Source organism: Diaminobutyricimonas sp. LJ205 (genome assembly GCF_009755725.1).
GTDB lineage: Bacteria > Actinomycetota > Actinomycetes > Actinomycetales > Microbacteriaceae > Ruicaihuangia.
Genome location: NZ_CP046619.1, coordinates 2615988 through 2670581 on the forward strand (window position 1 = coordinate 2615988; position 54594 = coordinate 2670581).

Annotated in this window: 69 protein-coding genes and 1 pseudogene (2 of these 70 running past the window's edge); 3 read left to right on the forward strand and 67 right to left on the reverse strand. The window is 65.0% G+C overall.

Annotation, left to right across the window (positions count from 1 at the left end):
- From GO591_RS12750 to truA, 4 genes are all read right to left on the reverse strand, one after another.
- Positions 1–378 carry the beginning of an NAD(P)-dependent alcohol dehydrogenase gene (locus GO591_RS12750; RefSeq protein ID WP_232466178.1) on the reverse strand. The gene continues 621 nt to the left of window position 1, outside the view, so 378 of the gene's 999 nt are visible here — the first part of the coding sequence; it begins with the start codon at positions 376–378; the stop codon falls past the left edge of the window.
- Positions 375–605: a helix-turn-helix transcriptional regulator gene (locus GO591_RS12755; RefSeq protein ID WP_157157165.1), complete on the reverse strand. Its 231-nt coding sequence runs from the start codon at positions 603–605 to the stop codon at positions 375–377. The genes GO591_RS12750 and GO591_RS12755 overlap by 4 nt, the downstream gene beginning before the upstream one ends.
- Positions 599–1018: a hypothetical protein gene (locus tag GO591_RS12760; protein WP_157157166.1), complete on the reverse strand. Its 420-nt coding sequence runs from the start codon at positions 1016–1018 to the stop codon at positions 599–601. Before GO591_RS12760 ends, GO591_RS12755 begins: the two co-directional genes overlap by 7 nt.
- A 160-nt stretch (positions 1019–1178) precedes the next feature.
- On the reverse strand, positions 1179–2081 hold the full coding sequence (gene truA, locus GO591_RS12765; RefSeq protein WP_232466179.1) for a tRNA pseudouridine(38-40) synthase TruA: 903 nt from the start codon (positions 2079–2081) through the stop codon (positions 1179–1181).
- An 80-nt stretch (positions 2082–2161) separates the two neighbouring features.
- On the opposite strand from truA, the gene GO591_RS12770 reads away from it, so the two are divergent.
- Positions 2162–4036 (forward strand): acyltransferase family protein, encoded by a 1875-nt coding sequence (locus GO591_RS12770; RefSeq protein WP_157157167.1) that lies wholly within the window; start codon positions 2162–2164, stop codon positions 4034–4036.
- Between the two features lies 1 nt (position 4037).
- Here GO591_RS12770 and GO591_RS12775 read toward each other — a convergent pair whose 3' ends face one another.
- The 6 genes from GO591_RS12775 to GO591_RS12800 form a co-directional block, all read right to left on the reverse strand.
- Positions 4038–4619, reverse strand: a complete 582-nt coding sequence (locus GO591_RS12775; RefSeq protein ID WP_157157168.1) for a DUF3618 domain-containing protein — start codon at positions 4617–4619, stop codon at positions 4038–4040.
- Entirely contained in the window at positions 4616–5059 is a 444-nt protein-coding gene (locus tag GO591_RS12780; RefSeq protein WP_157157169.1) for a phage holin family protein, read from the reverse strand. The genes GO591_RS12775 and GO591_RS12780 overlap by 4 nt, the downstream gene beginning before the upstream one ends.
- Positions 5059–5799: a hypothetical protein gene (locus GO591_RS12785; protein WP_157157170.1), complete on the reverse strand. Its 741-nt coding sequence runs from the start codon at positions 5797–5799 to the stop codon at positions 5059–5061. The genes GO591_RS12780 and GO591_RS12785 overlap by 1 nt, the downstream gene beginning before the upstream one ends.
- Before the next feature lie 131 nt (positions 5800–5930).
- On the reverse strand, positions 5931–6848 hold the full coding sequence (locus GO591_RS12790; RefSeq protein WP_157157171.1) for a carbohydrate ABC transporter permease: 918 nt from the start codon (positions 6846–6848) through the stop codon (positions 5931–5933).
- The gene (locus tag GO591_RS12795) at positions 6845–7801 is read right to left on the reverse strand and encodes a carbohydrate ABC transporter permease (RefSeq protein WP_157157172.1); all 957 of its coding nucleotides are present in this window, start codon (positions 7799–7801) and stop codon (positions 6845–6847) included. Before GO591_RS12795 ends, GO591_RS12790 begins: the two co-directional genes overlap by 4 nt.
- A gap of 3 nt (positions 7802–7804) precedes the next feature.
- Positions 7805–9178 (reverse strand): ABC transporter substrate-binding protein, encoded by a 1374-nt coding sequence (locus GO591_RS12800; RefSeq protein WP_157157173.1) that lies wholly within the window; start codon positions 9176–9178, stop codon positions 7805–7807.
- Positions 9179–9391: 213 nt separating this feature from the next.
- On the opposite strand from GO591_RS12800, the gene GO591_RS12805 reads away from it, so the two are divergent.
- Entirely contained in the window at positions 9392–10345 is a 954-nt protein-coding gene (locus tag GO591_RS12805) for a manganese catalase family protein (RefSeq protein ID WP_157157174.1), read from the forward strand.
- Between the two features lie 9 nt (positions 10346–10354).
- Here GO591_RS12805 and GO591_RS12810 read toward each other — a convergent pair whose 3' ends face one another.
- From GO591_RS12810 to rpsJ, 30 genes are all read right to left on the reverse strand, one after another.
- On the reverse strand, positions 10355–11380 hold the full coding sequence (locus GO591_RS12810) for a GNAT family N-acetyltransferase (RefSeq protein WP_157157175.1): 1026 nt from the start codon (positions 11378–11380) through the stop codon (positions 10355–10357).
- 69 nt (positions 11381–11449) lie between these two features.
- A complete protein-coding gene (gene rplQ, locus GO591_RS12815; protein WP_157157176.1) occupies positions 11450–11995 on the reverse strand; it encodes a 50S ribosomal protein L17 in 546 nt (181 codons plus the stop codon).
- A gap of 49 nt (positions 11996–12044) precedes the next feature.
- Positions 12045–13034, reverse strand: a complete 990-nt coding sequence (locus tag GO591_RS12820; RefSeq protein ID WP_157157177.1) for a DNA-directed RNA polymerase subunit alpha — start codon at positions 13032–13034, stop codon at positions 12045–12047.
- A gap of 238 nt (positions 13035–13272) precedes the next feature.
- On the reverse strand, positions 13273–13671 hold the full coding sequence (gene rpsK / locus GO591_RS12825) for a 30S ribosomal protein S11 (RefSeq protein WP_157157178.1): 399 nt from the start codon (positions 13669–13671) through the stop codon (positions 13273–13275).
- A gap of 27 nt (positions 13672–13698) precedes the next feature.
- Entirely contained in the window at positions 13699–14073 is a 375-nt protein-coding gene (rpsM, locus tag GO591_RS12830) for a 30S ribosomal protein S13 (RefSeq protein WP_157157179.1), read from the reverse strand.
- Positions 14074–14235: 162 nt separating this feature from the next.
- Complete coding sequence (rpmJ, locus tag GO591_RS12835) at positions 14236–14349, reverse strand: 50S ribosomal protein L36 (RefSeq protein WP_157157180.1); 114 nt, start codon at positions 14347–14349, stop codon at positions 14236–14238.
- A gap of 68 nt (positions 14350–14417) precedes the next feature.
- Positions 14418–14639: a translation initiation factor IF-1 gene (infA, locus tag GO591_RS12840; RefSeq protein ID WP_157157181.1), complete on the reverse strand. Its 222-nt coding sequence runs from the start codon at positions 14637–14639 to the stop codon at positions 14418–14420.
- A 148-nt stretch (positions 14640–14787) separates the two neighbouring features.
- Complete coding sequence (gene map / locus GO591_RS12845) at positions 14788–15624, reverse strand: type I methionyl aminopeptidase (RefSeq protein ID WP_370455355.1); 837 nt, start codon at positions 15622–15624, stop codon at positions 14788–14790.
- Between the two features lie 6 nt (positions 15625–15630).
- Positions 15631–16218, reverse strand: coding sequence for an adenylate kinase (locus GO591_RS12850; protein ID WP_157157183.1), 588 nt, complete (start codon positions 16216–16218; stop codon positions 15631–15633).
- Complete coding sequence (gene secY / locus GO591_RS12855; protein WP_157157184.1) at positions 16215–17537, reverse strand: preprotein translocase subunit SecY; 1323 nt, start codon at positions 17535–17537, stop codon at positions 16215–16217. Before secY ends, GO591_RS12850 begins: the two co-directional genes overlap by 4 nt.
- Positions 17538–17599: 62 nt before the next feature.
- Complete coding sequence (gene rplO / locus GO591_RS12860) at positions 17600–18283, reverse strand: 50S ribosomal protein L15 (protein WP_157157185.1); 684 nt, start codon at positions 18281–18283, stop codon at positions 17600–17602.
- Positions 18283–18468, reverse strand: coding sequence for a 50S ribosomal protein L30 (gene rpmD / locus GO591_RS12865; protein WP_157157186.1), 186 nt, complete (start codon positions 18466–18468; stop codon positions 18283–18285). Before rpmD ends, rplO begins: the two co-directional genes overlap by 1 nt.
- On the reverse strand, positions 18468–19139 hold the full coding sequence (gene rpsE / locus GO591_RS12870; protein ID WP_167138282.1) for a 30S ribosomal protein S5: 672 nt from the start codon (positions 19137–19139) through the stop codon (positions 18468–18470). Before rpsE ends, rpmD begins: the two co-directional genes overlap by 1 nt.
- A complete protein-coding gene (gene rplR, locus GO591_RS12875; protein WP_157157187.1) occupies positions 19136–19507 on the reverse strand; it encodes a 50S ribosomal protein L18 in 372 nt (123 codons plus the stop codon). Before rplR ends, rpsE begins: the two co-directional genes overlap by 4 nt.
- A gap of 2 nt (positions 19508–19509) precedes the next feature.
- The gene (gene rplF / locus GO591_RS12880; RefSeq protein WP_157157188.1) at positions 19510–20046 is read right to left on the reverse strand and encodes a 50S ribosomal protein L6; all 537 of its coding nucleotides are present in this window, start codon (positions 20044–20046) and stop codon (positions 19510–19512) included.
- Positions 20047–20052: 6 nt separating this feature from the next.
- On the reverse strand, positions 20053–20451 hold the full coding sequence (rpsH, locus tag GO591_RS12885) for a 30S ribosomal protein S8 (protein WP_157157189.1): 399 nt from the start codon (positions 20449–20451) through the stop codon (positions 20053–20055).
- A gap of 65 nt (positions 20452–20516) precedes the next feature.
- Positions 20517–21104, reverse strand: a complete 588-nt coding sequence (gene rplE / locus GO591_RS12890; protein WP_157157190.1) for a 50S ribosomal protein L5 — start codon at positions 21102–21104, stop codon at positions 20517–20519.
- Between the two features lie 2 nt (positions 21105–21106).
- Positions 21107–21466: a 50S ribosomal protein L24 gene (rplX, locus tag GO591_RS12895; RefSeq protein WP_157157191.1), complete on the reverse strand. Its 360-nt coding sequence runs from the start codon at positions 21464–21466 to the stop codon at positions 21107–21109.
- Between the two features lie 2 nt (positions 21467–21468).
- The gene (rplN, locus tag GO591_RS12900; RefSeq protein ID WP_157157192.1) at positions 21469–21837 is read right to left on the reverse strand and encodes a 50S ribosomal protein L14; all 369 of its coding nucleotides are present in this window, start codon (positions 21835–21837) and stop codon (positions 21469–21471) included.
- 35 nt (positions 21838–21872) lie between these two features.
- Positions 21873–22166 (reverse strand): 30S ribosomal protein S17, encoded by a 294-nt coding sequence (gene rpsQ / locus GO591_RS12905; RefSeq protein ID WP_157157193.1) that lies wholly within the window; start codon positions 22164–22166, stop codon positions 21873–21875.
- Positions 22166–22495 carry a 50S ribosomal protein L29 gene (gene rpmC / locus GO591_RS12910; protein WP_157157194.1) on the reverse strand — a complete coding sequence of 110 codons (330 nt, stop codon included), beginning with the start codon at positions 22493–22495 and terminating at the stop codon, positions 22166–22168. The genes rpsQ and rpmC overlap by 1 nt, the downstream gene beginning before the upstream one ends.
- Positions 22495–22914, reverse strand: coding sequence for a 50S ribosomal protein L16 (gene rplP, locus GO591_RS12915; protein ID WP_157157195.1), 420 nt, complete (start codon positions 22912–22914; stop codon positions 22495–22497). Before rplP ends, rpmC begins: the two co-directional genes overlap by 1 nt.
- Before the next feature lie 2 nt (positions 22915–22916).
- The gene (gene rpsC, locus GO591_RS12920; protein WP_157157196.1) at positions 22917–23672 is read right to left on the reverse strand and encodes a 30S ribosomal protein S3; all 756 of its coding nucleotides are present in this window, start codon (positions 23670–23672) and stop codon (positions 22917–22919) included.
- A complete protein-coding gene (gene rplV, locus GO591_RS12925; RefSeq protein ID WP_157157197.1) occupies positions 23672–24037 on the reverse strand; it encodes a 50S ribosomal protein L22 in 366 nt (121 codons plus the stop codon). Before rplV ends, rpsC begins: the two co-directional genes overlap by 1 nt.
- A gap of 25 nt (positions 24038–24062) precedes the next feature.
- A complete protein-coding gene (gene rpsS, locus GO591_RS12930; RefSeq protein ID WP_157157198.1) occupies positions 24063–24344 on the reverse strand; it encodes a 30S ribosomal protein S19 in 282 nt (93 codons plus the stop codon).
- A 12-nt stretch (positions 24345–24356) separates the two neighbouring features.
- Positions 24357–25196: a 50S ribosomal protein L2 gene (gene rplB, locus GO591_RS12935; RefSeq protein WP_157157199.1), complete on the reverse strand. Its 840-nt coding sequence runs from the start codon at positions 25194–25196 to the stop codon at positions 24357–24359.
- A gap of 18 nt (positions 25197–25214) precedes the next feature.
- A complete protein-coding gene (gene rplW, locus GO591_RS12940) occupies positions 25215–25517 on the reverse strand; it encodes a 50S ribosomal protein L23 (RefSeq protein ID WP_157157200.1) in 303 nt (100 codons plus the stop codon).
- Complete coding sequence (gene rplD / locus GO591_RS12945; protein WP_157157201.1) at positions 25517–26167, reverse strand: 50S ribosomal protein L4; 651 nt, start codon at positions 26165–26167, stop codon at positions 25517–25519. The genes rplW and rplD overlap by 1 nt, the downstream gene beginning before the upstream one ends.
- 5 nt (positions 26168–26172) lie before the next feature.
- Positions 26173–26823 carry a 50S ribosomal protein L3 gene (gene rplC, locus GO591_RS12950; RefSeq protein ID WP_157157202.1) on the reverse strand — a complete coding sequence of 217 codons (651 nt, stop codon included), beginning with the start codon at positions 26821–26823 and terminating at the stop codon, positions 26173–26175.
- A gap of 8 nt (positions 26824–26831) precedes the next feature.
- Positions 26832–27140 (reverse strand): 30S ribosomal protein S10, encoded by a 309-nt coding sequence (gene rpsJ, locus GO591_RS12955; RefSeq protein WP_027479364.1) that lies wholly within the window; start codon positions 27138–27140, stop codon positions 26832–26834.
- A 748-nt stretch (positions 27141–27888) separates the two neighbouring features.
- Here rpsJ and GO591_RS12960 point away from each other — a divergent pair.
- On the forward strand, positions 27889–28848 hold the full coding sequence (locus GO591_RS12960; protein WP_157157203.1) for a type IV toxin-antitoxin system AbiEi family antitoxin domain-containing protein: 960 nt from the start codon (positions 27889–27891) through the stop codon (positions 28846–28848).
- Between the two features lie 348 nt (positions 28849–29196).
- Here the strand turns inward: GO591_RS12960 and GO591_RS12965 are convergent, their stop codons facing one another.
- From GO591_RS12965 to GO591_RS13095, 27 genes and pseudogenes are all read right to left on the reverse strand, one after another.
- A complete protein-coding gene (locus GO591_RS12965) occupies positions 29197–30165 on the reverse strand; it encodes a DNA topoisomerase IB (RefSeq protein WP_157157204.1) in 969 nt (322 codons plus the stop codon).
- Positions 30166–30375 (reverse strand): Rv0909 family putative TA system antitoxin, encoded by a 210-nt coding sequence (locus tag GO591_RS12970; protein ID WP_157157205.1) that lies wholly within the window; start codon positions 30373–30375, stop codon positions 30166–30168. It abuts the gene before it with no gap.
- 57 nt (positions 30376–30432) lie between these two features.
- The gene (locus GO591_RS12975; RefSeq protein ID WP_157157206.1) at positions 30433–30897 is read right to left on the reverse strand and encodes a hypothetical protein; all 465 of its coding nucleotides are present in this window, start codon (positions 30895–30897) and stop codon (positions 30433–30435) included.
- 171 nt (positions 30898–31068) lie between these two features.
- A pseudogene (gene tuf, locus GO591_RS12980) lies at positions 31069–32264 on the reverse strand (elongation factor Tu).
- A gap of 143 nt (positions 32265–32407) precedes the next feature.
- Positions 32408–34522: an elongation factor G gene (gene fusA / locus GO591_RS12985; RefSeq protein WP_157157207.1), complete on the reverse strand. Its 2115-nt coding sequence runs from the start codon at positions 34520–34522 to the stop codon at positions 32408–32410.
- Positions 34523–34652: 130 nt separating this feature from the next.
- Positions 34653–35123, reverse strand: coding sequence for a 30S ribosomal protein S7 (gene rpsG, locus GO591_RS12990; protein ID WP_157157208.1), 471 nt, complete (start codon positions 35121–35123; stop codon positions 34653–34655).
- Positions 35123–35497 (reverse strand): 30S ribosomal protein S12, encoded by a 375-nt coding sequence (gene rpsL, locus GO591_RS12995; protein ID WP_055787040.1) that lies wholly within the window; start codon positions 35495–35497, stop codon positions 35123–35125. Before rpsL ends, rpsG begins: the two co-directional genes overlap by 1 nt.
- 262 nt (positions 35498–35759) lie before the next feature.
- Positions 35760–36200 (reverse strand): DUF6121 family protein, encoded by a 441-nt coding sequence (locus GO591_RS13000; protein ID WP_157157209.1) that lies wholly within the window; start codon positions 36198–36200, stop codon positions 35760–35762.
- Positions 36172–37317: a rhomboid family protein gene (locus GO591_RS13005; protein ID WP_157157210.1), complete on the reverse strand. Its 1146-nt coding sequence runs from the start codon at positions 37315–37317 to the stop codon at positions 36172–36174. The genes GO591_RS13000 and GO591_RS13005 overlap by 29 nt, the downstream gene beginning before the upstream one ends.
- Positions 37318–37393: 76 nt before the next feature.
- The gene (locus GO591_RS13010; RefSeq protein WP_157157211.1) at positions 37394–38107 is read right to left on the reverse strand and encodes a type IV pilus inner membrane component PilO; all 714 of its coding nucleotides are present in this window, start codon (positions 38105–38107) and stop codon (positions 37394–37396) included.
- Between the two features lies 1 nt (position 38108).
- The gene (locus GO591_RS13015) at positions 38109–38771 is read right to left on the reverse strand and encodes a hypothetical protein (protein WP_157157212.1); all 663 of its coding nucleotides are present in this window, start codon (positions 38769–38771) and stop codon (positions 38109–38111) included.
- Complete coding sequence (gene pilM / locus GO591_RS13020) at positions 38768–39802, reverse strand: type IV pilus assembly protein PilM (protein ID WP_157157213.1); 1035 nt, start codon at positions 39800–39802, stop codon at positions 38768–38770. Before pilM ends, GO591_RS13015 begins: the two co-directional genes overlap by 4 nt.
- A gap of 9 nt (positions 39803–39811) precedes the next feature.
- Complete coding sequence (locus GO591_RS13025; RefSeq protein WP_370455284.1) at positions 39812–40639, reverse strand: prepilin peptidase; 828 nt, start codon at positions 40637–40639, stop codon at positions 39812–39814.
- Entirely contained in the window at positions 40632–41993 is a 1362-nt protein-coding gene (locus GO591_RS13030; protein WP_157157214.1) for a hypothetical protein, read from the reverse strand. Before GO591_RS13030 ends, GO591_RS13025 begins: the two co-directional genes overlap by 8 nt.
- Before the next feature lie 59 nt (positions 41994–42052).
- Complete coding sequence (locus GO591_RS13035) at positions 42053–42667, reverse strand: PulJ/GspJ family protein (protein WP_157157215.1); 615 nt, start codon at positions 42665–42667, stop codon at positions 42053–42055.
- Positions 42664–43083, reverse strand: coding sequence for a PilV family protein (locus tag GO591_RS13040; protein ID WP_157157216.1), 420 nt, complete (start codon positions 43081–43083; stop codon positions 42664–42666). The genes GO591_RS13035 and GO591_RS13040 overlap by 4 nt, the downstream gene beginning before the upstream one ends.
- Before the next feature lie 95 nt (positions 43084–43178).
- A complete protein-coding gene (locus GO591_RS13045; RefSeq protein WP_157157217.1) occupies positions 43179–43595 on the reverse strand; it encodes a type IV pilin protein in 417 nt (138 codons plus the stop codon).
- 157 nt (positions 43596–43752) lie between these two features.
- Complete coding sequence (locus GO591_RS13050; RefSeq protein WP_198295474.1) at positions 43753–44982, reverse strand: type II secretion system F family protein; 1230 nt, start codon at positions 44980–44982, stop codon at positions 43753–43755.
- Positions 44983–47043 carry a type IV pilus twitching motility protein PilT gene (locus tag GO591_RS16090; protein WP_304506150.1) on the reverse strand — a complete coding sequence of 687 codons (2061 nt, stop codon included), beginning with the start codon at positions 47041–47043 and terminating at the stop codon, positions 44983–44985.
- A gap of 25 nt (positions 47044–47068) precedes the next feature.
- A complete protein-coding gene (locus GO591_RS13060) occupies positions 47069–48733 on the reverse strand; it encodes a GspE/PulE family protein (protein ID WP_157157218.1) in 1665 nt (554 codons plus the stop codon).
- Between the two features lie 190 nt (positions 48734–48923).
- Positions 48924–50507: a variant leucine-rich repeat-containing protein gene (locus tag GO591_RS13065; RefSeq protein ID WP_157157219.1), complete on the reverse strand. Its 1584-nt coding sequence runs from the start codon at positions 50505–50507 to the stop codon at positions 48924–48926.
- 296 nt (positions 50508–50803) lie between these two features.
- Positions 50804–51100 carry a WXG100 family type VII secretion target gene (locus GO591_RS13070; protein WP_157157220.1) on the reverse strand — a complete coding sequence of 99 codons (297 nt, stop codon included), beginning with the start codon at positions 51098–51100 and terminating at the stop codon, positions 50804–50806.
- A gap of 95 nt (positions 51101–51195) precedes the next feature.
- Positions 51196–52044: a hypothetical protein gene (locus GO591_RS13075; protein ID WP_157157221.1), complete on the reverse strand. Its 849-nt coding sequence runs from the start codon at positions 52042–52044 to the stop codon at positions 51196–51198.
- Positions 52044–52664, reverse strand: a complete 621-nt coding sequence (locus GO591_RS13080) for a hypothetical protein (RefSeq protein WP_157157222.1) — start codon at positions 52662–52664, stop codon at positions 52044–52046. The genes GO591_RS13075 and GO591_RS13080 overlap by 1 nt, the downstream gene beginning before the upstream one ends.
- Positions 52661–53296 carry a hypothetical protein gene (locus tag GO591_RS13085; protein WP_157157223.1) on the reverse strand — a complete coding sequence of 212 codons (636 nt, stop codon included), beginning with the start codon at positions 53294–53296 and terminating at the stop codon, positions 52661–52663. The genes GO591_RS13080 and GO591_RS13085 overlap by 4 nt, the downstream gene beginning before the upstream one ends.
- Complete coding sequence (locus GO591_RS13090; protein ID WP_157157224.1) at positions 53287–54570, reverse strand: hypothetical protein; 1284 nt, start codon at positions 54568–54570, stop codon at positions 53287–53289. Before GO591_RS13090 ends, GO591_RS13085 begins: the two co-directional genes overlap by 10 nt.
- A 2-nt stretch (positions 54571–54572) precedes the next feature.
- Positions 54573–54594, reverse strand: partial view of a hypothetical protein gene (locus GO591_RS13095; protein ID WP_157157225.1) — the end only. The gene runs 272 nt beyond the window's last position; 22 of the gene's 294 nt are visible here — the last part of the coding sequence; the start codon falls outside the window, past its right edge — the gene reads right to left on this strand; its stop codon occupies positions 54573–54575.

Genomic DNA, 54594 nt, shown 5'->3' on the forward strand with positions numbered 1-54594 from the left:
AAAGCTCAGTGCTGCCGGCTTCTTGGCGAGCTGGCGCTCCTTTGCGGGGGTGTACTCGGCGAACGAGCCGGCGCCGACTCCGAACACCTCATCGCCAGGGACGAACTTCGTGACGTTCGCGCCGACCGCGACCACGGTGCCGGAGACATCCATCCCCAAAACCGGATTCTTGGGCTTGGACAGCCCGAAGGCCAGCCGACCGGCCAGCGGCAGCCCGGTCATCATGTGCCAGGCGCCGGGATCGACACCGGCGGCGTGCACGCGGATCAGGACCTTGTCTTCGGCAACGGTCGGCGGCTCGACTTCGCTGACTCGGAGAACCTCGGGTCCGCCATAGGTGTCGTAGGTGATTGCCTTCATACGGGTCAGGGTCTTCATTGCTCCTGCTCTCCTTCTGGGTATTGGAACACATCGTCAAGTGGTGCGCGGAACACCCGCGCGATCTGGAATGCCATCTCGAGCGACGGCGAGTACTTGCCCTGCTCGATGGCGATGATGGTCTGTCGGGTGACCCCGACCCGGTCGGCCAGTTCTGCCTGGGTCATCTCGCCGTTGGCGAAGCGCAGCTGGCGGATCGCGTTCGTGACGCTGGTTGGCTTCACCATTTCTGGAAGCCTCCGCGGTAGGCGATGACCCTGGCGATGCAGGAGGTGATCGCCCACAGGGTGAATCCAAGGTAGATCGCGTTGGCGATCCAGAAGTAGTCGGCCTCGACCATCGCCAACAGCAAGGCGCCAACCCCGGCGAGCACGATCCAGCCCTGCCCCATGAATTGGCCGAGCCGGTAAATCTCCCGGTCACGCTGGTCGACCTTGCTGGACCGGCCGATTGACACGGCGATGCCCACGATGATGGACAGCACGATCGAGATGCCGATCGCCCAGAACATGGGGGCGATGTACTGCGCCTCAGTGAGCGGCTGGCCGCCGGCCTGGCTGAGGACGACGATCACGTATCCGATGTAGGTGACGACGGCGACGATGCCCTCGATCCATGCGCGGCGTTCTTCGAATGTCACGGATGCTCCCGGTGGTTGGTGTCAAGAATTGTTTACACAGCAAATGTAAAGCGCAGCGAACACCATGTCAAGAGTTTTTTACATCACCGCCTAATCGAGCCCGTCGAGATCTCGGCAAGCTCGATCAGCGAATGGGGCGTGGCCCGGGTGAATCGAATCGTCAGTCGACGGACAGCGGCGGTTCGCTCAGCACGCGCAGGCCGCGGGTCTGCACGGCCCGCGCGGCCAGTTCGTCGTCGGCGGGATAGCCGACCTCGAGCAGGGTGAGCCCCTTGGCCGGCATGACCTTGAACTCACTACTGCGCTCACGGGCGTCGCGCAGACGGACCAGGTCGTCCACCTGGAGCTTGCCCTCACCGACGGCGACACAGGCACCGACCAGCGACCGCACCTGGCTGTGGCAGAACGCGTCAGCGACCACGGTAGCGATCAGCACACCGTCACCTTGCCGGTGCCAGCCGAACTCCTGCAGGGTGCGGATCGTGGTGGCACCCTCCCGCGGCTTGCAGTAGGAGGCAAAGTCATGCAGCCCGAGCAGGCTGCCCGCCGCGGCATCCATCGATACTTCCTCGAGCTCGGCGGGATACCAGAGGGTGTGGTTCTGCAGCAGCGGGTTGCGGGTGGCGCGGATGTCGGCGATCCGGTACTCGTAGCGGCGCCAGGTCGCCGAGAACCGGGCGTCGAATCCCTCGGGAGCGCGGAGCACGCGGGAGATGTGCAGATCGCTGTTCAGTCCGGCGATGCCGTTCAGCCGTTTCCGCAGCGCATCCGGTGCTTTGCGAGGCGTCTCACGATGACCTTGTCGCGGCCGTTCGAGGCTGGCGTACTGCTCCTGCGTGAGGTCGAGGTGGGCGACCTGCCCGGTGGCGTGGACGCCGGCGTCGGTGCGTCCGGCGACGGTCAGGTGTGGCGGCGGTCCGTAGCGGCGGAACACGGTAGCCAGCGCGGTCTCGATCTCCCCCTGGACGGAGCGGAAGCCAGGCTGCTTCGCCCATCCGGAAAACCGCGTGCCGTCGTAGGCCACGTCGAGTCGGAGACGTATGGTCGGGGTCTCGGAATCCACTCAGCGAGTCTAGGTCAGCTCTCCGGAAGCAGCCCGGGCTCCGCAGCAACCCTCAAGTAGGCTTTATTGGCCCACAGATCATGACGACGAAACCCTCGCTTCCCTCAATTCAGGCGCCCGCTCCGGCCGCCCGATCGCGCATCCCCGGATTGGACGGCTTGCGCTCCGTCGCGGTGGTTCTCGTGCTCGTCTACCACCTGTTCCCGCTGCTGCTGCCCGGCGGATATCTCGGGGTCGACATCTTCTTCGTGATCAGCGGCTTCCTGATCACCACGCTGCTGCTGCGTGAGCATGAGCGCACCGGCCGGATCGCCCTTGGCAGCTTCTGGCGACGACGGGCCAGGCGCCTGCTGCCCGCCATCGGACTGCTGGTCGTGGTCTGCGGCGGGATCGCATGGCTGATCGGTGGCGACGTTCTGGTCAAGCTCGGCTGGCAGGTGCTCGGCGCTACCACCTTCAGCTTCAACTGGCTGTCCATCGCTGACGGCTCCAGCTACTTCGCCGACACCACCCCCGAATTATTCCGCAACCTCTGGTCGCTCGCGGTGGAGGAACAGTTCTACCTGCTCTGGCCGCTCGCCGTCCTCGCCTTGCTCGCGATCCCGCGCCGACGTCGCCAGATCCGCACCAGCATCGTGCTCGGCCTGACTCTGGCGTCGGCGATCGCCATGGCCGTGCTCGCGGTGCCGGATGACGCGACCCGCGTCTACTTCGGTACCGACACGCACAGCTTCGGTCTGCTTCTCGGGGCCGCCTTGGCGTTCGCGAGCGCGCGCTGGCCGCAGCGGGAACTGGAGTGGCCCCGCCCGCTGCGACTGGCCCTGACCGCCGCCGGCTGTCCCGCCCTGCTCGGACTGGTGGCGCTCGCCATCCTGATGCCCGCAGACACTGCGTTCCCGTACCGCGGCGGCCTGTTTCTGGTCGCCGTGCTCACCACGACGGTCATTGCCGCTTCGATCACGCCCGGCGCGCGCATCGGCGAGTGGCTCGACAACCGGCCCATGCGGTGGCTCGGCGAGCGCAGCTACGGCCTGTACCTCTGGCACTGGCCTGTGCTCGTGCTGCTCAGCGCCGCCGTTCCGGCCTGGCATCAGGACCCCGCGGGTCACTGGCTGCTCGGCATCGTTGCGCTCGCCATCAGTGTGGCGGCGGCGGTGCTGTCGTACCGCTTCGTCGAGCAACCGATCCGCAGGCGCGGGCTCCGGGCCAGCCTGCGTGGTTACCTGCGCTGGTGGCGCAGGCCGAGCTGGCGGATGGCCGCCGCGGCCGGTGTCACCGCCGCAACCATGGCGTTCAGTGCCGCCACCGTCGCGGCGATCGCGACCGACCCGGGGCAGGGCAGCGCCCAACAGGTGATCGAGGCCGGGCAGCAGGCGCTCTCAGCCCCGAGCCCCGAACCGACTCCCGATGCCCCGCAGCCGCTGCCCGGCGGTGAGCAGATCACCGCGGTCGGGGACTCGGTGATGCTCGCCGTGGTCCCGGAGTTGCAGCAGTCGTTCCCTGGGATCAGCGTCGACGCCGTGGTCTCCCGGCAGATGCGTGAGGCGCCCGGCATCCTGCAGTCCCTCCGCGATTCCGGAGCGCTGCGTCCGATCGTCGTGCTCGGTCTCGGCACCAACGGCTCGATCACCACAGACACGCTGAACGAGGTGCGCAGCATCATCGGGCCCGAGCGCCAGCTGGTGCTCGTGAACGTGCAGGCACCCCGACACTGGACCGATGGTGTCAATGAGGCACTGCACGGTTACGCCGATCGCTATCGGGACATCGAACTCGCGAACTGGCGGGACGCGATCGCTCCTCGCCTGGATCTGCTCGCCGGAGACCAGATCCACGCGACGAGCGCCGGTGGGTCCGTCTACGTTGACGCGCTTCGAGCGGCGTTGCAACGTTTGGCGGAACTCCCACCGGTGCTCGATCTAGCCGACTACGGGCTCGCCGACCTACCGCAGTAGATCAGGGATTGCGCGGCTGGTCGCCCATCGACTGCTTGGTGTGTTCCTGCAGGTCGGAGGCTGCGGAGGTTCCCTCCTCCTTCACCCGCTGGGCAGCGTCGGTCGCGGCGCCCTTGACCGCGTCCACCGATTCTTCGGCGGGACCGCGGAGGTGCTCGGCCACTTCCTTCGCCGCGTCGGTGACCTCATGGGTGAGGGGCTCGGCCGCCTCTTTCACGGTCGACGCCAACTCCTTCTCCTTCTCACTCGACGGAATCAGCGAGGAGACAAGCCAACCGACGCCGAGAGCGATCAGGCCGACGGCGAGCGGGTTGCCTTGAGCCTGCCGGGCGACCGCGTGTGGCGCATCCGCGATAGCCTCACCGGCCTCCGACATCTTGGACGCCCCACTCTCGTAGGTATCAGACGCCGCTCCCATCACTCGATCCTTGCCTCTGGTGACCCAATCCCTGACTCGACTGGTCTGGCGCCCGACAATCTTCGATGGAGTCACCTTGTCGGCTAGAACGTCGACGTCATAGCCCAACTCGGCACGGGTTCGTTCAATGTCGGCGCGGATTTCATCCGGGTTATTGGTAGTCATCGGATTTCCTCATCTCGTTTCAATGTGTCCGGAATCTGCTTGAGGCTGTCGACCGTCTTCGGCATCCCGCGCACGGCCTTCATCTCGCGGCGCGCGATGGAAAACAGCACGAGGGCGATGATGATCCAAATCACGGCCACGATGACCGCGGACCACGCATTGCCCATGAGGTAACCGAGCCCCCACCAGAGGGCGACCGACAGGAAGGACAGTGCCATGAGCCCTGCCACTCCGGCGCCGCCGAACATGCCCGCGCTGCGGCCGGCTTTGGTCGCTGTCTCGCGAAGTTCAGCTTTCGCGAGTTCGAGCTCCTGCCGCATAAGCGTGGACACGTCACGGGTCACCTCGCCGAGCAGGTCACCGAGCGAACTGCGGCCGGCCTTGTCGTCGGGGGTCTCTCCGGGAATGTCTCCGGGAAAGTCTCCGGGAACGTTGCTCATCACTCAGCCAATCCGGGTCGTCGAAGTGGGTCGGTCTCGAGGGGATTGCCGACTCCGCCAGGACCGCCGGTTGCCGGCATCCCCGTGGAGGTCGGCGGCGCGCTCACTGGTGGCGGCACCGACGGAGTTCTCGGAGCTGACCCGGGTGCCGGCATCCGACCGGTTGTTCCTGATTCCTTTGCCTCGTCTCGGGCCGAGCTGACGAGAGCGCGGGTGAGGCGTCCGGCGAGCAGGCCAACACCGACGGCGGCCGCGATGTACACGCCCGGCCTCCGCCGCGCGAAGGACTTCACCTCGTTGACCAGGTCACCCGGCTCGCGGGCTTCAAGCCAGTCCGCGATGGCGCTCACACGCTCTGATGCCTGCGTGACGAGGTCCCGGGCCATGCCTTCACTCGGCGGCGAGCCGTCGCGCATTTGCACCAGGTCATCGCCGATATTGCGTAGACCTCCTGCGACACGCTGCTGCTGGGAGGCTGCCTGGTCCTTCAGCTCACCGCGCGTTTGATCGTAGAGCTGTCGCGCCTGATCGCTGATCTCGCCGGCGACACGCTTGCCTTCTTCCTTGGCGACCCCGGCAACGTGCTGGCCGGAGGCCTTGGCCTCTTGCCCGAGCTCCGATGCCTGCTCGCGCATTCCCCCTTGCGTGCCTGAGGGATTCGATGATGCCTCGCTGGCTCCGGTCGTCGGGGGCACTCCCTGCCCACCGCCCGGGTAGTCCGGCCGCGTAGTGTCCGTCATGATGGTCCCTTCTTCGATTCGGGGTGGGATGATCCGAAGAACCATTCGGGTCGCCCCCGAGAGTGCCCATGCTGACCACACCCCGCTCGGGGGGTGCAAAACTCTCAGCAAGCTAAAAGCATTGAGGGAAACTAGCCCTTGCTGCCTGTGGTGGCGATGCCCTCGACAAACCATTTCTGGCCGAGGAAGAACAGGATGATCATCGGCAGAGTCGTGATCACGGCGGCCGTGACGAGGATCTCCCAGTGCCACTCTCCGCCGAAGCCGTACTGATCGACGAGGGCTTTCAGCCCTCGGGGAACGGTGAAGGTGTCCGAGTCCCGCAGGTAGATCAGGCCTCGCATCAGGTCGGTCCACGCCGCCTGCGCCTCGAACAACAGCGTGACCGTCAGAGCCGGCTTCATCAGTGGCGCCGCCACCTGGATGAAGATGCGCCAGTTCCCGGCACCGTCGATCCGCGCCGCCTCAAACAGCTCCCGCGGCAGGCCGAGGAAGAACTGACGTAACAAGAAGATGTAGAACGCACTGCCGAAAAGGTTGCCTGCCCACAGTGGGGTCAGCGTTCCGGTCATCCCGAGCCCGTTCCAGATGAGGAAGGTGGGGATCATGGTGACCGCTCCGGGCAGCATCATCGTGGCCAGCACGAGGGCGAACAGCGCATTGCGGCCACGGAACTGGAAGTACGAGAATCCCCAGGCGACCATCGCACTCGACACCGTGACGGTGACGGCGGCAAGCGTGGTGACAATCACGGTGTTCACGAGCCAGACCGCGAGCGGGGCCTCCTGCCACACCGCGATGTAGTTGTCGAAGGTGAAAGTGTTCGGAATGAGCGCGTTGTCGAACACCTCACCGCGAGGCTTGAACGATGCGCTGATCAACCAGATGAACGGGTAGATGAAGACGACGGCGAGCAGCACCAGGAGGGTCGCAACGATGATCCGGGTGACCAGGCGCTTCGGCCGTCGGCGGCGGGCGGTGACGGCGACCGCGTCGCCGGTTTTGATGGTGCCGAGGACAGCGGCCCGGTTGCGAATGGTGGTAGTCATCGGGGGGCCTGTTCGTAATAGACGTACCGTCGGGACAGCCACATCTGGATGGCGGTGATCGCCATGATGACCAGGAAGAGCACCCAGGCCATCGCGGAGGCGTACCCCATGTGCAGGAATTGGAATGCCTGCTGGAACAGGTAGATGACGTAGAACAGTGCCGCGTCATTGCTGTAGGTGGTGTTGCCCGACCCGAAGAATGCGGTGTACGCCTCGTCGAAGGTCTGCAGGCCGGCGATGGTGTTCACCACGACGATGAAGAAGATCGTGGGGCTGATCATCGGCACCGTGATCCGCACGGTCTGCTGCCAGAAGTTGGCGCCGTCGATGCGCGCGGATTCATACAACTCGGCCGGGACGCCGCGCAGCGCGGCCAGCAGGATGATGACGGATGCCCCGACTGTCCACAGGCTCATGATGATCAGGCCCGGCTTCACCCACGCCGGGTCGGTGGTCCAGGAGGGACCATCGATGCCGAACCATCCAAGGACCATGTTGATCAGGCCGTTCTGCCCGTTGAACAGCAGGATGAACAGCACTCCGACGGCTACCGGCGGCGTCATCTTCGGCAGGAAGAACACGGTGCGATAGAACCCGGATGAACGCCCGGCCTGGTTGAGCAGCACGGCGAGCGCCAAAGACACAATGACGTAGAGCGGCACCTGGACGGCGGTGAACAGGATGGTGTTGGTGAGCGCCAGGGCGATCTTCGGGTCTTCGAAGAGCGTGACGTAGTTCTCGAATCCAACGAAGTTCGGATCGTTGATCACGTCGTAGTCGGTCAGCGAGAGGTAGCCGCTGTAGATGATCGGCCACGCGGTGAAGATCAGGAAGCCGGCAAGCCACGGGCTGAGGAAGACCAGCGCCGCGCCGAGGTTACGTCGCTTCGCTCTTCGCCGCGCGGCCGTCCGTGTCGCGGGCGGGACCCTGCGCTGTCCGGTGACGGCCGTCATGACTTAGCCCTCGCGATTCTCCATGGATTCCCACGCCTCGTCGAGTGCCTTCTGCGCCTCTTCCTGGGCGGTATCGAGAGCTGTCTGCGGGTCGTCCTGTCCGTTGAGTACTCGGTTCACTGCGTCCTGCCACGCCGACTTGAATTCGGCATCGGCCGGGTTCGCCGGAAGCGAGAAGGTGTTGTCGTTCGCTTCGTACATGGCGGCGACACCCGAGTCCCACGGCTCGCCACCAGAGGTCACCATCTCGCGAATCTGCTCGTCCGCGACCTCGTTGCCGGTAAGCACACCGGTGAACGGTTTGCCCTCTTCGGTGCGCAGATCAAGGCGCGCCTGTGCGGCGGCGATCCAACTGTCCACCTCGGTCATCACCTTCGCGTACCGGCATGCCGCGGCGGCGGTGTCGGTGCCTGCGGGAATCGCCCAGGCCGAACCGGCGGCGTATGCCAGCGGTTCGCCCTGCGGGGTGCGGTAGGTGTCGAAGGCCATTGGGGCATCAGCCGACACGTCGTTCAGCACGTTGATGTACCACTGCTCCATCCACATGGATCCCAGCGTGTTGGTGGCGTACTGGTTGCCTTCTCCGAAGAAGTCCGCCGAGTCACGGAACGCCTTCACCGAGCTGAATCCGCCCTGCGCGTCGTAAATGCTCACCGCGAATTCGAGCGCTTCGACTACGGCCGGATCGTTCAGTTGAGCCGTCTTGCCGTCTTCGGAGATGAGGTCGGCGCCGTTGGCCTTGGCCCACAGCGGCAGGAACTCGGGCAGCTTCGTGTCGACACCGATCACGCTTCCCGGCTGCATGAGGGCCTGGTTGGCCGCGGTGATCGCCTGCCAGTTCGAGCCATTGACATCCGCGATGGTGAGGCCCGCGGCATCCAGCAATGACTGGTTCGCCATCGTCAGCTGCACGGTGTTGAACTCGGGGATCCCATACACGCTGCCGTCAAAGGTGACCTGATCCAGAGCCGATTCGAGGTACTGGTCGGTATCGATGTTTTCGCCTTCGATACAGCGGTCGAGCGAGATTATCGCCCCGCGTGCGGCAAGTGAGCCGATCTGGTCCCGGTTCGCGTACACCAAGGCGGGCGGGTCGCCGGCGGCCACTGACGAGAGGAACTGCTGCATGTCGAGGTCGCCCTCGATGAGGTTCAGCTCGACATCCTCACCCAATGCCTCAGCAGCCAGGTCGAACCGGGTCAAGCCGATCTCATCGCCGGCGCCGAAGCCCATGATGTCCAGCTCTCCACTGAGCGTGGCGTCAGGGTCGTAGTCGGTGTCGTCCTCGTTATTGGATCCGGTGCCTGCGGCACAGCCCGTGAGGACGAGAGCCGTGATGGCTCCCCCGGCGAGAAGTGACAGCGTTCGATTCCGCATTCGCGGCTCCCTCGGGTCGGGCGCCGCGCGCGCGGCGCTTTCTGAGCGCGAACTTACCCCCCAGACGAGGGACTGAGCAACGGTTCTCGAGAGAAACGCTTCTCAACTGAGACCTGTCGCTCGAGGATGGCTCGCACACCCGGGGCTGGCGTGTCGTCTGAAAGCGGCGCAGGGTGGCCGAATGGCACGCCGTTGTGCCATAGGAGGTTCACGATGTATTTCCATGTCCAACAACTCATCAATCGCATCGAGCAGGACGAGCCGGATCCCGCCGCAGCCAACGCGTTGCAGGAGGGCCTGGGTGGCCAGTTCGGCGAGATGCGCACGATGATGCAGTACCTGTTTCAGGCAATGAATTTCCGAGGCCCCGCAGCGAAGCCGTTCAAAGACCTGTTGCAAGGCGTCGGCACTGAGGAGATCAGCCACGTCGAACTGATCGGGACGACGATCTCGCGGCTACTGGACGGATCTCCGCGCTACCAGGGTTCACCGACCGATCCGCTCGACACCCCCGGGGCGGGCGGCGCCACTCCCCTGAAGATCGCCCTTTCGCAGAGCAATATCCATCACTACCTGGTCGGTGCGCAGGGGGCGCTGCCGGTGGATGCTGCCGGTAATCCGTGGAGCGGCAGCTACGTGTACAACTCCGGGAATCTGCCCCTGGACCTGCTGTACAACCTGATGCTCGAATCGACCGGGCGACTGCAGAAGTGCCGCATCTACGAGATGACCTCGAACAAGACCGCGAGGTCGACGATCGCGTACCTGATCGTGCGCGATCAAGCTCATGAGAACGCGTATGCCAAGGCCCTGGAATGCCTCGGCGTCGATTGGCGGCCTCTGCTTCCGATTCCGAAGACGAGCGCCGAGCAGTTCCCTGAAGTGCGGGAGCTCCTCGATACCGGTCTCCAGAGCAAGCAGTACACGTTCGACTTAAAGGGTCAATCGGAAGCCGGCCGGATCTTCCAGGGCCTCTCGCCGTCGGATGACGGGACCACGCTCGACGTGAGCGAGCAGGCTCCCGAGGGCGTTCCGCAGACCATCGCCCCGGAGCGGCCCGAGGAGTTCTCCCCCGGCCTGGATTCCGCACTGCTGAAGCTGATCCAGGAGACCGCGGAGATGGAACTCGCCGAGGTGCAGGCCTCCTACGGACCGACCGCGCCTTAGCGCGCCGGGTCAGAACACCCGGGTGTGACTGACCTCCCGGGTGGTCGGCGTAAATCCCATCCCCGTGTAGAGCCGGAGCGCGCCGGTCGGGTTGTCGGTGTCGACGTCGAGTTGGGCCTTGTCGAACCACGCGGCACGGTACGACTCGAGCACCCGGCCGAGCAGCGCCGGGGCGATCCCCCGGCGGCGCCACTCCCGCACGACGCCGACGAGTGAGATGTAGCCGCTGCGGAAGCCCTGCGCCTCCCAGTCGTGCTCGAAGACTTCGGAGATCACCAGGCCGATGACTTCGCCCTGCACAACCGCCACGAACGAGAGGTCAGGCCGGAACGATGGCAAATCCAGCAGCATCCGCTGCCACTGCTCCTTGGTCGAGGGCTGGCTGCCCCAGTGGTCCTGGAAGGCCGCATTCTTCGCACGCCTGACCGCCTCGGACATGTCAGGGACGTACGGCACGATGCTGACGCCATCGGGCAGAGCGACCTGATCGATCGGGTCCGCGACGACACGCTCGAGCTGGACGAAGTATCTCGCCGGGGTGAGTTCGAAGCGCTCGTAGAGGTGCTGGGCGGTCTGGTTGCGTTCGTCGGTGTAGGCCATCACCCAGCCGGGCAATGGCTTGGCGGATGCCGCGAGCTGCTGCAACGCGCGGGAATACTGCCAGCCGAGCAGCTGCCGCCCGATCGTGCGGCCGCGATGGGCTGGGTCGACTCCGCCGAACAGGATCGACCGCACGAGCGTCTCCTGGGCTGGCGGGAGAACGACTTGCCCGAAGGCGACGAGCTCTCCGCCGGCGGTCTCGGCGAGCAAAGAGTCCCGGGCGAGGTCGACCCACGGATGACCGAACTCAGAGGCAACCTCCTCACGGGTCTCGGACCACTGCGGGTGGTCGGCCTTCGCCATACGCTTGTAAAGCGCGGTGACCGCATCCACATCGTCGACAACTGCCGGACGCCAGCGCAGGCCAGGGGCATCCGTTGGCACCGCCGTCACATCAGGGGCGACGACTCTCTCGTTGAGGGGCGACATGCTCATGCGAAGACCATACGCCGCCGAAACGACGAAGGCCCCGCTCGAACGAGCGGGGCCTTCGTGGAAGGGGTGTTACTTGGCTTCCTCGGCGGGAGCCTCAGCTGCGGTCTCCTCGGCGGGAGCCTCAGCTGCGGTGGTCTCCTCGGCCGGAGCCTCGGTGGTCTCCTCGACAGCAGTCTCCTCAGCGGGAGTCTCCTCAGCCGGGGTCTCCTCGACCGGAGCGGCAGCAGCCGGCTTGGTCTTCTTCGCCTTGGGGCTGACCGGCTCGAGCACGAGCTCGATCTGCACCATCGACGCGTTGTCACCCTTGCGGTAACCGAGCTTGGTGATGCGGGTGTAACCGCCATCACGCTCGGCGACCAGCGGAGCGATCTGCGTGAACAGCTCGTGCACGACGGTCTTGTCACCGATCTGGGCAAGCGCACGACGACGGGCGTGCAGGTCACCGCGCTTGGCGAAGGTGATCAGGCGCTCGGCCACCGGACGCAGGCGCTTGGCCTTGGTCTCGGTGGTCTTGATGCTCTTGTGAGTGAAGAGCGCAGCCGCCAGGTTCGCAAGCATCAGGCGCTCGTGGGCCGGTCCGCCGCCGAGGCGGGCTCCCTTAGTGGGCTTAGGCATTGTTTCTGTTCTCCGTTATCAAAATTTCGTCAGCGTCACGAAGACGTGATCAGCTGTTCTCGTCGTCGTAGCCGCCGTAGAAGTGCGCGCCGTCGAAGCCGGGGACGGCGTCCTTCAGCGACAGTCCCATCTCGACGAGCTTGTCCTTGACCTCATCCACCGACTTCTGTCCGAAGTTGCGGATGTTCATGAGCTGGGTCTCGGACAGCGCGACGAGCTCGCTGACGGTGTTGATGCCCTCGCGCTTGAGGCAGTTGTAGCTGCGCACCGACAGGTCGAGGTCCTCGATCGGCATGCTCAGCTCGCCGGGGAGCACAGCGTCGACCGGCGCGGGGCCGATCTCGATGCCCTCAGCGGCGGTGTTCAGCTCACGGGCCAGACCGAACAGCTCAACCAGGGTCTTACCGGCCGAAGCGATGGCGTCGCGCGGGCTGATCGCGGGCTTGGTCTCCACGTCGACGACGAGGCGGTCGAAGTCGGTGCGCTCACCGGCACGGGTGGCCTCGACCTTGTAGGTGACCTTCAGCACGGGCGAGTAGATCGAGTCGATCGGCACCTGGCCGGCTTCGCTGAACTCGCTGCGGTTCTGGGTCGCCGACACGTAGCCGCGGCCGCGCTCGATGGTGAGCTCCACCTCGAACTTCGCCTTGTCGTTGAGCGTCGCGATCACAAGCTCGGGGTTGTGGATCTCGACACCGGCCGGAGCCGAGATGTCAGCCGCGGTTACCTCACCGGCACCCTGCTTGCGCAGGTAAGCGGTGATCGGCTCGTCGTGCTCGCTCGAGACAACCAGCTGCTTGATGTTGAGGATGATCTCGGTGACGTCTTCCTTCACCCCTGGCACGGTGCTGAACTCGTGCAGCACGCCGTCGATGCGGATGCTGGTTACGGCCGCCCCGGGAATGGAGGAGAGAAGGGTGCGACGCAGCGAGTTGCCGAGCGTGTAGCCGAAGCCGGGCTCGAGCGGTTCAATAACGAACCGCGACCGGAACTCGGAAATGTTCTCTTCGGCGAGGGTGGGACGCTGTGCAATGAGCACTGGTTATTCCTTTCGGCAAAGTGTCCGCTATATGACACTGAGGAGGGTGCGACCGGGGGTAGAGGCCCGTCGATTCTGTTGAGTTGTTTGTCCCGGTCGAGCCCGGGCCGCACTTCGACGCCGATCCGCTGATCGAGCTTGCCGAGATCCGCGCAGGGCGGCGTCTCGGCAAGCTCGATCGGCGCAGTCAGCTACTCGACGTGCGGCTTCAGGCCCGATCGAGGATAAGCTGTGCTGCTTAAACGCGGCGACGCTTCGGCGGGCGGCATCCGTTGTGCGCCTGCGGCGTGACGTCGTTGATCGAGCCGACCTCGAGGCCAGCGGCCTGGAGCGAGCGGATCGCGGTCTCGCGTCCCGATCCCGGGCCCTTCACGAAGACGTCAACCTTCTTCATGCCGTGCTCCTGCGCCTGGCGCGCGGCCGACTCGGCGGCGAGCTGCGCGGCGAACGGAGTCGACTTACGCGAACCCTTGAAGCCGACGCCACCGGACGATGCCCAGCTGATCACAGCGCCGGTCGGGTCGGTGATCGACACGATCGTGTTGTTGAAGGTGCTCTTGATGTGGGCCTGGCCCACAGCAATGTTCTTCTTTTCCTTGCGGCGGGGCTTGCGCGCGGCCGTCTTGGGTGCTGCCATGTTGTCTCCTGAATCCTAGGGCGTGGCCTAGCGGGCCTTCTTCTTACCGGCGACTGTGCGCTTCGGTCCCTTGCGGGTGCGGGCGTTGGTCTTGGTGCGCTGTCCACGCACGGGCAGGCCCTTGCGGTGACGGATGCCTTCGTAGCTGCCGATCTCGACCTTGCGGCGGATGTCGGCGGCGACCTCGCGGCGGAGGTCACCCTCTACCTTGTAGGTGCCCTCGATGTGGTCGCGCAGGGCGACCAGCTGTTCGTCGGTCAGATCCTTGACTCGGATGTTTCCATCGATTCCGGTCTCACTGAGGGTGTTGAGTGCCCGAGTGCGGCCGACACCGTAGATGTATGTCAGTGCGACTTCAACGCGCTTTTCGCGCGGAATGTCAACGCCGGCAAGACGTGCCATGGTGGCTTCTCCTGTGGATGGGTGGAGGTGTGGAGCAACGTCGGTGCCTGGGCCTCCAACCCAAGGTGTCCGCATCCACTGACTCGTTAGCCGAGATCCTGGATGCTTTCTGACGTTGCCGTGTTGTATTCAGTTGTGTTCCCGGCGAAGCGCCGGGAGCGATTAGCCCTGACGCTGCTTGTGGCGCGGGTTCTCGCAGATCACCATGACGTTCCCGTGACGACGAATGACCTTGCACTTGTCGCAGATGGGCTTGACGCTGGGCTTGACCTTCATGATGGTTCCTTGTGTTCGCTGGCCTCGTTCCCGGACGGTGGCCCGGGTCGTTCCTTTCCAGCAGCGTGTTACTTGTAGCGGTAGACAATCCGGCCGCGGGTCAGATCGTAAGGACTCAGCTCCACAATCACGCGGTCCTCGGGGAGGATACGGATGTAGTGCTGGCGCATCTTGCCCGAGATGTGGGCAAGCACCCTGTGACCGTTCGTCAGCTCAACGCGGAACATCGCGTTGGGCAGAGCTTCGATCACAGATCCTTCGATCTCGATGACGCCGTCTTTTTTGGCCATAGCCTCACTGTCGCTAAAAGTTGTACTGCTGGTCGTGCGGAAAATCGGTGAAATTGGCACAGCCGTAGCTGGGCCGAGACACCAAAGGTCAAGCTTAGGTTAATCCCGGGCGTTTCGCCAGTCGGGGGTTATCATCGCCGGCCGCGCCTTACGCGAGCGGGATGGGGGTGACTCCGAACGGGGCAAGGCCGGCCGCTCCCCCGTCTTCGGCGGTGAGAACCCAGATGCCGCCGGCGTGCACGGCGACCGAGTGTTCCCAGTGCGCGCCGGCGCTGCCGTCGGTGGTGACCACGGTCCAGTCGTCGTCGAGAACCCGGGTCTCGTTGCTGCCCAGCGTGATCATCGGCTCGATCGCGACCGCGAGTCCCGGTTTCACCGCGGGACCATTGTGTTTCACGGCGTAGTTGAACACCGGCGGATCCTCGTGCATCGAGCGGCCGATCCCGTGGCCGATGTAGTCCTCGAGAATGCCGAACTCGCCGCGGCTGAGGATCGCGTCCTCGATGACCACGCCGATCTCGTTCAGGTGCCTGGCCCCGGCCAGCGCGGCGATGCCCGCCCAGAGCGCATGCTCCCCGGCATCCGCCAGCCGCTGGCGCTCCGCAACCAGCTCGGGCCGGTCCGGATCGGGGATGACCACGGTGATCGCCGAGTCGCCGTTCCAGCCGTCGATCTCGGCGCCGCTGTCGATCGAGACGATGTCGCCAGGCTCGAGCGGACGATCGTCCGGGATGCCGTGCACGACCGCGTCGTTCACCGAGGCGCAGATGGTGTGCCGGTAGCCGGGGACCAGCGCGAAGTTCGGCTGTCCGCCGAGGTCGCGGATGGTCTTCTCGGCGATGCGGTCGAGTTCAGCGGTGGTCACTCCGGGCACGATTGCCGCGCGAACGGCATCCAGCGACGCGGCGGTCGCCAACCCCGGGCGCACCATCAGGCGCAACTGCTCCGGGGTCTTGTAGATCCCGCGCTTACCGAAAGCCACCAGGGTGCTCTAGGAGGCGTTCGCGAGACCGCGCCCACGCAGCGCGGTGAGGATGCGCTCGGTGACCTCGTCGATCGAGCCGAGGGCGTTGACCGCGACCAGCGCGCCACGCTCGGTGTACACGCCGATCAGCGGTTCGGTCTGCTCGCGGTAGACCTCGAGCCGGTGACGGACGACCGACTCGTTGTCGTCGGCGCGTCCTTCGATCTCGGCACGCTTGCGCAGCCGCTCGACGACGACCTCGGGGTCGGCCTGCAGCTCGACGACCACGTCGAGGCTGGTGCCGGTCTCGGCGAGGATCTCGTCGAGTTCACGGACCTGGTCCAGCGTGCGCGGGTATCCGTCGAGCAGGAACCCGCTCGCGGCATCCTGCTCCGTGAGCCGGTCGCGCACGAGTGCGTTGGTGAGGCTGTCCGGCACGTTGTTTCCGGCATCCATGAACGCCTTGGCCTGCTTGCCCAACTCGGTCTCGTTCTTCACGTTCGAGCGGAAGATGTCGCCGGTGGAGATCGCAGGGATGCCGTAGGCCTCAGCCAGCCGAACCGCCTGCGTTCCCTTTCCGGCGCCAGGCGGGCCGATCAGCAGAAGTCGAGTCATCGAAGAAGTCCTTCATAGTGCCGTTGCTGCAGCTGCGAGTCGATCTGCTTGACCGTCTCGAGACCGACACCAACGATGATCAGGATGCTCGCACCACCGAACGGGAAGTTCTGGTTGGCCCCCACTGTGGCGAGCGCGATAAGGGGGATGAGCGCGACGATGCCGAGGTACAGCGACCCGGGAAGCGTGACGCGCGTGAGGACATAGTCCAGGTATTCGGCAGTCGGCCGTCCGGCGCGGATGCCGGGGATGAAGCCGCCGTACTTCTTCATGTTGTCGGCCACTTCCTCCGGGTTGAAGGTGATGGCCACGTAGAAGTAGGTGAAGCCGATGATCAGCAGGAAGTAGATCAACATATACAACGGGTTGTCGCCCGAGGTCAGGTTGTTCTGGATCCAGACCACCCATTCCGGCGCGGTCTGCCCGGCCGGCGGCTGGTTGAACTGGGCGATCAGCGCGGGCAGGTACAGCAGCGACGAGGCGAAGATGACGGGCACGACGCCGGCCATGTTGACCTTGATCGGGATGTAGGTGTTGTTGCCACCGTAGGTGCGGCGGCCGACCATGCGCTTGGCGTACTGCACCGGGATGCGTCGCTGCGACTGTTCGACGAAGACGACCGCGGTCATGATCAGCAACCCGATCGCAATGACGATGATGAAGATGTCGATTCCCTCGGAAACCGCGATGGCCCAGAGCGAGGTCGGGAAGGTAGCGGCGATCGAGGTGAAGATCAGCAGCGACATGCCGTTGCCGATGCCGCGCTCGGTGATGAGCTCACCGAACCACATGATGAGGCCGGTGCCGGCGGTCATGGTGATGACCATGAGCAGGATCGCGTACCAGGACGAGTCGGTGATCAGCTGGCTGCACTCGGCGACGCCGGTGGAGCCGAACAGGGCGCCGCTGCGGGCGACGGTGATCAGCGTGGTCGACTGCAGGATGCCGAGGGCGATCGTCAGGTAGCGGGTGTACTGGGTGAGCTTGGCCTGCCCGGACTGGCCCTCCTTGTAGAGGGTCTCGAAGTGTGGGATGACCACGCGCAGCAGCTGCACGATGATCGAGGCCGTGATGTACGGCATGATCCCGAGCGCGAAGACCGACAGCTGCAGGAGCGCCCCACCGCTGAAGAGGTTGACCAGCTCGTAGAGGCCGGACGTGTTCGCGTTGCCCGAGAGACAGCTCTGCACGTTGCCGTAATCGACGAACGGCGCGGGGATGAATGACCCCAGCCGGAAGAGCGCAATGATGCCGAGCGTGAACCCGATCTTCCTGCGAAGGTCAGGCGTGCGAAAGATTCGCGCGACGGCACGGAACACGAGGCCTCCTGGGCTGGGTTAACGGGTTTGGGGGTGGCCCCGGACGGGCCACCCCCAAATAACTACTTGACGGAGCCGCCCGCCGCGACGATCTTCTGCTCGGCAGAGCTGGAGACCTTATCGACGGCAACAGTCAGCTTAACCGCAATCTCGCCGTCTCCGAGAACCTTAACCTTCTCGTTCTTGCGAACCGCACCCTTGGCGACGAGGTCACCGATGGTGACATCCCCACCCTGGGGGTAAAGCTCGGCAAGCTTCTCGAGGTTGACGACCTGGTACTCGACGCGGAACGGGTTCTTGAACCCGCGCAGCTTCGGGGTACGCATGACCGAGGTCAGCTGGCCACCCTGGAAGCCGGGCCGCACCGAGTAGCGGGCCTTCGTTCCCTTGGTACCGCGACCGGCAGTCTTACCCTTCGAGCCTTCACCGCGTCCAACGCGGGTCTTGGCCTTCTTGGCACCGGCTGCGGGACGCAGGTGGTGAACCTTGAGCACCTGCGGACGAGCCTCGGTCTCCTCAGCCTTCTTGGCGGGAGCCTTCTTGGCGGGAGCCTTGGTCGCCGGAGCCTTGGTCTCTGCCTTGTCGGATGCCGCAGCTTCCGCCTTCTTGGCAGGGGCCCTGGTCGCAGGCGCCTTCTTCTCGGCGGCCGGCTTCTCAGCAGCGGTCTTGGCCGCAGGCTTCTTGGCCGGAGCCTTGTCGGCAGCGGCCTTGGCCGGCGCCTTCTTGGTGGCTTCTTCCTCAGCCATTAGTCAATCTCCTCCACCTTCACCAGGTGAGCGACAGTGCGAACGTAACCGCGGTTCTGCGCGTTGTCTTCGCGAACCACGACGTCGCCGATGCGCTTCAGCCCAAGGCTGCGCAGCGTGTCGCGCTGGTTCTGCTTCTCACTAATCTTGCCCTTGATCTGGGTCACCTTCAGGCGCGCAGCCATCAGACACCTGCCTTAGCTTCAGCCTCGGCACGAACCAGGCGGGCCGGGGCGACGTCTTCGAACTCAAGGCCACGCCGGGCGGCAACCGCACGGGGCTCCTCGAGCTGCTTCAGAGCCTCAACAGTCGCGTGAACGATGTTGATGGTGTTCGACGAACCGAGCGACTTGCTGAGCACGTCGTGGATGCCGGCGCACTCGAGCACGGCGCGAACCGGGCCACCGGCGATAACACCGGTACCGGCGGCAGCCGGACGAAGCAGCACGACACCAGCAGCGGCCTCACCCTGCACCGGGTGCGGGATGGTGTTGTAGACGCGCGGAACGCGGAAGAAGTTCTTCTTCGCCTCCTCGACGCCCTTCGAGATAGCCGTCGGGACCTCACGGGCCTTGCCGTAGCCAACGCCGACCAGGCCGTTGCCGTCACCGACAACCACGAGGGCGGTGAAGCTGAAGCGACGACCACCCTTCACGACCTTGGACACGCGGTTGATGGTCACGACGCGCTCGAGGAACTGGCTCTTCTCGGCGTCGCGGCTGCCACGGTCACGGTTGGGGTTGCGCTCGCGGCCGCCACGGCGGGCCTCACGCGGCTCGCTCGCAGGGGTGGAAGACGCAGCGGTCTCCACGGGTGCCTCTGCAACCACTTCTTGCTCCTTGTTGATTTCGCTCACAGGTTCAATCCACCCTCTCGAGCTCCTTCGGCGATAGCCGCGACGCGACCCGCGTACTTGCTGCCGCCGCGGTCAAAGACAACGGCTTCGATTCCGGCCTTCTTCGCACGCTCGGCGACGAGTTCGCCGACCTTGCGGGCCTTGGCCGTCTTGTCGCCCTCGAGGGCGCGCAGGTCGGCTTCCATGGTGGACGCCGAAGCGACCGTGATGCCCTTGGTGTCGTCGACGACCTGCACGAAGACGTGCCGGGCCGAACGGGTGACCACCAGGCGAGGACGCTCGGGCGTGCCCGAGATCTTCTTGCGAAGACGGGCGTGGCGGCGGTCCTTCGCGGCGGACTTGCTCTTGCCTCTGGTTACGAGACCCATGCTTACTTACCAGCCTTTCCGGCCTTGCGGCGGACAACCTCGCCGGCGTAACGCACACCCTTGCCCTTGTACGGCTCGGGCTTGCGGATCTTCCGGATGTTGGCCGCAGCCTCACCAACGGCCTGCTTGGAGATGCCGCTGACGATGATCTTGTTGTTGCCCTCGACTGCGAACGAGATGCCTGCCGGCGGCTCGACGGTGACCGGGTGCGAGAAGCCGAGCGCGAGCTCGAGCGAGCTGCCCTTGGCCGCGACACGGTAACCGGTGCCGACGACCTCGAGGCCCTTGGTGTAGCCGTCGGTGACGCCCACGATGTCGTTCGCGATGAGCGTGCGAGTGAGGCCGTGCAACGAACGCGACTCGCGCTCGTCGTTCGGGCGGGTGACCAGAACCTGGCCATCCTCGACCTTGACCTCAATCGGGCTGGCGACCGGGATGGTCAGCTCACCCTTCGGGCCCTTGACCGTCACGACCGACGCGTCGACCTTGACGTCAACGCCAGCGGGGATCTGGATGGGAAGTCGTCCAATACGAGACATTCGAGGTCACCACACGTAGGCGAGGACTTCCCCACCTACGCCCTTCTTCGTTGCCTGGCGGTCGGTCAGCAGACCTGACGACGTCGACAGGATCGCGACACCGAGCCCACCCATGACGGTGGGGATCTCGGTCGAACGCGCGTAGACGCGCAGACCCGGCTTGGAAACGCGCTTGATGCCCGAGATCGAGCGCTCGCGGTTCGTGCCGTACTTCAGGGTGAGGGTCAGCGTCTGTCCGACGCGTGCGTCCTCGACCTTCCAGTCGGCGATGTAACCCTCGGTCTTGAGGATCTGGGCGATGTGCGACTTCAGCTTGCTGCTCGGCAGCGACACACTGTCGTGGTGCGCCGAGTTAGCGTTGCGCAATCTGGTCAGCATGTCTGCGACCGGATCTGTCATCGTCATAACGATGTATTCCTTATCTCGCTGGTATCGGCATCCGTTACACGAATGCCGACCGGGGCGGGTTGTTAGTTGGTGGTGTTCTCGGCCGACTGGAACGGGAAGCCGAGCGCCTTGAGCAGGGCGCGACCCTCGTCGTCAGTCTTCGCGGTGGTAACGACGGTGATGTCGAAACCACGCACGCGGTCGATCTTGTCCTGGTCGATCTCGTGGAACACGGACTGCTCCGTGAGACCGAAGGTGTAGTTGCCGTTGCCGTCGAACTGCTTCGGCGACAGGCCGCGGAAGTCACGGATGCGGGGAAGCGCGAGCGTGATCAGACGGTCCATGAACTCCCAGGCGCGGTCACCGCGGAGGGTGACGTGGGCGCCGATGGGCATTCCGTCACGCAGCTTGAACTGCGCGATCGACTTGCGGGCCTTGGTGACCTGCGGCTTCTGGCCGGTGATCGCGGTGAGGTCCTTGATTGCGCCGTCGATCACCTTGCTGTCGCGAGCTGCCTCGCCGACACCGGTGTTGACCACGATCTTCACGAGGCCGGGCACCTGGTGCACGTTCGTGAAGCCGAACTCCTCGGTCAGCGCAGGAATGATCTCGCTGCGGTACTTCTGCTTCAGACGCGGCTGGATTTTGCCAGCCACTGCAGTGTCAGTCATCTCTAGAGGTCCTTACCTGACTTCTTCGCGAAGCGGACGCGAACGGTCTTCTTGACACCGTTCTTCTCCACCGTCTCGCTGCGGAAACCGACGCGGGTCGGCTTCTTGGTTTCGGGGTCGACCAGGGCCACGTTGGAAATGTGGATGGGCGCCTCGTGCGTCTCGATGCCGCCGGTCTTGGTGCCGCGCTGGGTCTGGCCGACGCGGACGTGCTTGGTGACGAAGTTGACACCCTCCACGACTACGCGGTTCTTCTCCACGAGCACCTCTTTGACACGACCCTGCTTGCCGCGGTCTCCGCCGCGGGCCTGGGTTGCGCCGCTGATGACCTGAACCAGGTCACCCTTCTTGATCTTTGCCATGACTAAATGACCTCCGGGGCCAGCGAGATAATCTTCATGAACTTCTTGTCACGAAGCTCACGGCCGACGGGCCCGAAGATACGGGTGCCGCGGGGGTCACCGTCGTTCTTCAGGATCACGGCCGCGTTCTCGTCGAACTTGATGTACGAGCCATCCGGGCGGCGAGTCTCCTTCTTCGTGCGAACGATGACGGCCTTGACGACGTCACCCTTCTTCACGTTGCCGCCGGGGATTGCGTCCTTGACGGTCGCGACGACGACATCACCGAGACCGGCGTAACGACGGCCGGAGCCACCGAGCACGCGGATGGTCAGGATTTCCTTGGCGCCGGTGTTATCGGCAATCTTCAGGCGGGATTCCTGCTGAATCACTTCTGTCTCCTTCTACGCAAAGCAAGCGCGAACGCTTACTTAGCCTTCTCGACGATTTCGACGAGGCGCCAGCGCTTCGTAGCGGACAGGGGACGGGTCTCCGCGATGACAACCAGGTCGCCGATGCCGGCGCTGTTGGTCTCGTCGTGGACCTTGCGCTTCTCGGTGCGGCGGATGACCTTGCCGTACAGCGGGTGCTTCACGCGGTCTTCGACCTCAACGACGATGGTCTTGTCCATCTTGTCGCTGACGACGTAGCCACGCTGCGTCTTGCGGTAACCGCGCACGAGAACCTCGGCGGCGGCAGCCTTTTCTTCGGCCTTAGCCATTACTTGGCCTCCTCGGTCTCAGGGGCCTCGGCAGCAGCCTCGGGGGCGGCTTCCTTCTTGGCCTTGCTCTTCTTCTCGGCCTTGGCGGCAACCGGGGCCGGGGCAGGGGTGGCGCGGATGCCCAGCTCACGTTCACGGATGACCGTGTAGATGCGGGCGATGTCACGCTTGACCGCACGCAGGCGGCCGTGCGACTCGAGCTGGCCGGTGGCCGACTGGAAGCGCAGGTTGAACAGCTCTTCCTTTGCCTTCTTCAGCTCATCGACGAGTCGTTCGTCTTCAAAAGTGTCGAGCTCGACGGGGCGGAGCTCCTTGGAACCGATCGCCATTATGCGTCGCCCTCCTCGCGCTTGATGATTCGTGCCTTGAGGGGCAGCTTGTGGATTGCACGGGTGAGTGCTTCGCGAGCGAGTTCCTCGCTCACACCGGCGACCTCGAAGAGGACGCGGCCCGGCTTGACGTTCGCGACCCACCACTCGGGTGAACCCTTACCGGAACCCATGCGGGTTTCGGCCGGCTTCTTGGTGAGCGGACGGTCGGGGTAGATGTTGATCCACACCTTTCCACCACGCTTGATGTGACGCGTCATCGCGATACGAGCGGACTCGATCTGACGGTTGGTCACGTAAGCGGGGGTGAGGGCCTGGATGCCGTACTCACCGAAGCTGACCTTGGTGCCGCCGGTGGCCTGGCCACTGCGACCCGGGTGGTGCTGCTTACGGTGCTTTACACGACGGGGAATAAGCATGGTTACGCCTCAACTCCTGCGGTGGCGGGCTGCTCGGCGCGCGGGGCGCGGCGGCGGTCGCCGTCACGGCGCTCCGGGCGGGACGACTTCTGGGTCGCCTGCTCGCGAGCGAGTTCCTTGTTGGTGATGTCACCCTTGTAGATCCACACCTTGACGCCGATGCGGCCGAAGGTGGTGCGGGCCTCGTAGAAGCCGTAGTCGATGTTCGCGCGCAGCGTGTGCAGCGGAACGCGACCCTCACGGTAGAACTCGGAGCGGCTCATTTCAGCACCACCGAGACGACCGGACACCTGGATGCGGACACCCTTGGCGCCGGCGCGCTGGGCGCCCTGCAGGCCCTTGCGCATCGCGCGGCGGAAAGCCACGCGAGCGGAGAGCTGCTCGGCGATACCCTGCGCGACCAGCTGAGCCTCGGCCTCGGGGTTCTTGACCTCGAGGATGTTCAGCTGGATCTGCTTGCCGCTGAGCTTCTCGAGGTCGGCGCGGATGCGCTCGGCCTCGGCGCCGCGGCGGCCGATGACGATGCCGGGGCGAGCCGTGTGGATGTCCACGCGGACGCGGTCACGGGTGCGCTCGATCTCGATCTTGGCAACACCAGCACGGTCCAGCTGAGTCTTCAGCAGGGTGCGGATCTTGACATCCTCGTTCACGTAGTCGCTGTAGCGCTGACCACGCTTCGTGCTGTCGGAGAACCACCGCGACACGTGGTCGGTGGTGATGCCCAGACGGAAGCCATACGGGTTTACTTTCTGACCCATTACTTCGTACCCTCCTCAGGAGTGGCGAGCACAACAGTGATGTGGCTGGTGCGCTTTTTGATTTGGAAGGCGCGTCCCTGAGCGCGAGGCTGGAATCGCTTGAGGGTGGTGCCCTCATCGACGAAAGCCTTCGACACGTACAGGTCCTGCTCGTCCAGGTAAGTGTTCGACGCATCCGCCTTGACTCGCGCGTTGGCGATAGCGGAAGCAACGAGCTTGTACACCGGCTCGCTCGCACCCTGCGGGGCGAACTTCAGGATGGCCAGTGCTTCAGTGGCCTGCTTGCCGCGGATCATGTTGACGACACGACGAGCCTTCATAGGGGTCACGCGGATGTGACGCACGCGTGCGATCGACTCCACCATTTCTCTACCTCCTTGCGTCACCGCGTTAGCGGCGACGACCCTTCTTGTCGTCCTTCACGTGTCCACGGAAGGTGCGGGTGGGCGCGAACTCGCCGAGCTTGTGGCCCACCATGGTCTCGGTGACGAACACCGGGATGTGCTTGCGACCGTCGTGCACCGCGATGGTGTGACCCAGCATGGCGGGGACGATCATCGAGCGGCGCGACCAGGTCTTGATTACGTTCTTGCTGTTGGCCTCGTTCGCCGTGACAACCTTGCGGAGCAGGTGGTCATCGACGAAGGGGCCCTTCTTAAGACTGCGTGGCATCTTCTACAACTCCTACTTACGCTTCTTGCCGACGGTGCGACGACGCACGATGAGTTTGTCGCTCTCGAGGTTGGGCTTGCGAGTGCGGCCTTCCTTCTGGCCCCACGGGCTGACCGGGTGGCGACCACCGGAGGTCTTGCCCTCACCACCACCGTGCGGGTGGTCGACCGGGTTCATGGCGACACCACGCACGGTCGGGCGGACGCCCTTCCAGCGCATACGGCCGGCCTTGCCCCAGTTGATGTTCGACTGCTCGGCGTTGCCGACCTCGCCGATCGTCGCGCGGCAGCGCGCGTCAACGTTGCGGATCTCGCCGGAGGGCATACGCAGCTGGGCGTAGGGGCCATCCTTGGCAACGAGACGAACGGATGCGCCGGCCGAACGGGCGATCTTCGCGCCGCCACCGGGCTTCAGCTCGATCGCGTGGATCACGGTACCGACCGGGATGTTCTTCAGCGGCAGGTTGTTGCCGGGCTTGATGTCCGCGGCGGCACCCGACTCGATGATGTCGCCCTGGTTCAGCTTGTTCGGGGCCAGGATGTAACGCTTGGTCCCGTCCACGAAGTGCAGCAGCGCGATGCGTGCGGTGCGGTTGGGGTCGTACTCGATGTGAGCAACCTTGGCGTTCACGCCGTCCTTGTCATTGCGACGGAAGTCGATGACGCGGTACTGGCGCTTGTGGCCACCACCGATGTGACGGGTCGTGATGCGTCCCTGGTTGTTGCGGCCACCGGACTTCGGCAGCGGCTTCAGCAGCGACTTCTCGGGCGTCGACCGGGTGATCTCAGCGAAGTCGGCGACCGACGAACCGCGACGACCGGGGGTCGTGGGCTTGTACTTGCGAATAGCCATGTCTTCTTCCTTCGGTCCTTATCCGACAGCCGTAAAGATGTCGATCGAACCGGACTTGAGCGTCACGATGGCGCGCTTGGTGTCCTTGCGCTTGCCGGTGCCGAAGCGGGTGCGACGAGTCTTGCCGTTACGGTTCAGGGTGTTCACCGACGCGACCTTGACGTTGAAGATCTTCTCGATAGCGAGCTTGATCTCGGTCTTGTTCGCGCGGGGGTCGACGACGAAGGTGTACTTGCCTTCATCGATGAGGCCGTAGCTCTTCTCGCTCACGACCGGCGAGACGATGATGTCGCGCGGGTCCTTGTTCAGGGCGGCGGTCATTATGCGCTGACCTCTTCCTTCTTGGTCTTCGCCGAGACGAACGCCTCGAAGGCGGCCTTGGTGAAGACGATGTCGTCGCTCACGAGCACGTCGTAGGCGTTCAGCTGGTCTGCGGGCAGAACGTGAACGGTCGGGATGTTGCGAACGCTCTTCAGCGCCACATCGTCACCGCGCTCGAGCACGATCAGCACGTGCTTGGAGCTGGCGATGCCCGAAAGCAGTTCGATGACCGTCTTGGTCGAGGGTGCGTCATCCGCGACGAAGGAGTCCACCACGTGCAGACGGCCGCCACGAGCGCGGTCGGACAGTGCACCGAGGAGGGCAGCAGCGATCATCTTCTTGGGGGTGCGCTGCGCGTAGTCACGCGGCACCGGCCCGTGCACGATTCCACCACCGGTCATCTGAGGGGCGCGGATCGAGCCCTGACGAGCGCGACCGGTTCCCTTCTGCTTGAACGGCTTGCGGCCCGCACCGGAAACCTCACCACGACCCTTGGTCTTGTGAGTGCCCTGGCGCGCCGCAGCGAGCTGAGCGGTCACAACCTGGTGGATGAGCGGAACGTTGGTCGCGACGTCGAAGAGCTCGGCGGGCAGCTCAACAGAGCCGGCCTTCTTGCCCTTGGCGTCGATGACGTCGATCGAGGTAGCCATCAGAACTACGCTCCCTTCACGGCGTTGCGGACGAATACGAGGCGGCCGCGGGAACCGGGAACGGCACCCTTGACCAGCAGCAGGCCCTTCTCGGCGTCAACCGAGTGCACCTTGAGGTTCAGCACGGTGACGCGCTCGCCACCCATGCGACCGGCCATGCGCATGCCCTTGAAGACACGGCTGGGGGTCGACGAGGCGCCGATGGAGCCCGGCTTGCGGTGGTTGCGGTGCGCACCGTGGGAGGCGCTGACACCCTTGAAGTTGTGACGCTTCATGACACCGGCGAAGCCCTTGCCCTTGCTGGTGCCGACGACGTCGACCAGCTGGCCGGCCTCGAAGATGTCGACAGTCAGCTCCTGGCCGAGGGTGTACTCAGCGGCATCCGCGGTACGAACCTCGGTGAGGTGACGGCGCGGCGTGACGCCGGCCTTGTCGAAGTGGCCGGCAGCAGGCTTGTTCACCTTGCGCGGGTCGATCTGGCCGGCAGCGATCTGAACGGCGCTGTAGCCGTCGACATCCGCGGACCGGAGCTGGGTGACGACGTTCGGGTTGATCTGAACGACGGTCACGGGAACGAGCTTGTTGTTCTCGTCCCACACCTGGGTCATACCGAGCTTCGTACCCAGCAGGCCCTTTGTTGTCTTTGTCGTAGACATGGGTCTCCTTAGAGCTTGATCTCGATATTGACGTCGGCGGGCAGGTCGAGACGCATGAGCGAGTCGACGGCCTTCGGCGTCGGGTCAATGATGTCGATCAGCCGCTTGTGGGTGCGCTTCTCGAAGTGCTCACGGCTGTCCTTGTACTTGTGAGGCGAACGGATCACAACGACCACGTTCTTCTCAGTCGGAAGGGGCACCGGACCCACCACGGTCGCACCCGCACGGGTCACCGTGTCGACGATCTTGCGCGCCGAGGTGTCGATGACCTCGTGGTCATACGACTTAAGTCGGATGCGGATCTTCTGTCCCGCCATGTCTGACTCTCTCTCCTGTCAAGGCGTCATACATCCCGAAGGCTGCATTGGACGCCGTAGTAGCACTACTGCTGTCGCACCACTGTTTTTCTGTCAACAACTAACCGCTCCCCGCCACTCGCGGGAGCCTGTGCTGGGCACAGACGTATCCCCGGTCGTAAACGAAGGTTTGATTTAAGTCTTGTTCTGCTACCCGCGGCCTAGGATCGTGTCGCTCGATGGCGATTCCCTATGCACTGCCTGGCAGTGATTCGCGCAAAACGCGCAAAATATTGAACTAGACGAGTTTGCCACACCCCGGGCATTGCTGCAACCCGGGCGTGTCGCGCGGGACGATGCCCGGGCGTGTCGCGGTGGGTTTCGGAGGGGTCCGCGGGGCGCGGGCGGGGCGCATTTGGGGCGTTTGTGCCCGTTTGGTACGTCTGTGCCCGCTCGCACATGCACGGTCGTACCTAGCGGGCACACACGCCCGCGGGCGGGGCGGGCCGGTGCCTGGTGACGGCGCGCTGACGAGGAGGAGCACGCGGGCGGCGCCGCCCGGGTGGCTGCTCAGCCTGGCTCCTGTGCCCGCCCGGTACATCTGTGCCCGCTCGAGCGTGCCCAGTCGTACCCAACGGGCACACACGGTCGCGGCACGGCGTCACCGCGCTGCCGTAGCTGCTCCTCAACGAGGGGCATGACCGCCACTTGCCCACAGATCGCGAAGAACGGATGCCGCCGGCTCTGCCTCCCGCGGACGATCGACTACATGGCTTCCGGACGGTTCCCCGAGCTCCGCTTCGTGCACGCACTCACGGGCATCGACGAGACCCGCCACCAGCTTGCGCGAGCCGCAAGGCGCGGCCTCCAGCACCGGGTGGCACGCGGCGTCTATACCGATACCGCGCGGTGGACCGCTTTCAGCCCCAGGCAGCAGTACCTCGCACGCGTGCTCGCTATCGCCGACACGCGCCACAATCGGCCAGTCATCTCGCACTGGTCCGCCGCTGCGCTGCATGGACTTCCGGCGCTGGGCGGTTGGCCAGCAACGGTGCACATCACAACGGCCCCGACATCCACTGCCCGATCGCGCGGCGGCGTGGTCAAGCATGCACTCGCGCTCGGCGACGCCGACGTGGTCGAGATCGACGGCATGCTCGTCACCAGCCTGGAACGCACGATCGTGGACATCGCGGTGGCGGCCACGTTCATGACGGCAGTGGTCATGGCCGATCATGCGCTGCTCGTTGATCGCTTCGCGCGCACGCCTCCGTTGACGACGAAGGCCGAGCTAATCGCAGCGTGGGACAGCCGCCTTCCGTTCAAGGGCCACCGGCGCGCGGAATTGGTTCTCGAGTTCGCAGAGACGAAGTCGCACACCCCAATCGAGTCGGTCAGCCGGGTCAACATGTTCGTCATCGGATGCCCCAGACCCGAGTTGCAGGTACCGCACTACGATCACGACGGTTTCGTCGGCGATCCGGACTTCACCTGGAAGGCCTACCGGATGCTCGGCGAAGCAGACGGCGACCGCAAGTACCTGGATGAGGCGTATCGCAGTGGGCGGACCGTCGAGGAAGTGCTGCGCGATGAGAAGATCCGCGAGGACCGGCTGCGGGCGCTCGGCAACGGCATGTCGCGTTGGCGGTGGAAGGTCGCGCGCGACCCTGGCCTGCTCAGGCGACACCTGCTGGCGGCGGGCCTCCCAATGGGCATCCCCTGGCGATAGGGCGGGTACCACTCGGCGCTCCCAGGCACCGCGGTGTGCGTGTGTGCTCGTCTGGTACGACTGGGCCTGCTCGAGCAGGCACAGATGCATCGAGGGGGCACAAACGCCGGCTGAGCCCCAGCCCGGTCGGCACCGCCCCCGCACCCGTCTCCGCGTCAGCGCGTCCGCAACCGGCATCCCCGCCCCGTCCCGCGAGTGTTCGTGCCTGCTCGGTACGTTCGTGCCCGCTCGAGCGGGCTCGGATATACCTAGCGGGCACAGACGCGGCAGGCGGGCAGGGAAAGGCTCGCGGGCTCGGCTGGCGGGCGGGGAGGACCAGCTGTCGACCAGCGCGCGGGGACGACCGCGCTACTCGTAGAGCAGCGCTCGCAGCTCGGACTCCGCCGAGTCGAGGCGGCGGGGGTCGATCGTCTCGCCGGTCAGGTAGTGGTCGACCAGGCGCGGGTCGACGTAGCTCTTGCGGGCGATCGCCGGGGTGTTGCCGAGTTCGTCGGCGGCATCCCGCATCGCCTGCGCGATCACCATCGCGCGCGCCCGGTGGGTCGGCATCGGTCCCTGCTTCGCGAGCGACTTCGCCGCGGCGACCGTGCCGTGCAGCGTGCGGAAGTCCTTCGCGGTGAAGTCGCCGCCGGTGCGTTCCCGCACGTAGTCGTTGATCTCGGCGGGGACGAGCGGATGCCACGCGTCCGCGTTGCGGTAGGCCAGCAGCCGTGCGCGCGGTCCACGCCGCTTCAGCCCCTGCACGACCGAGGCGAGGTCGGCGTCGGTGATCTCCGAGGACCACTCCTGGCCACTCTTACCGGGAAACTCCAGCGCGACCGTGTCGCCGCTGACGCGCGCGTGCGCGCCCAGCAGCGTGCACAGTCCGATGCTGCCGTGCGCGGCGGCGTACTGCTCCGAGCCGATGCGCAGACGGCCGGTGTCGAGCATCCGAAACGCTGTTGCCAGGGCACGCTCCCGGTCAGGCTGGTTCCGGCGCAGGTCGATCGTGACCAGCCGGCGCGCGGTGGGCAGCGACTCGGCGAGGGCGAGCGCGCGGTCGTACTTGCTGCGGTCCTGCTTCTCGCGCCAGCCGGGGTGGTACAGGTACTGGCGTCGGCCGGCGGTATCAACCCCGGTGGCTTGGATGTGACCGTTCGGCCACGGGCAGATCCAGACGTTCGTCCACGCCGGCGGGATGGCCAGCGACTCGAATCGTGCCCGCAGCTCCGGGTCGGTGACGGTCTCGCCGTCCGCGTCGCGATAAGAGAACCCGCGCCCGGAGCGGACGCGGGTGAATCCCGTTCCCGACGCATCGCTGCGCCGCAGCCGCGGCAACTACTCGTCACCCACTCGCTTGTCGACGTTCTCGCGGGCGTCGTCGACCTGTTTCTCGAACTTGCCGCCGGTCACCTTGTTCACGGCATCGGCCACGCCACCGAGGATCTTGTCGCTGACATCCTCGGCCTGCTCGCTCTTCAGTGCGTCCTTGACCTTGTCGTCGTTCAGAAACTCCTGCGCCTTCTTGGTGACGTCGTCGATACCCATCGTGCAATCCCTTCGTCGGCAGTGGTGTGCCGCCACCCTAGAACCGGGTCGCCGGGCTCACAAGGGCAGCTCGTGGCCTGCTGCGCGAGCGGGAGCATCCGGGACCAGCCGCCGCGCGATCGCGAGATGCGTGATCAGCACGGCCATCACCGCCGACAGGAAGAACTCGGCACTGGCTACCCCGACGAGGAAGACCCCGAGCTCCGCCCACGGCCCGCCGCCCGCGCTGAGGGCGGCGGCGAGGGCGACATTCGCAATCGCGATCACCAGTGCCGTCAGCAGGTGGGTCAGGATGGCTCGGCCGACGCGTCTCGCCGGGATCAGACGATTCGCGATATACAGCGCCACCACCCAGACCAGAAACGCGATCCCGACGAGGACGACGAATACCTGTATCGACGTAACGATCAGCGGGGTGTTGTCCGAAGAGAGGGCAGCGGCCAGGAGCATCGAGAGCAACACCGACAACACGAAGGTGATCCCTGCGGCGATAGCCGTGAGCCTGATGGGCGCGTGTCTCATGCGGCGACAGTAGAGCACGGACGCAGGCTCTGTCGATGCGCGGGAGCAGCCCTGCCCCGTCTTTCCCGAGCGATCCCGCGCGCAGAAACGACGAAGGGGCCGAGCCTTTCGGCTCGACCCCTTGTCTGATGGTTTCGAGACGGCCGGAACGGCCTCCTCAACCAGCGGGTGTTACTTGATGATCTTCGTGACCGTACCGGCACCCACGGTGCGTCCACCCTCACGGATGGCGAAGCCGAGGCCCTCTTCCATGGCGATGGGCTGGATCAGCTCAACGGTCATGTCAGTGGTGTCGCCGGGCATGACCATCTCGGTGCCCTCGGGCAGCGTGATGACGCCGGTGACGTCGGTGGTGCGGAAGTAGAACTGCGGACGGTAGTTCGCGTAGAACGGGTTGTGACGGCCACCCTCATCCTTGGACAGGATGTATGGGCAGTGCCCTCGAAGTTGGTGTGAGGGGTCACGGAGCCCGGCTTGACGACAACCTGGCCGCGCTCAACGTCTTCGCGCTTGGTGCCGCGGAGCAGGAGGCCACAGTTCTCGCCAGCCCACGCCTCGTCGAGCTGCTTGTGGAACATCTCGATACCGGTGACCGTGGTCTTCTGCGTCGGGCGGATGCCGACGATCTCGACCTCGGAGTTGATCGCGAGGGTTCCACGCTCGGCGCGGCCGGTGACGACGGTTCCACGACCGGTGATCGTGAAGACATCCTCGATCGGCATGAGGAACGGCTTGTCGCGGTCGCGAACCGGGTCGGGGATGTTCTCGTCCGCGGCCTCCATGAGGTCGAGGATGGACTGGGTCCACTTCTCGTCACCCTCGAGTGCCTTAAGGCCCGAAACGCGAACGACAGGTGCGTTCTCGCCGTCGAAGCCCTGGCTCGAGAGCAGCTCGCGAACCTCGAGCTCAACGAGCTCCAGGATCTCCTCGTCGTCGACCATGTCGGACTTGTTCAGCGCGACCATGAGGTACGGAACGCCGACCTGCTTGGCGAGCAGAACGTGCTCACGGGTCTGAGCCATCGGGCCGTCGGTGGCGGCGACCACGAGGATCGCGCCGTCCATCTGGGCAGCACCGGTGATCATGTTCTTGATGTAGTCGGCGTGACCGGGGGCGTCGACGTGCGCGTAGTGGCGCTTCGGCGTCTCGTACTCGATGTGCGAGATGTTGATGGTGATACCACGCTGCCGCTCCTCAGGAGCGGAGTCGATAGTCGCGAAGTCGCGCTGCACGTTGGTGGCCGACGGGAACTTGTCAGCAAGCACCTTCGAGATCGCGGCAGACAGCGTGGTCTTTCCGTGGTCGACGTGACCGATCGTTCCGATGTTTACGTGCGGCTTGGTCCGCTCGAACTTGGCCTTAGCCACTGTGGGTCCTCCTCAGGACTCGTGAGCAGGCATCCGACTGGAATGCCGGATGCTCTACCGATTTGTGTGTACTTACTTTAGTTGTTCGCTGGTGGGATTGGAGACGCCGCCGAAACGGCGCCTCCCCCGTCTGCTGAGAAGGGCTATTCGCCCTTGCTCTTCTGGATGATCTCGTCGGCAACCGCCTTGGGGACCTCCGCGTAGGACTCGAAGGTCATCGAGTACACGGCGCGGCCGGAGGTCTTCGACCTCAGGTCACCCACGTATCCGAACATCTCCGACAGCGGCACGTTGGCGCGAACGACCTTGACGCCGGTGGCATCCTCCATGGACTGGATCTGACCGCGGCGCGAGTTCAGGTCGCCGATAACGTCACCCATGTATTCCTCAGGGGTGCGCACCTCGACGGCCATGAGCGGCTCGAGCAGAACCGGGTTCGCCTTCCTCGCGGCCTCCTTGTAGGCCATCGAGCCGGCGATCTTGAACGCCATCTCCGAAGAGTCGACGTCGTGGTATGCGCCATCCAGCAGGACGGCCTTCACACCGACGGTGGGGAAGCCAGCGAGGACACCGACGTTCATGGCGTCCTGGATACCGGCGTCGACCGACGGGATGTACTCACGAGGCACGCGACCACCGGTGACGGCGTTCTCGAACTCGTAGGTCTTGTCGGCGGTCACCTCGAGCGGCTCAAGCGAGATCTGCACCTTGGCGAACTGACCGGATCCACCGGTCTGCTTCTTGTGGGTGTAGTCGTGCTTGTCCACCTTGCGACGCAGGGTCTCGCGGTAGGCGACCTGCGGCTTACCGACGTTGGCCTCAACCTTAAACTCGCGCTTCATGCGGTCAACGAGGATGTCCAGGTGAAGCTCACCCATACCCTTGATGACCGTCTGCCCGGTCTCGTGGTTCTGCTCGACGCGGAACGTCGGGTCTTCCTCGGCGAGCTTCTGGATCGCGGTGCCGAGCTTCTCCTGGTCGGCCTTGGTCTTGGGCTCGATGGCGACCTCGATCACCGGCTCGGGGAAGGTCATCGACTCGAGAACGACCTGGTTGTTCGGGTCGCACAGGGTGTCACCGGTGGTGGTGTCCTTCAGGCCGATGACCGCGTAGATGTGGCCAGCGGTGACGCCGTCAACCGGGTTCTCCTTGTTGGCGTACATCTGGAAGATCTTGCCGATGCGCTCCTTCTTCTGCTTGGTGGAGTTCGCAACAGCGGCACCACTCTCAAGCTTTCCGGAGTACACGCGCACGTAGGTCAGACGACCGAAGAACGGGTGCACGGCAACCTTGAACGCCAGAGCCGCGAAGGGCTCGTCGGCGGAAGGCTTGCGCAGGATGATCTTCTCTTCGTCGCGCGGGTCGCGCGCCTCGGTGGCGGGCACGTCGAGCGGGCTGGGGAGGTAGTCCACAACCGCGTCGAGCATGGGCTGAACACCGCGGTTCTTGAACGCCGAGCCACAGAGGACCGGGTAGATCTCGCTGTTCACGGTGAGCTTGCGGATCGCGCCCTTGATCTCGGCCACGGTCAGCTCTTCGCCACCGAAGTACTTCTCCATGAGCGCGTCGTCGGTCTCGGCGACGACCTCGAGCAGCGCGGTGCGGTACTCGTTGGCCTTGTCGACGAGGTCGGCCGGGATGGGCTCGATCTCGTACGAGGCGCCCAGGGTGACGTCACCCTTGGAGTCGCCACGCCAGGTGAGTGCGCGCATCTCGACGAGGTCGACGACACCCTCGAATTCGGACTCCATACCGATCGGCAGCTGCAGCACCAGCGGCTTGGCGCCGAGGCGCTTCACGATGGTGTCGACGGTGAAGTAGAAGTCAGCACCGAGCTTGTCCATCTTGTTGACGAAGCAGATGCGCGGGACGTCGTACTTGTCAGCCTGACGCCAGACGGTCTCGGACTGGGGCTCGACGCCCTCCTTGCCGTCGAAGACGGCAACGGCACCATCGAGCACGCGGAGCGAACGCTCCACCTCGACGGTGAAGTCGACGTGACCGGGGGTGTCGATGATGTTGATCTGGTTGTTGTTCCAGAAACAGGTCACAGCAGCAGACGTGATGGTGATGCCACGCTCCTGCTCCTGCTCCATCCAGTCGGTGGTCGCCGCGCCGTCGTGGGTCTCGCCCAGCTTGCGGTTGACGCCCGTGTAGAACAGGATGCGCTCGGTCGTGGTGGTCTTGCCGGCATCGATGTGCGCCATGATGCCGATGTTGCGGACCTTGTTCAGGTCGGTGAGCACTTCCTGTGCCACAGGTTTCCTCCGTTAGTGGGGTTCGAGCGGTTTCGCGCGGATGCGGTCTACCGGTTAGGGATCCGGCCTCGGGCCTGTCTACCCCCGACAGCTGAACAGTCGGTGACGGATAGGCCCGAGGCGGATGCCGCTACCAGCGGTAGTGCGCGAAGGCCTTGTTCGACTCAGCCATCTTGTGGGTGTCTTCGCGACGCTTGACAGCGGCGCCGAGACCGTTGGACGCGTCGAGGATCTCGTTCATGAGACGCTCGGTCATCGTCTTCTCGCGGCGAGCCTTCGCGTAGCTGGTGAGCCAGCGCAGCGCGAGGGTGTTGGCGCGGTGAGGCTTGACCTCGACCGGCACCTGGTAGGTCGAGCCACCGACGCGGCGGCTGCGGACCTCAAGGGTGGGGCGAACGTTGTCGAGCGCCTTCTTCAGGGTGACGACGGCGTCCTGGCCGTTCTTCGAGGCAACGCCGGCGAGGGCACCGTAGACGATGCGCTCGGCGATGGCCTTCTTGCCGTCAAGCAGGATCTTGTTGACGAGCTGGCTGACGATGGGCGCACCGTAAACCGGGTCGGCGACGACGGGGCGCTTAGGAGCTGGTCCCTTGCGAGGCATTACTTCTTCTCCATCTTCGCGCCGTAGCGGCTGCGAGCCTGCTTGCGGTTCTTGACGGCCTGGGTGTCCAGCGCGCCACGAACGATCTTGTAGCGAACACCGGGCAGGTCCTTCACACGACCACCGCGGACGAGCACCATCGAGTGCTCCTGCAGGTTGTGGCCCTCGCCGGGGATGTAGGCGGTGACCTCGGTGCCGTTGGAGAGCTTGACACGGGCGACCTTCCGCAGAGCCGAGTTCGGCTTCTTCGGGGTGGTCGTGTACACGCGCGTGCACACGCCGCGCTGCTGTGGGTTGGCCTTAAGGGCGGGCGCCTTGGTCTTGGTGACCTTGGGCGAGCGACCCTTGCGGACCAACTGCTGAATAGTTGGCACTACTTTGCTCCTCATAATTGCTGCACGGTGACAGCGGGCGATTGAAATCAGACCTGCCTACGTCAGCGAGTGCTGACGACATGTGTGGCAGGTATGCCGTGGGAGTCTCCGTTTGCTTGCGCGAAACGCGAAACCCTGTTCAGGTGTGTGACGTGGTCACGGCCTCTCGAAAGCTCAAAACTTTCAAGGGACATGCGTCATTGCACACACCCGAAAAATAGTAGCTCCTCGTGCCTGTGCTGTCCAATGGCGCCCGGACCGATCAGTCGCCGGGATCCTCGCGTGGATCACGCCATGGCGGACGCTTCGGATGCTCGTATCGCCAGACTGCGACCACGGTGACCCCCGACAACAGCGCGGCCGTGATGAGAAACGGTCCGGCGGCGACCTCGGCGACCACGATGCTTGCGCCGATGAACACCACCACGACCATCGCCAGGTACGTGGTTGCGATCGCGACGGCCGCCCGACCGACCGGCGAGCGCATTGTCTTCAGCGCGCGGAGGTTGAAGAAGGTGACCACTGCGGCGGTGAACACCATGACCGGACCGATGAGGGTTCCGGCATCCGGATTCTCAATCGGGCTGCGATCGAGGAAATAACTGATCAGGCCCCACGCGCTGATCACGCACGCGATGTACGTGACCGTCGCGAGGAGAGCCAGGAAGATCGAGCTAGGGCGCGGTGGAGTAGGAGCGCTCATACTCAGATCGGACGCGGGCCTGCTCGCGGTCGAATTCCTCACGTGCCTCGGCGTTGCGCGCCTTCACCTGGCGACCGCGGGCGCTGATCGCGGCGCCGATCCAGATCGGCACCTCACGGGCGATGATGAACGCTGCGATCGCGAACGGGCTGTACCAAAGCTGGTCGGTGAAGCCGGTGACTTCCTCGAGGGTGAAGTTCCAGGCCTCGATGCCGAGCAGGGCTCCGCCGATGAATGCCAGGTAGGTCAGCACCGCGACGATGAAGCCACCGAGCACGTGCGCCCACCAGCCTGCGCGGTTGACGATCAGCACGAGCAGGATGTACGCGACCGTGAAGACGATGACCGGGACCCAGAACGTCGGGTCCGCGATGAAGCTTGCGTACAGGGTGAAGAACTCGTTCCCGCGGATGTTCATCGCAATGATGAGACCGGCCACCGCGGCGTACAGCACGAGGAAGACCACCGCGGAGGCGACCGCGAGGAGGGTGCCGACACCGCGGTTGCTCCGGTTCTTCGGCGGGATCGGCTCGCTGATGTAGACGATCTGGGGTCGGTCGCTGGCTGAGCGCTCTTCCTCGCCGTGGGTCGAGCCCTCTTCGCTGGTCGAGCCTGCCGAGACCCCGGTCGCCGGCGCGGTCGCCACCCCGGCGGATGCCGCGGCAGCAGTTGCGCCCCCGACCGGCTCCTCGCCGATCGAGCCCTCCCCGCTGGTCGAGCCCTCCCCGCTGGTCGAGCTCGCCGAGACCCCTACCGGCTCCCGCAACCCCGCCACGTCGTCGGCGTGCACCGACTCCAGGTCGGGCAGAACCGGAGCGGAATACTCCGCACGCTCAGCGGCCGGAGGCTCCACGAGCTCTGGCGTCTTCCGCGGACCTTCGTTCTGAATCGGGTCAATCGGCCGCTCCGGCTCCGGCGCGACCGGCGGCGTCGGCTCGGGCCCGGTCGGCGGAGTCGGCTCCGGCTCGATCGGGGGTGTCGGCTCGGGCTCGATCGGCACGGTCGGCTCGGGCTCGGTCGGCACCGTCGGCTCGGGTTCAGGATCGATCACCTCGTCGCGATCGAATTCGGGCTCATCGCGTGTGGCGTTCGGATCGCCGGGGGTCACGTGGCTCATGAGTGCTCCTGACCGGCCGTGAGGCCTTTTGGGGGGAGTAAGTCACTCTAACAATCCACCCCGAAGGGTTCCTCGGCTACTGCTGCGCCTGGGCCTCCTCCCCAGCAGTTGCAGTCGCCGCAGTAGCGGCGGGTGCCTGGTCCCGAAGCACATAGATGAATCCGTTGAACGTCGAGACTCCCACAGCCTCTTCCGTTGGCGCAGTCATCGTCAGGTCAGTAATCAGCACGAGCCGCTCCCCGAACTGCAGGCTCTTGATGAAGCTGGCAGCATTAGCCGGATCCCCGTTGACCGAAATGCTCACGGGGATGCTCACGAACTGGGAGCCCGCAATCGTGACCGGCGCCGGCGTCGTGGACGGTGCTGCGGCCGCGGCGGCCGTGCCATCGGCGGGCGCTCCGTCAGCGGGGGTTTCCCCGGCTGGCGGAGCGGCAACGGGAACTGACACCACATCTGCCGGAGTCGAAGCGGTGAACGATGTGATGACCACGCCACTCCCGTTGGCGAGTTCGTTCAACTGGCCTAGCAGAGTAGCGATGGCCGGATCGTCGGGCATCGCCTTGCGCACTTCGGCAAGCTCCGCCTGCAGCACAGGGAGGTCGTCGTTCAGCCGCTTGAGCTCACCGACCAGTGCCTCGTGTACCAGGTTGGCGTTCGCGACAGAGGTTCGCTCCTGGTCGGCCGCACTCGCCTCGGCGAGCTTTGGCGCAATGCCCACGAACCAGCCGAGTGCGACAAGCGCGACCATCACCATGACGGATCCGACGATCCACAGCCGTGACCTGCTCATCTCAGTCCTCCTGCCCTGCCTGGAAGCGCAGGAGATACGCCTCATCGCTGAGGTTGATTTTCACTGCGGCAACGTAACCCTGGTCAGCGTCACCGGTGACCGTGACGGGGGGCGCCACTCCGGCGAACCCCGTGATTGATACGAGGTTGTTCAGCCAGGATTCGACGTCAGGGACGGTCGGGCTGGCCGCGGTGAGAGTGAGCGTCGCTACCCAGTCCTCCTGCAACGGCATCTCCACGACCGGGACTGCTTCGCCCGGCGCCAGCGCGTCAAAGACGACACTGGTCAACGTCAGGCCAGCCGGCAGCGTCGCGTTGATCTCGTCGAGGGAGGCCTTCCAGTCGATCTCTGTGGTCGTGCCCAGCATCATGGCAATCTTTGCGCCGTCGACCTGGCGAGCGGCATCCCGCGCTTCGGCATACTTCTGCTGTTCGAGAAGAAGCGCAGTCGTGCGTTCCTGCTCGGCCAGCAGATCTGCCTGGCTCGACATTGCGCGGACGAAAGCCAGTCCTACTCCGGCTGCGACCACCAATGCGACGACGATCACTGCGGCCACAAGCAGCCGGGCTACGCCCCTGAACTTTCTCGCCTCACGGATAGACGGCGGAAGCAAGTCGGCCTTCGGAGCTCCGCCGATCACGAGGTCTGGTTTCGTCGTGCTCACGCCGCACCTCCGATGGCTAGCCCGAGCGCGACTGTCATCGCGCCCTTCTGATTCTTGGCATCCGCGGTTACGCCCTTGCCGAGAGCTACCCGCGATAGCGGATCACCGAACTCGACCGGGACGCGCACGGCCTCCTGCAGCAAGGCGGCGAAGCCCGGCAGGTATGCGCCACCACCGTTCAGCACGACCCGCTGTATCTCGCCATTCGTACGGGTATTGGCGAAGAAGTGCAGGGTGTTTCGCAAGCTGGTCAGCAACTCGACGCTCACCTCGTAGATGACCTGAGCGATGGCCTGCTGCTCAGGATCCTGCGGAGCTAGGCCAACTGACCGCTTCACCCTCTCGGCCGCGTCAAACTCGAGGCTGAGCCGCGAAGCGATGGCCCGAGTAAGGTCGTCTCCACCGGACGGAATGATGCGAACGAATTGGGGCACGCCATTCGTGGCGAGCACCACATTCGTGGCCGCCGCCCCGATGTCGATGAACGCATTCGTTCCTTCGGTTGCGTGATTCAGTGCCCGCAGCAGGGCGAAGGGGATGAGGTCGACGTCGACTGGGGAGAGACCCGCCTGTCGCACCGCACTGACATTCGCCTCGACCGCAGCCTTCACTGCGGCGATCAGGAGTCCAGTCACCGCCGGCCCGTTCTCACCTTCCACTGCTGCGATCGGGTAGAAATCCAGCAGCGCGTCTTCGACAGGCACGGGGATGAGATCCTGCACCTGAAACGGCAAGGCCTCGCGGATCCGCTTGATCGGCGCATGCGCAACTGTCAGGTCACGGGCGACGACCTTTTGGTTGCCAATCCCGATCACGACGTCGCGAGTCTTAAACCGGCCCTCCGACCAGAGCTGCCTGAGCGCAGTCGCGACGGTATTCTGCTCGATGACCTCGCCGCTGCGGACAGCCCCCTCGGGCAGCGCGATTTCATGGAATCGCACCACAGTCGGACGCGCCTTCGTCGGATTGTGGACCTCTACCGCGCGCAGGGCTGTGTCGCCGATGTCGACCCCCACGATTCGTTGCACCATATTTCCCCCTTATTCCCCCAGGCCAAACAGCCGCAGATACGCGGCCGCAAGCCAGTCGCCTGCGAACACCCCTACCCATGCGCCCGCGATCATCCACGGACCGTACGGAATAGCCGTTTTACGATTCGCCCGATGAACCAGCATCAGTATCGCTCCGAACAGTCCGCCGAGCACGAAGGCGGCGAACGCGCCAACGGCGAGTGGGCCCCAGCCGAGCCATCCCAGGTACATTCCGAGCACACCGGCAAGCTTCACATCACCCAGTCCCATCCCTCCGGGATAGGCGAGCACGATCAGTAGGTAAGCGCCGAAAAGTGCGGCCGCCCCGATCGCGGCTGTGACCAGGCGCCCCGGCTCCCCGATCAAAAGCGCGGCGGGAATCAGCAGTGCGGCAGCAACCGCATACGCGGGCAGCACGATGCGATTCGGCAGCGTGTGGGTCTCGAGATCGATCATCGTAAGTGCCACGCTGATTGCGGCCAGGTACAGGAAGGCGGCGAGCGCGGAACCCAGACCGACGATGGATGAAGCATTCGCAGCTGGGAACGCTGTCGTGACCCACCATGCCACTAATGCGAATGCGATCGCGGTGCCGAGCTCGACGAGCGGATAGCGCGCAGAGATGCGTGCGCCGCAGTCACGGCACCGGCCGCGGAGGAGCAGCCAGGACAGCACAGGAACGTTATCGCGGGGGCGGATACCCGCACCGCATTCGCCGCAGGCGCTCGGTGGCGAAACCACGGACCGGCCGAGCGGCACTCGGTGCACGACGACGTTGAGGAATGAACCGATCAGCAGACCGATTCCGCCGACAACTGCTGGCACCACATCAACCACCGACCGGAGCGTCGCGGTAGCTCAGTCGTGCACCCAAGGAAATGCCGGTTTGCACCGGTGTTGTAGCACCGCCGGTGAGGTCGACTCCCGCAATGCCGACCGGCACGAAGGTCAGCGAGGCCTGCTGAGCGAACTCGACCTCACCGCCGTACAGCTGCCCGCGGAATCCGTCGCGGTCGCTGAAGATCTGGCAGGGCGTGTACACGATCGCGGCAATCTTTGTGCCGAAGTTGGCCTCATTGGTCAGACGGATCTCACCGTTGAGCGAACCGGGAGGCGCGCAGGTCGGCCCATCCCCCACCACGTCGTCAGGAACCAGGAAGGTGAGCTTGCGGTCGGTTGTCGCCGAGAAATAGAGCTTGTCAAACGTGAACTGATGCGAGATGAAGATGATGTCGGTGTTGATCGCGACCGTGTCCATATTGTTGTTCGTCGAGACCATGGTGGCCGGGCAGGCGCTGCGGAAATCGATGACCGTCGGGGTCGTGTAGTCCTTGATATTCGCCCAGGCAGCGACGTGCTTTGAAATGGCGCACGGCCCGGTCCAGTTCACTACGTTGTAACCGTGCGAAGCCCAGTACGCGGCGGTGCCGGGCACGTCGACCCAGTCAGGGATCGAGGGGGGTGGCACTGTTCCGCCCGAGAGGATGGGGGGAGTGCCGCCCACTGTGCTCTGGGTGACGAGCGCTGTTCCTGTCGCGCGAACGACCCCGCCGATGGCGCTCTTGTGGACGACCGCGTTCCCGTTCACGTACACCGAGCCGGCGACGTCGCACATGTCGAGGTCGGCGTTGCCGTTGCCGAGCAGCAGGTCACCGCCGATCGACGCACCGTTGGTGCACTTGACGTCGCCGTTCTTGATTGAAACAGAGGTTGCCACGCTGTTGTCTGCTGAGTCGAGTTCGAACTTCTTCAGGACACCCTGGATCTCGTGGGCGTAGACGGCGGACCCGGCAACCGGCACCTGCGTGATGATCGGCTCGATCTTGTAGACCGCTTCGATCGTCACCTGGTCGCCGCCGGAGACTCCCGCGACACCTTCGGCAGCGGCGGAGCCGGTCGACAGCACGCGCGCCAGTGTCGCCATCGCGGTCGGGCATCCGTCTATCCAGCCGCCGCCCTCGTCATAGGCGATCGTGGCATTCCAGGTCGGGTCAGCTGAGGCGAGCGTGGCGACACAGCCGTTCGTGGTCTTGAGGGCCGCAGTTGCGACGTCGATTCCGGCTTCGGCGGCAGCCCGAGCCTGCACCGACGCACGAGAGGAACTCGTGATCCCGACCGCCTGCGTGGTCATGGTGGTGACGGTCACTGTGATGATTGCCAGCGCTGCCATCACACCGATGACGGCGACCATGGCACCTCCGCGTTCGCGGTCGCCGAAGTGGCGTTGGAACCGGGATGAAGGGTTTCGATCTAGAAGCATGTCGGGGACACTCCCGTCAAAGATGGTTGCCGGCTGACCGCGGTGGTCTCAATCAGCGCGGTGACGCCGCGGCCGGTCGCGACGTCGAGGGTGAGGTCCACTCCCGTGGATCCATTGGCTTGAAAGACAGGAATCGGACCCGATCCACCATCGTGCGCGCTGGCGTCGGTGGCCAGTTTTGTCCAGGTGTTGAATCCGCCGACGGCGGTGGTCAGCCAGGATGCGACGGCCGCGTCGGACACGGGCGCGCCGGTCGCGCCGCTGTAGCGGACCATCCGCATGTCACCGGAATTGAGTGCCCACGCCTCACAGTGAGCAGCGGGCGGGGTTGCACGAGCGTCGTCCACAACTTGGACCAGGAGGATCGCGGGATCACCCGACACCACCCGCACCGCGGACGCGTCGCGAACTGCGGCGGACATTGCTTGAGCGATGAGCTGACCGGTGTTGGTCGACTCAGCGGAGTCGCTGATGGTGCGCTGCGTGAGGATGGAGTTGATCAGCAGACCACCTGCAAGCATCAGCACGACGGCTGACAGAAGCATGTAGACGAGCAGTTCGATCAGGGTGAAGCCGCCTTCTTGGCGACTCGAGTTGCGAGTCATGGCTGCTCCACGAGCACACTCGTTGTCGCCTCGGCGAGAACCTCGCCACTCGCAACTGCCTTGACCTCAGCAGTCACATCGACGACGCCTGGGTAGGTGGCAGGACAAGCTGACACAGTCAGCGACGGTCCGTACTCGACCCCGCGGTTGTCGGTGACGATGGCGCCCGGCCCGCCAAGAACTGCGACGGCCGTGCAGGCAAGGGGCTTCGGGAGCGCACGAATCTGTTCGAGTTGCCCACTAACGATCTGGGTCGCCGTTCCCAGTGACGCGGTGCGATGCGATGTTTGCATCGAGGCTACGAGCAGAGGTAGTGCGGATACCGCGAGCAGCCCCAGGAGCAGAATCGAGACAACAATCTCGATGAGGCCGATGCCTTCGTCGTTACGGCGCGTTTGGTTGGTGGGATCGGTCATGGTCTGCTCCCTTCGGGTGGGTGCTTCGCATCAGCCCGGACTGGTCCGACAGCTGTCGGGGAGGCACGCATGCCTCCCCGACAACGTTCAGGTGCTTACGGGCAGGTCCCGAGCGCTACAGCCGTGGACTCAGTGATCTTGTACGTGCGAGCGGCATCCGCGCCCGTCACCTTTGTCGACATGCAGAACGTCGTCTTCGACGCGCCAGCTCCGATCGCGATGGCGTCGACATCAGGGCTCTTGATGTAGCCGAAAGTGCCGAGGGCCGCGACGTCGGGCACGGCGTTGTTGGCCGTAACGGCGGAGACGTATGCAACCTTGGCAACGCCCAGGTCCGACTTCGCTGCAGCTTCACGCGCCTGTTCCTGCTGACCGAGGAAGATCGGCACTGCGATCGCGGTAAGGATGCCGATGATGAGAACAACAACGAGGAGCTCGATCAGGGTGAAGCCCTTCTCGTCCTCGTTGAGACGTGCGCGCTTGGCCTCAAGCGCCCGGGTGATTGCAGTCATTTTTTCTTTCCATTCCTGTTCAGTGAATTGCGTGGACAGGTGGCCCCCAATTGAATAGCCCCCCGTGTTGAATCATGGCAGAAAGCTCAACCTCAATACACTGTCTGATCAGTACTTTTTGCCATTTCTGCACCCCCAGTGTGGGGGCAATATCGCGCTACTTGACGAGTTCGAACATGCTGAACATCGGCAGGTAGAGCGACACGATCATGCCGCCCACGATGACACCGATGAAGGCGATCATGAGCGGCTCGATAAGCGAAGTGAGCTGCTCGGTCGTGGCCTTGACCTCGGCGTCGTAGAAATCCGAGACCTTGCGGAGCATCGTCTCCAGCGACCCGGAGTCCTCACCGACCGCGACCATCTGGGCGACCATCGGTGGGATGACCGGCTCCTCGGCCAGCGGGCCGGCGAGCGGACGGCCCTGCCGCACGGCCTCCTGTACCTTCGCGGCCATTTGCTCGATCACCCAGTTGCCCGAGGTTCCGCCGACGACGCTCAAAGCGGTGAGGATGGGCACGCCCGAAGCCATCATCGTCGAGAAGTTGCGCGTGAACCTGGCGATCGCGATCTTCTTGAAGAGAAGGCCGAAAACTGGCAGGCGCAGCTTGAATGGATCGACGACGCGGCGAACCCGGTCGGTGTTCTTGTTGCGCGCCCACCAGACAGCGAAGATGACGGCAACGATCACGAAGAGCGGACCGGCCCAGATCAACTGCTCCGAGAGCCATACCAGGACGAGCGTCGGGACTGGCAGGGTGCCACCCAGCCCCGCGAACATGTTCTTGAAGATCGGCACGATGAAGAGCAACATCGCGATCACCGCGAGGATTGCCATGACCAGCACGACGACCGGGTAGGACAGCGCGGACTTGATTGTCGCCCGCAGCTCGACCTCTTTCTCGTAGTTCTCGGCGATCGATTCGAGCGAGGTCTCGAGGAACCCGCCGGTCTCACCCGCGCGCACCATGTTGATCATCAGCGGCGGGAACTCGCGGTCATGGCGGGCCATCGCCTCCGACAGTGAACTGCCGGCCTCAACATCAGCCTGCACTCGCGTAAGAACGTCAGCGAGCTTCGGATTCTCGCTCTGCGCCGCGAGAATCGACAGGGTGCGCAGCAGCGAGAGTCCCGCACCCACCATGGTCGCCATCTGCCTGCTCATCACCGCGAGGTCTTTCAGCCCGACCTTTTTCTCGAACATGCCGCCCAAGCTGATGTCGCGGTTGAGGCCGGTCCCCGAGCCCTCTCGGATCTCGGTCGGCGCGATGCCCATCATGCGCAGGCGCGCGGCGACCGCGGTTTCGGACGGAGCGTCTACCGTTCCCTTCACCGTCTTGCCGGACGAATTCCGGCCGCGATAGGTGAAGGTGACTGCGGGGGCCAATTACTTGACTCCTGCCGAGAACGAGTCGCCGAAGTCGATGGCGCCGGGCAGTCCGCCGCCAGTCGGCGACTCCTGCCGGTGAATCAGGCGCTTGAGCGTCTCGGGGTCCTGGCACTTCTCGTATGCGGCAGCCGGCGTGATCTGGCCGCTGTTGACGAGGTCTGCCAGGTGCTGGTCGAGCGTGTGCATTCCGAGTTCACGTCCGGCCTGCATCGACGAGGTGATCTGGTAGGTCTTGCCCTCGCGGATCAGGTTGTTAATCGCGGGAGTAGCGACGAGCACCTCCGTGGCAACGACACGGCCGCGGCCTCCGCTCTTCTTGAGCAGGGTCTGCGTGACGACACCCTGCAGGGTCGACGCAAGCTGCGCGCGCACCTGCTCCTGCTGATGCGGCGGGAAGACGTCGATGATGCGGTCGATCGACTGCGCCGCCGACTGCGTGTGCAAGGTGGCGAAGACGAGGTGACCGGTCTCGGCTGCGGTCAGCGCCACCGAGATGGTCTCGAGGTCACGGAGCTCGCCGACCAGGATTACGTCGGGGTCCTGCCGCAGCACGTGCTTGAGCGCGGCACCGAAGCTGTGCGTGTCGTGACCGACCTCGCGCTGGTTGACCAACGACTTGTGGTTCTGGTGCAGGAACTCGATGGGGTCCTCGACCGTCATGATGTGGTCGGCACGCGAACGGTTCACCAGGTCGATCAGAGCGGCGAGCGTCGTCGACTTGCCGGAACCGGTTGGCCCGGTGACCAGCACCAGACCGCGGACCAGCTTGGCGAAGCGTTCGACGCTGTCGGGGATGCCGAGCTCGTGCAGCTGCTTGATCTCGGTCGGGATCAGACGGAAGGCGGCACCAAGCGACGCCCGCTGCTGATAAATGTTGACGCGGAAGCGCGCGTTGCTGGAGATCGTGTAGGCAAAGTCGAGCTCGAGGTGCTCCTCGAACGCCGTCTGCTGCGCCGGCGTCATGATGCTGTGCAGCGCGGTGGCAACCTTGTCGCGGCTCCACGGCTCGCTGCCCTCGATCGGCCGCAGGCCGCCGTCGACGCGGATCATCGGCGCCGCGTTCGCGCTCACGTGCAGGTCGGATGCCCCGGACAGCAGCACCTCCTGCAGCGCGGTGATCAGGTCCTGATCAGCATTTGCCCGGGACTCGCGCCACTCGTCGGCGACCTCATCGATCACCGTTGGAACGTAGGCGGGCGGCGGCGCGAGGACCGGTGCTGCGGGGATCGGCTGCACGTCGCTCTGCGCGCTGTAGCTGGGTGCGGTGTTCGTGGGCGCGGTGTTCTGAGCGGGCACTTCGGCCTCCTGACTCGACGGAACGGCTGGAATAGGGGCGGCCGCGGCGGGCGGCGCCTGGTGCTCGGGTTCGGGTCGCGTGAGGGGGGTCTCGGATGCGGGCGGGAGAACTGGCGCGGAAGCGGGAGCCACGGCGGGTTCCGGCTGGCTCAGCGACCAGGTTGTCGGGGCGGGCGCCTGGACCGGCGTCGGTTCGGGAGCCGAAGCTGCTTGAACTGGCTCGATCACGGATGCCGGCGGAACGGATTGGGCGTAGGTCGGGACCGGCGGGGCGGCGAAGGTCTCGACTGGCTCGACCGGCGGGGTGGGCTCGGGGTCGCTCATGAGCTCGTTCGTTAGCTCGGCCCACCATCCGGGAACGGAGTGACCGTCTTGGGATGCCGGAGCGGGCTCGGCCGGCTGCTCGTAGTGCGCGGGCGACGGGGTGGGGTCGGCGAGGTAGAGCGGGGTCTCGGTGGGGTGGTTTCGAGACGCGTCCGACTCCGTAGGGCGCTCCTCAACCACCGGAGTGTGGGTGGCGGACTCCGCGGTCTCGGCAGGCTCGACCCGCGAGGTGGGAGTGTGGGCGGTCTCGGCGGGCTCGACCCGCGCGGTGGGCTCGACCGACGACGTGGCCGGGTAGGGGGCCGACGGGGTGAGCGGGGCGGGTGGGAGCAGGAACTCGCGCGTCGGCGGGTTGGACTGTTCGGGCTCGCGCGGCGGCTCCGGCGCGGAGGCACGCGGAAACTCCGTAACCGGAATCTCGTAAATCGGCTTGTCCATGGTTCCCCCCAGGTGCATTCGTGGCTTACGCCACGACCCTCAAAATCTCGTCGACGCTGGTCAGCCCGAGCTGCGCCTTCGCCCAGCCGTCCTGCCGCAGCGTCGACATCCCCTGTGTCTCCGCCAGCCGGCCGATGTCGGCGCTGGATGCTCGATCGACCGCAAGCCGCTCGATCTCCTCGGTCACCGTCATCACCTCGTGCAGCGCGAGCCGCCCGCGATAGCCGGTGTTCGAGCAATGCGTGCAGCCCAGCGGGCGGAACAGCTCGGGAACCGGCATCCCGTCCTGGAAACCGAACCGCAGGTTGATGAGGCGCTCGGCGTCAGGCTCGTACGCCTCCTTGCAGCGTTCGCAGAGGCGGCGCGCCAGACGCTGGGCGACCACGCAGTCCAGCGCCGAGCCGACCAGGAACGGTTCGATGCCCATCTCGGTGAGACGGACAACGGCGCTCGGAGCGTCATTGGTGTGCAGCGTGGACAACACCAGGTGACCGGTGAGCGACGCCTCGATCGCGATCTGCGCGGTCTCATGGTCACGGATCTCACCGAGCAGCACCACGTCGGGGTCGGATCGCAGGATGGACCGCAACGCACTGGCGAAGGTTAGGCCCGCCTTGGGGTTCACCTGCACCTGGTTGATTCCCGGCATCCGGTACTCGACCGGGTCCTCGACCGTGATTACATTGATCTCGGGCTTCGACACCGTGTTCAGTGTGGTGTACAGCGTCGTCGACTTTCCGGAACCGGTCGGGCCGGTGACCAAGATCATGCCGTAGGGCTTCGAGTACGACGCCTTGTACGCCTCGAAGTTGTCCTCGAGCAGGTTCAGGTCGCGCAGCGACAGGCTGGTGTTGGTGTTGTCGAGGATTCGCATGACGACCTTCTCGCCCCACACCGTGGGCAGGGTCGCGACACGAAGGTCGATCTTGCGGCCACCGTGGCTGATCGACATGCGACCGTCCTGCGGCTTGCGGCGCTCGGCGATGTCGATGTCCGACATGATCTTCAGCCGCGAGATGACACCGTTCTGGATCGCCTTCGGCGCCCGCTGCATCTCGTGCAGCACACCGTCGATGCGGTACCGCACCCGCAGGTCCTTCTCGGCCGGCTCGATGTGGATGTCGGAGGCGTGATCCTGGATGCCCTGGCTGATCAGCAGGTTCACGAACCGCACGATCGGGGCATCATCGTCGAGCGACTCGGTGCTCTCATCGGACTCGGCTGCGGCGCTTTCCTCTTCGAGGACCGAGCTGAGGTCATTTAGTTCGCCGTCGGCCCGGTGATACCGGTCGAGCGCAGCGAGCAGGTCGCTCTGCTCCGCGACGACGGGATTCACGCGCACCTTGGCGGTCGCTCGCACATCGTCGATCGCGAAGACGTTGCCCGGATCGACCATCGCCAAGGTCAGCAGATCGTCATTCAGGGCAAGCGGCAGCACGCCGTGCCTGCGGCAGATCGCCGCGGAGACGAGCGCGACCGCCGTGGCCTCGACCGGGTAGTCGATGAGTTCCACGAACGGCAGGTTCGCCTGGGCGGCGCGGGCAGACGCCAGTTGCACCGCCGTGATCGTGCCCTCGTCAACGAGTGCGCGCGCGGATTCCATCTCGTCCACGGGATTGCCGGTGAGCGTATCGAGACTCTCGATCGGCACCAGACCCCGCAGGATCAGAATTTCTGTGAGGGATGTCATGGTTGTCTCCTCACCTCGGGTGCGACTCATTCCCCCAAATGAGCCACATGGCAGGACACTTGTTCCGAAATGTCACACTAGTGGCGAAACCCCGGCCAGCGACACCCCCATTTACGGGGGATGTCGCTGGCGCGCATTCGGCCCGTGGTCTGGTTCGAAATCCGTGGCGATCAGCGGATGTCGGGAATGGTCACTCCTCGACCATGTCGGGCATGGTGCCTTCGCTGCTCAGCGCTGCCACGTTCTGCAGGCCCATGGCGAACAGCTTTGCGGCGGTGCGGAGGACGCTGACCTTCCATCCGCCGTCCTCATCGACGGTGATCAGCCGGATGGCATCCACGTCCGGCTCCAGCAGCCCCGCATGATCCGACAGACAGGAGGACTGCTGACCGTTCTTGCTCTCGACGTTCACGCAGTCGCTGGTGACTTCCAGCCGGATGGGGTAACCGTCGCCGTCGCCGGCGAATTCGATGCTGTTGATGGCGACATCCGCGACGTTGCCATCGATCTGGGCGTCGACATCGACGTGGACGAGCTCCCACCGCCCGACCGGCGGAGTGAAGGAGTCCGTCGTCGGGCCATAGAGGCTGATGAGGCGTCGTTCCGCCATCGGCAAGACAGCGGCGAGCTTGCGGTAGTCGCCAGTCATGGCATACGCGGCCACGGCACCCGCAGCGCCTTCGACGGCAGCCTCCGGCGAGGCGAAAGAGGCCACCTCATCGTCGGAGAGCACCGCGCCGCGGGGTGCCTGTGCCCCGGCCGCCTGATAACCCGTTTCCGCGACCGTCAGCAGCGGGCTCACGTACCAGTTGCCGCCCTCACGGACGGTCGCCAGCACGATCGGCGCTTCGGCTTCGGCGACGGATAGCTCGAACGGCATCTCCGCCTCAATCGACTTGACGAGGGATGCGCGCATCTCGTCGAGCTGGGCATCGATCTCCTCGTCTGTGTATCCGAATCCGGTCAGGAATGACAGCGACTGCGAAGCGTAGGCGTCAATGTACACGTCGGCGAGCGCCGCCGGGTCGGTCACATCGAAGACGAGGGTGCCCGTGGTGAGGGTGACCATCGCGATGTCGGGGTCGACCTCGTCGGTGACATAGGCGACGTCGCTGATCGTGACGTCGATGCTTCCGGCCGCTCGCTCGAACAGCGTCTTGGCGTTGAGCGTTTCCTCTCCCGGAACCTCGAGGACGGCGAGTTCCTCGAACGCCCCTTGGAAAGCTGATACCTCAGCGGGCGAGAGCGCGCCGTACATGCCGACGACGTCCTTGGCTTCGGCACTGCTGAGAAACTTGTCCACGGCAGCATCCGGCGACGAGGCGCCGTCGAGCTTGGAGAACAAGCCGAACCAGGCCCACGCACCGCCGCCGATCACGAGCACCACGGCAACAGCCACGGCGCCGATGATGATCGGCTTCGCGCGAGACCCGCGTCGCTGGATCGCGGGCGCTGCCGCAGTCTGAGTCGCGGACGGCGTTGCAGTGGCGGTTGCGGTTGGAGCCCAAGCCACAGTCGGATTCGCGACCGCAGCCCAGGGCGCGTCCGCGGTCGGCGGCCACGGCGTGCTTGGGGTTGGGGCCGCGGTCTCAGCCTTGGGCAGGCTGCCGTACTGTCGCATCCAATCCGCGAGGGCCGGGTAGCACGCCGGGTTGGCGACGATGACGCTGTGCAGCTCATGGTGCGACGCGGCGATCTCGGCCAGCCGGGCGGGCGCCGTGCCGGGATCGGCCGCTTCGCGCAGTAGTGGGTGATGGTCACCGGGCAAGTTCATGTTGTCCCCTCGGGTTGTCTTAGGTCCCGGCGGCGAACCGTTCCTCATACCGCCCACGTCACCCAGTGACGAATTTCACTCGCCTACAAGCTAGTGGCCACGCACCGAGAACCGAAGAAGATTCTGCACTAGTTGCACTGAAGGGTTGTGACGGCAGCGAGTGTCTCGAGTTCAGGTTGCGATTAAAGGCGAAAGGCCGGTCGAGTCTCGACCGGCCCTTTCGTTTGGTTTCGTGAACCGCTGGTGGTTTCGAGACGCGTGCGACTCCGTCGCGCGCTCCTCAACCAGCGGGGGTATTAGCCCTTGAGCGCGTTTGCGAGTTCCTGGTCCGTGGTCTGCAGCGCCTCGGCGGCCTTGGTCAGGTACTGCGAGAGTCCGTCGAGGCCTTCAACGGCAGTCTTGGTGCCGGTGGTGAACTGGTTGTACGACTCGTTGAACGCGCCAGAGGACGCGTCGGTGACGTAGCCACCCGAGACGAGGTTGCTGACGAGCGACTGCAGCTCGGTGAGCTTGGCGATCAAGTCGTCCTTGCCAGTCTGCAGCCGGCTGGCCGCGTCCCGCATGTCGCCGTAGGTTACGTTCAGATTCGCCATTGCGCCTTGTCCAATCCTTCGGTTGGGCCTCCCCCTGCGGTGGCCTCTCTGGTAACGACCGTACAGGTCGCCGCAAGCGAGCACGATGGGGAGGACTACCCACCCGACTTCTGGAACGCGCGCGGGCCGGACGCCATCGACTCCGCCGCCGTGAGGTGCTCCCCCGACCGCCAGGTCTGGGACGCCAGCGCGACAGCGAGGGCTGCCAGGATGACCCCAGTGACCAGCGTGCCCAAGGCGAGGGTGGGGATGCCGAGCAGGCACTCGGCGAAGATCGACCCGCAATCCGCGCCGGTCTCGGCGAGCGCGAACGGGATCAGCCCGAGCGTCGCGCCGGCGGCGAAACCGACCAGGAGCTCGAGGCGGAACTGATAGGACGCAAAGCGCCAGAACTTCTGCCCCGAGGGCAACTGCGCGCTCGCCTTCCTGCCGGTTGCCTCCGACACGTGCACGAACCGTCCGGCCGCCACCGCCCGGTCGTGGAAGGCCGCCTTGACCAGCGAGGTGAGCATCACTCCGACGGAGCCTGCGGCGAAGAACCCGTACGCAGCGAGGATGAACCACAGGTCATCGCCCGCGTAATAGTTGCCGACTAGGACCAGCGGCAACAGAGTCAGAGCGCACCACCCGGCGAGACCGACGAGGATCCACAGAACACGGAAGCCGGTCGAGACTCGCCCGGTTTCTGAGCGATTACTGCCGAAGCCGAACATGCCCCCGTCGCGGTCCTGCTCGATGCGCCCCCGGCGGGAGAACTCGGCGAGGATGAAGCAGGCGGCGGCCAGCACGATCAGGATGAACCCCACGCCGATGACGTGGTTCCGCGTCCAGCCCTCGGGCAGGCTGGCGGCGGGTCCGCCGCTCGCGAGCAGGAGCACCGTCGAGGTCAGCATGGCGATCAGCGCCAACACCATCGCAGAGCCGGCAAGGTACAGCGCGCGCATCAGTTCTCCTTCTCGGCAGCGGTCGGTTCGTCATCCGTCGGTTCGTAGATCGCGTACCAGCGAATCGAGTCGATGATCGCGTCGAACAATTCGGTGTAGAGCTCGGGATGAGCCACCGTGGGCAGGTTCACGGTGGCCCGAAGCATCCGTTCCCGGTCCGGCGCGGGGGTGAAGTACTGCAGCTTGAGTTCCGGAGCCTCTTCATCGCCGACGCGGAGGGTTTCCAGAGCGCTGGTGCGGATCGTGAGCCCGGCCTGCAGCTCGAGCAGCTCACCGGCCGGGAACCGCGAGCGCAGCTGTTCGGCCAAGTCATCGGACGCCCCGGGCCAGCCCACGAAGTCGAAGATGATCGAGCCCGGGAACGGGATCCCGGGCATGATCTCAAGCGACAGGGCAAGGCTGAACGCCCCGGCAGCACGGGCGCTGCGGGCGATCTCAATGAGTTGCTGCTTGGCATCGCGGCGCGCGGTGGCGAGCCGGTCATCGCGACCGACCTGGCGCTTGACGAGGGCTGCCACCGAACGCTCGAGTTCGGCGTCGGACGACATCGGGACGCTGGCCCAGGTGCCCGGGAGCACCACCGTGAAGTTGCCCGCTTCGACGCGGTACTGCCGGGTCACGCGGCCACCAGGTCGACCTGCAGGCTTTCGATGATCGCCTGGGTCTCGGCGCGCATGTCATCGAAGGCCGCGAAGTCGGAGCTGGTGAACGTGAACATGAACATCTCGACCGCCCCAGGAGGGAACACCCCGAACAGCGTGCGCTGCTCGACCCACGCGCCGGCCTCACCGACTTCGCGGGATTCGATGAGGTAGTGCGCTCCGACCAGTTCACCGGCAGCGATCGGTGCTCGCCACGATTCCAGGGCGCGAACGCGCATGCCGGGCACATACTGCGCCCCGAATTCGGCAAGCTGCGCTTCGAATGCGTCCGGGCCGTCGCCGTCGCCGAGGGTGACCAGTTGGTAGTGCAGCAGCGCGCCGACACTCATAGTTTCGTCGATGCGCATCATCACCACGGCCGACAGCCACGGGTTGTGCTCGCGTTGCACGCGGAATCGCTCCGCATGCTGCTCGAGATCGGTGAGCACCGCTGGGACCTGATCGATCGAGCCCAGCCTGGCGGCATCTTCAACCGTCTCCCGAGCCCACCGTTTCGGCGAGAAGTCTTCGCCGAGCGGCAGTGGATACCAGTTCTCGGGGACGTCGAGCCGGAAATCGTCGACCGTCCGCCGGCCCCTCGTCACTGCCACGGAACCAGTCTAGGAGCCTGTCCGTTGGCGAGGTTCTTGGCGATGGCATCCGGGGTGAGGGTGAGTGTCGGGTCGTTCGGGTTGAACGGGTCGTTGGTGATCGTCTGGATCTTGCCCAGACCGGAGCGCACCTCGAGCACACCCAGCGTGACCCGTGCGGCCATCGGGACATCCGCGATTCTCTTGCTGTCGGCAAGGATGTCGAACGTTTTGAAGCCCATCGGGTTGGTGTAGAACTTCAGGTAATCCTCGAACGCCTGTCCCTTGAACCCGGCCACCGTGAAGTGGCTGGCCTTCATCGAGAACGGGTTGGTGAGGAAGACCTCCTTCATCGCGTTCTGCATGCCCAGCGGGTTCGGGTGCAGCTTGTGGAACTGCGTCTTCGACATCCCGGTGATCGATTTGAAGGTCTTGCCGCCGAAGCGCAGGTACTTCGCCCGTGAGGTGTAGGCGAAGACCTTGCCCAGGTACTTGAAGATGCTGCCGCCGAAGATGGTCAGCACGGCACCGAGCGCGGCGAAGACGACATCGCTCCAGCTGCCGTCGCCCTTCATGGCCTTCATCACCGCCGCGACGAGCGACACCACGGCGACCACCATCGCGATCGCGAGCAGCACCTGGCCGAGGATCGGCACCCAGGACAGGAACAGCGCGAGCACCCCGGCGATCTCGCCGATGGTCTTGATGATGTCGCCCCAGTCGTCCCACCAGTCGTTGTTCAGTCCGCTGGCGCTGACGACTTCCTTGATCCGGTTGCGGGCGGTCATCGCCGCCGTGTCCCAGCGGTCCATCGCCTCGGTGTACGCACTGGACGCGCTCGACGCATTGCCCGTCTGGGTGGCCAGGCGGTCTGCGTAGTAGTCGGCGAGCCGCTGGTTGGCGTTCTGCTCCGGGCCAGGAGTCGCCGCCTCGGCGGTGTAGTGGTCGTGCATGTTGCGGGCCGATGCGGCGCTCTGTTCGGCGCTCTGGGCGTCGGCGATGGCGGTCTTGACGGCTTCCTGCACGTCCTTGTGCACGATCGCGTACTCACCGAGCGCCGAGGCCGTGCCCCGGTAGCGCTGTTCAGCGAGGCTGATCGAATCGGCCACGTCACGGGCTTTGCCGCGTACCGCTTCAATCGCTTCGCTGGTGATGCCGTCGAGATCAGCGATGCGCTTCAGGTTCTCGGATGCGCGCCGGATCGCGTCGGCGATGTTCTCGTAGTCGGCGGCCTTACGGGCGACCAGGTCGGGGTCGCCGGGGACGGTGCGCATGCTGCTCGCTGGGATCGCCATGGTCAGTTCCCTGCCGGTTCGTCA

Coding starts and splice junctions, on each gene's coding strand:
- GO591_RS12755 (WP_157157165.1), bottom strand. CDS start 605: ATGGTGAAGCCAACCAGCGTCACGAACGCGATCCGCCAGCTGCGCTTC.
- GO591_RS12770 (WP_157157167.1), top strand. CDS start 2,162: ATGACGACGAAACCCTCGCTTCCCTCAATTCAGGCGCCCGCTCCGGCC.
- GO591_RS12775 (WP_157157168.1), bottom strand. CDS start 4,619: ATGACTACCAATAACCCGGATGAAATCCGCGCCGACATTGAACGAACC.
- GO591_RS12780 (WP_157157169.1), bottom strand. CDS start 5,059: ATGAGCAACGTTCCCGGAGACTTTCCCGGAGACATTCCCGGAGAGACC.
- GO591_RS12785 (WP_157157170.1), bottom strand. CDS start 5,799: ATGACGGACACTACGCGGCCGGACTACCCGGGCGGTGGGCAGGGAGTG.
- GO591_RS12790 (WP_157157171.1), bottom strand. CDS start 6,848: ATGACTACCACCATTCGCAACCGGGCCGCTGTCCTCGGCACCATCAAA.
- GO591_RS12795 (WP_157157172.1), bottom strand. CDS start 7,801: ATGACGGCCGTCACCGGACAGCGCAGGGTCCCGCCCGCGACACGGACG.
- GO591_RS12800 (WP_157157173.1), bottom strand. CDS start 9,178: ATGCGGAATCGAACGCTGTCACTTCTCGCCGGGGGAGCCATCACGGCT.
- GO591_RS12805 (WP_157157174.1), top strand. CDS start 9,392: ATGTATTTCCATGTCCAACAACTCATCAATCGCATCGAGCAGGACGAG.
- GO591_RS12810 (WP_157157175.1), bottom strand. CDS start 11,380: ATGAGCATGTCGCCCCTCAACGAGAGAGTCGTCGCCCCTGATGTGACG.
- rplQ (WP_157157176.1), bottom strand. CDS start 11,995: ATGCCTAAGCCCACTAAGGGAGCCCGCCTCGGCGGCGGACCGGCCCAC.
- rpsK (WP_157157178.1), bottom strand. CDS start 13,671: ATGGCAGCACCCAAGACGGCCGCGCGCAAGCCCCGCCGCAAGGAAAAG.
- rpsM (WP_157157179.1), bottom strand. CDS start 14,073: ATGGCACGTCTTGCCGGCGTTGACATTCCGCGCGAAAAGCGCGTTGAA.
- rpmJ (WP_157157180.1), bottom strand. CDS start 14,349: ATGAAGGTCAAGCCCAGCGTCAAGCCCATCTGCGACAAGTGCAAGGTC.
- infA (WP_157157181.1), bottom strand. CDS start 14,639: ATGGCCAAAAAAGACGGCGTCATCGAGATCGAAGGATCTGTGATCGAA.
- GO591_RS12850 (WP_157157183.1), bottom strand. CDS start 16,218: ATGACTCGACTTCTGCTGATCGGCCCGCCTGGCGCCGGAAAGGGAACG.
- rplO (WP_157157185.1), bottom strand. CDS start 18,283: ATGGCTGAGGAAGAAGCCACCAAGAAGGCGCCGGCCAAGGCCGCTGCC.
- rpmD (WP_157157186.1), bottom strand. CDS start 18,468: ATGGCTGCGCGCCTGAAGGTGACCCAGATCAAGGGCAAGATTAGTGAG.
- rplR (WP_157157187.1), bottom strand. CDS start 19,507: ATGGGTCTCGTAACCAGAGGCAAGAGCAAGTCCGCCGCGAAGGACCGC.
- rplF (WP_157157188.1), bottom strand. CDS start 20,046: ATGTCTCGTATTGGACGACTTCCCATCCAGATCCCCGCTGGCGTTGAC.
- rpsH (WP_157157189.1), bottom strand. CDS start 20,451: ATGACGATGACAGATCCGGTCGCAGACATGCTGACCAGATTGCGCAAC.
- rplE (WP_157157190.1), bottom strand. CDS start 21,104: ATGACTGACACTGCAGTGGCTGGCAAAATCCAGCCGCGTCTGAAGCAG.
- rplX (WP_157157191.1), bottom strand. CDS start 21,466: ATGGCAAAGATCAAGAAGGGTGACCTGGTTCAGGTCATCAGCGGCGCA.
- rpsQ (WP_157157193.1), bottom strand. CDS start 22,166: ATGGCTAAGGCCGAAGAAAAGGCTGCCGCCGCCGAGGTTCTCGTGCGC.
- rpmC (WP_157157194.1), bottom strand. CDS start 22,495: ATGGCGATCGGTTCCAAGGAGCTCCGCCCCGTCGAGCTCGACACTTTT.
- rplP (WP_157157195.1), bottom strand. CDS start 22,914: ATGCTTATTCCCCGTCGTGTAAAGCACCGTAAGCAGCACCACCCGGGT.
- rpsC (WP_157157196.1), bottom strand. CDS start 23,672: ATGGGTCAGAAAGTAAACCCGTATGGCTTCCGTCTGGGCATCACCACC.
- rplV (WP_157157197.1), bottom strand. CDS start 24,037: ATGGTGGAGTCGATCGCACGCGTGCGTCACATCCGCGTGACCCCTATG.
- rpsS (WP_157157198.1), bottom strand. CDS start 24,344: ATGCCACGCAGTCTTAAGAAGGGCCCCTTCGTCGATGACCACCTGCTC.
- rplB (WP_157157199.1), bottom strand. CDS start 25,196: ATGGCTATTCGCAAGTACAAGCCCACGACCCCCGGTCGTCGCGGTTCG.
- rplW (WP_157157200.1), bottom strand. CDS start 25,517: ATGACCGCCGCCCTGAACAAGGACCCGCGCGACATCATCGTCTCGCCG.
- rplD (WP_157157201.1), bottom strand. CDS start 26,167: ATGGCTACCTCGATCGACGTCATCGACGCCAAGGGCAAGAAGGCCGGC.
- rplC (WP_157157202.1), bottom strand. CDS start 26,823: ATGTCTACGACAAAGACAACAAAGGGCCTGCTGGGTACGAAGCTCGGT.
- rpsJ (WP_027479364.1), bottom strand. CDS start 27,140: ATGGCGGGACAGAAGATCCGCATCCGACTTAAGTCGTATGACCACGAG.
- GO591_RS12960 (WP_157157203.1), top strand. CDS start 27,889: ATGGCTTCCGGACGGTTCCCCGAGCTCCGCTTCGTGCACGCACTCACG.
- GO591_RS12970 (WP_157157205.1), bottom strand. CDS start 30,375: ATGGGTATCGACGACGTCACCAAGAAGGCGCAGGAGTTTCTGAACGAC.
- GO591_RS12975 (WP_157157206.1), bottom strand. CDS start 30,897: ATGAGACACGCGCCCATCAGGCTCACGGCTATCGCCGCAGGGATCACC.
- rpsG (WP_157157208.1), bottom strand. CDS start 35,123: ATGCCTCGCAAGGGACCAGCTCCTAAGCGCCCCGTCGTCGCCGACCCG.
- GO591_RS13000 (WP_157157209.1), bottom strand. CDS start 36,200: ATGAGCGCTCCTACTCCACCGCGCCCTAGCTCGATCTTCCTGGCTCTC.
- GO591_RS13005 (WP_157157210.1), bottom strand. CDS start 37,317: ATGAGCCACGTGACCCCCGGCGATCCGAACGCCACACGCGATGAGCCC.
- GO591_RS13010 (WP_157157211.1), bottom strand. CDS start 38,107: ATGAGCAGGTCACGGCTGTGGATCGTCGGATCCGTCATGGTGATGGTC.
- pilM (WP_157157213.1), bottom strand. CDS start 39,802: ATGGTGCAACGAATCGTGGGGGTCGACATCGGCGACACAGCCCTGCGC.
- GO591_RS13030 (WP_157157214.1), bottom strand. CDS start 41,993: ATGGTCGCCGTCATCGGTGTGATGGCAGCGCTGGCAATCATCACAGTG.
- GO591_RS13035 (WP_157157215.1), bottom strand. CDS start 42,667: ATGACTCGCAACTCGAGTCGCCAAGAAGGCGGCTTCACCCTGATCGAA.
- GO591_RS13040 (WP_157157216.1), bottom strand. CDS start 43,083: ATGACCGATCCCACCAACCAAACGCGCCGTAACGACGAAGGCATCGGC.
- GO591_RS13045 (WP_157157217.1), bottom strand. CDS start 43,595: ATGACTGCAATCACCCGGGCGCTTGAGGCCAAGCGCGCACGTCTCAAC.
- GO591_RS16090 (WP_304506150.1), bottom strand. CDS start 47,043: ATGGACAAGCCGATTTACGAGATTCCGGTTACGGAGTTTCCGCGTGCC.
- GO591_RS13060 (WP_157157218.1), bottom strand. CDS start 48,733: ATGACATCCCTCACAGAAATTCTGATCCTGCGGGGTCTGGTGCCGATC.
- GO591_RS13065 (WP_157157219.1), bottom strand. CDS start 50,507: ATGAACTTGCCCGGTGACCATCACCCACTACTGCGCGAAGCGGCCGAT.
- GO591_RS13070 (WP_157157220.1), bottom strand. CDS start 51,100: ATGGCGAATCTGAACGTAACCTACGGCGACATGCGGGACGCGGCCAGC.
- GO591_RS13075 (WP_157157221.1), bottom strand. CDS start 52,044: ATGCGCGCGCTGTACCTTGCCGGCTCTGCGATGGTGTTGGCGCTGATC.
- GO591_RS13090 (WP_157157224.1), bottom strand. CDS start 54,570: ATGGCGATCCCAGCGAGCAGCATGCGCACCGTCCCCGGCGACCCCGAC.